The following is a 50,573-nucleotide window of genomic DNA, read 5'->3' on the forward strand; positions in this document are numbered from 1 at the left end:
GCCACCCAGCTCATCGACCACGTGCTGGCCTGGTCGCGGTTCCGGATGGTTCACCAGACCCGGGCGCTGATCAGCCACTACCGGCGACGCGGCGACCCGCTTCCTACTCATCTACGGATGTAGTACCAGGCGGGGGATCCGGTTACGGTTGTCTCTCCCTTTGTTGGGAGTTCGGCTACCCGTCGAGACAGCACGAGACAATTTAACTCCCGCGAAGCCCGGAGAAAAGGTCGTCCTCGTGGTCGGGCGCGGTCACCTTCGACCACTGCCGGATGTAGGCCTCACCTGCGAACATGCGCCGCTGGATGTCGTCGGGAATGTTCAGCATGAATTCGCTGTCGCCCTGGCTGGCGTGGGCGACCATCGCCTTGATCTTTCGTTCGAAATAGTCGGAGACGTCCAGCACGCTGGTGATCTGGTCGTCGGGATCGGTGAACTCCTCCAGATCCCACCCTTCGGTGTCCATTCCGGACTCGGTCATGTACGCGACCATGTCGGCCATCCAGCTGCGCGGCGTGCCCGTGTAATAGAACTTGTCCGGAATACCGGTCGCCTCGACGGCGGCTACCGCGATCCGGTGTGCCTGAATGTGATCCGGGTGGCCGTACCCGCCCTTTTCGTTGTACGTCACGACGACCTGGGGCCGATACCGCCGGATCAGGTCGCTCAACTTCTCCGCGGCGACATCGACGGGGATGTTGGCGAACGCGGCGGCGTGCTCGTTGCCGTCCCAGCCGTCCATGCCCGAGTCGCGGAACCCTAGCGGTTCGACATGCCTGATTCCGAGATGCGCCGCCGACTCGCGCAACTCGGCCAGCCGCACCTTGGCGACCGCGTCGTCGTCATGCCCGGGCTCGCCGGGTTTCACGCCGCCGGGGCCGTCTCCCTGCTCGCCGTTGGTGCAGGTCACGAGGACGGTGCGGATGCCTTCGTCGGCGTAGCGAGCCAGCATTCCCCCGGTGCCCATCACTTCATCGTCAGGATGCGCGTGCACAGCCATGACGGTGAGCTCTTTTTCGTTGAGCTCTCGATCCATGAAACGACTCCCGTAGTTTGTCCGATCCCCCTCAGGGATTATCGAACACCGGGGCGATGCCTGTGATTCCGTACAGAATCGTGCCGCCCGAGGGGATTCCTCGGGCGGCACGGGTGTTTACCAGGGGGACGGGGCCGGGGGAGTGACGACCGGCGGGCGGTCGTCGCAGGTGATGGTGTTGGGGAGTTCCCAGGGGGCCATCCAGGGGCCGGTGGTGCCGCCGCCGTCGTTGCCGCCCAGATCGGTTATCGAGAACTCGGAGCCGGTCGGCGGGAAGTTGAAGGAGCCGCAGTTGTTGATGCCCACGGCGCCGACGTTACGGGCGTCCACGTTCTCGAAGGTGGCTGAACCCTTCACCCGGGCGCTGACCACGGAGGTGCCGGTGCCGTCCACGCGGATGTCCTTGAAGTGCACGTTGGTGATCGAGTAGAGGTCCTTCACGCCCCACTCGCTGACCAGCATGATCGCGTTGTAGCCGTTGTCCAGGAAGTGGTTGCCGACGACCTGGATGTTGGCGTCGATGCTCTTCTCCAGGGCGTAGAACCAGATCGCGCCCAGGCCGATGTTCCAGTTCAGCTCGTACGTCCCGGCTCGGACCGTGGTGTTGTCAGTGATCCACATGTTCCCGGTGAAGGCTTCGGCGCCGAAGCGGGAGCCGACCTGGATGCCGCTGCCCTCGCGGATCGGGTCCGCGACCAGGTTGCCCGAAATCGTGTTGTCCTTGCCGCCGTAGATGGCGATGCCGTTGGCCAGGACCGGGGTCTGGACGGTGTTGCGGTCGAAGGTGTTGTTGGCGTTGACGGTCTTCTCCGACCACATGGCCAGGCCGTCGTCGCCGGTGTTGCGGACGAAGTTGTTCGACACCCGCGAGTTGGTGACGCCGATGTGGAAGTTGAGGGCGTCCGCGATCTGGTCGACGATGATGTTGTTGGTGACCTTGACGTTGCTCATCGGCCCGTCGAACCAGAGGCCGACCTTGGTGTGCCGGATGTAGAGCCCGTCGATGGTCGAGTCGCTCATCGCCCCGCCGATGCCGTTCACCTGGTCGGTGTCGATGCGCTCGCGCACGTCACCCTCGATGGTGAACCCGGACAGGTGCACATTGCTGCTGCCGCCGTCCGCCGCGTCCTTACCGTAGAAACCCACACCGGTGTGTACGGAACCATCCGGAGCCGGCGGATTGAGCGCGACTTCCTTGCCCTTGATGATGGTGTACCAGTTCCCGGCCCCTTCGATCGTCACGTTGTCGACGATGATGTGGCGGTTCACCTGGTAGACGCCCGGCGGCACGTACACCTTGAGGTGGCTGCGCTTCGCGAACGCGATCGCCTTGTCGAACGCGTCCGCCGAGTCGCGCCGGCCGAGCGGGTCGGCGCCGAACAGCAGCACGTTGGCGGCCAGCACGCGCACGTGCGGCGCGCCCACGAGCTCGGAGTCGAGCAGGTCGATGACCGTCCAGGCGGCGTTGCTCCCGGCCGGCACGGTCAGCCGCACCTTGTCTCCCGCCTTGTACTTCTTGCCCAGCAGCAGGCGCTGCTCGTCGTAGAAGTGGCTCGGCCGGAACGGCTTGCTGATCACCGGCGCCGGGTTGGTGGCGTTGGGCACGCAGGCGCACTCGGTGATCCACCAGTCCGGGTGGAGCAGGTCCGCGTTCGGGTCGTTGGAGAACGGATACTGGTTGTAGAGCCACGCGTACTGCGAGGTCAGGGTCATGGCCTTACGGTCCTTGCCGTTGACCGTGACCTGCAGCGGCGCCGTGATACCGCCGCCGTTCGGCGCGTCCGGAATGCTGTAGCGCACGTTGATCGCGTTGGCCGCGCTCGGCAGCACGAACTCCACATGCTGCCCCGGCGTCAGCCGCACCGCCTTCCGCCCCGACGCCTCCGCCGGCAACGTGTACGCGCTGCGGTCCGGCCCGATGACCGTGCCATTGGTGGTGGCGTTCTCCGCCTCCTGCTCGGCGAAGGCCACACTGGCCCCCCGCCCCGCGACCAGCGCCGGATCGAGCGCCGCCCGCGTCACCACCGGCCCCACCACCCTCGCCTCCGCGACGGCCGCCCCACTGAGCACGGCCCCCAGCCCCAGCACAACCGCCACCACGACCGCCCCCGCGGCCCGTCGTAACGGCCTGCCAGCCCTCATCAACACACCGGTCCTGCTACGTGCCATCGTCTGCTCGTTTCTCTCGGGGGGTGAGCACCCTGCCGGCCTTCACGACGGAGAACACCACAGGGTGAGCCGACAGTAGGCCGCCCATACCCCGTTCCACAAGGTCCCTGCGAGATAGTTTCGCCCCTTTGCTACCGACCTGCAGTTCGGCACGCAGATTCTTGCGCCAGTCACCACAAGTCGTTGCAAGTTCTCGTAATACAGCCAAGAAACCACGCTGCCCGGCGCCCAGAAGTATCGTGCTGCTCACAGTCCTTCGCTGGATTGATCAGACAGATCGATCGAGCCGTCCGTTCACGGAAGATCTGCGAGCGGGATCATCACGGTCCAGCCGCTGGGACCTTGAGAGGCAGGTGTGATGGCCGGTTACCACACCCGCTGGACGCGCCCCGATGTGCAGGCGGACGACCCCGAACGCATCGCGATCCGGGAGGCACTCGCTTTCGGCAAGGCTCTGTACGATCGGCGGACCGACCTCGGCTTGACGGTCGCCCAACTCGCGGCACGGGCGAACATGCCCGAGGACGAGATCGAGTGCATCGAAGAGGGCGGGACCGAACCCACTGTGGCCCTGCTACGGCACCTGGCGGCCGCCCTCGACGCGGATGTTCGACTCACCCCGGGCCGCGACGTGGGCTCCCTGTGGTTCGAAGCCCACGCGGCGTGATGTCGAAGGTGTAGCGAACGCGCTCCGCCAAGCCGCTTCCGCCGCGATCGGCACCAGCCTCGGTGTCAGCGGGCGGATGCTTTTGCTACCTGGACCGCGGTCCGGTGGATTGAGAATCAGCTGAGGCCACTGGTGCCGCGGGTGTCTGTGGCGCCGTCGTCGCGCGGGGAGATCTGGGATGATGGGGCGACGGAGTCGGTGGCCGGGCGGAGCGGGGAGGTGGCTTGATGACCTACAGTCCGAAGCTTGCTGCGGCATTGTCGGGAGCCACGCTTCGGCAGCTGGCGCACTGGCGCAAGGCCGTTCCTGGGCGTGAGGCGGTTCTTGTTCCTGAGGTGTCTGGTGAGCGGCCCATCCTGTATTCGTTTCGGGATGTCGTGGCCCTGCGCACCTGCGTGAAGCTTCGGAATGACGCGTCGCTGCAGAAGATCAGGCGTGCTCTGGACACGCTCCGGGGGGATCTGCGGGAGGCCGATCACCTCTCCTCGTACAAGCTGGTCGCGGACGAGAGCACCATCTACCTGGCGGAACCCGACCAGGCGGTTGATCTTGTACGGCGGCGTGCCCACGTGGTGCTGCATGAGATGGTCGATGTTCTGCGGCCGTTCTATCGGGACGGTCGCCATATTCCTGACCTGTTGCGTCCCCGCGAGCACGTCAGCGTCGACCCGGCCGTGCGTGGCGGGATGCCGGTCATCCAGGGCACTCGGGTGCCCTATGACGAGGTCGCGGCGTTACTGCGGGACGGGGTCCCGGCCGAGAAGATCTCTGACTACTTCCCGAGCGTGACGGCGATGGCGGCGCGCAGCGCAGTCGATTTCGCCGATTATGTCGACAGCTACGATCCTCCCAGGGAGCCGCGTGAGGCTGCTGCTGGATGAGAACGTTCCGCGGCCGCTCCATAAAGTCCTCGCGACGTTCATTCTCACCCACGAGATCGTTCATTTGCTCGACCTTCAGGGCTGGTCGGGAACCCGCGACGAAAGCCTTTATCCCCGGGCGGCGGAAGAGGGATTCGACGTTGTGGTGACCAATGATGGGCGGCAGATGGAGCGCCCTCGCGAAGTCGCGGCCATCGCGTCGTCCGGGCTGCATCGCATCGAATACCCGCATAAGCATCAAGGGCTCGTGGGCATGGGCGTCGCGATCGCGACGGTCGCCGCAGCGCTTCCTGCCGCGTTGTTGTTATTGGAAGAGGCGGAATCGCAGCGCCTGATAACTCTGCGTGCCGTCGATCCCACATCGTCCAGTCGCTTGCGTGTGGTGGACCCGGGGGCGGTTCCGCCGAAGCATTGGCCGGTCAGGCCTTCCAGTTGAGGAAGGCTTCGCCGGCGGAGATGGTGGCGAACCAGAGGGCGATGGAGAGGAAGGGGATGAGGAGGCCCCAGGGGGAGTTTTGGCGGACGGACCAGATGGCGGTGGCTAGGAGGGCGAGCCAGGCGAGGAGGAGGGTGGTGATGGCCCAGGTGGGGGCTAGGAGGCCGCTGGCGCCGTAGAAGGGGAGGGTGCAGAGTTGGCCGATGAGGCCTAGCCAGCTGGCGATGCGGGCGGCGTTTTTGGAAACGGTGGGCATCTCGGCTCGTCCCGTCGGCGAGGGTGTCTGGGGGAGATCCTCCCGCGTATCCGTCGCGGGCGCTACGGGGCCGCCGGGCCAGGATCGGGGTGGCACGCGGGAAAGTTGCGCGCACCCATGCTGTCAGCGACGTTTACAGATTCTGTCAATAATTCCGTTTATACTCCGGAATTACCAGCGGAATCGACCTGAGGTCGTGGTACGTGAATCCTCTCGACACTCCCGTCACCCGAATGGTGCTCCAGTATGACGGTTCCGCGGTGCGGCTCCTCCAGGCACTGGTCACCGAGCCATTACGTCCCAGGACCACGAAACACGGCAAACAGCCTGCGGCCGTGCTCATCCCCCGTGACCTTCGCGAACGTCTTGGGATTCCGGAAGGGGAGCTCCTGACCGCGCGGCAGTCTCGGCTGGAACGTGCCGACGGTTCGGCTGCGGTGGTCGTCGCGTACGTGGATCTGAATGGCGAAGCGGGCTCGCGTCGCGACCAGCATGAGGTGCTTCGGGTCGGTACTCGCCGTTGGTATTGGGGGGAACCCGGCGGAATTCACCGGATCTCCGCTTGGCGCGAGATTCTCACCACGACCAATGGCATCGCGGCTCGCTACACCCGCGAGATCTTCCATCCGGACATCGTCCCGGTGATCACGCCGAGCCGGGAGCGTGCGTCGGTGCGGGCCGAGTTCGCGCCTCCGGTCGTACGGCGTCGGCTCACGGTCACGCCACGAGCCCGGCGGAGTGGCGAGCCTGTGGTGTGACTAGGTGAGGTTGGTGCCTGAGGTTGGGTCGAAGATGTGGAGCGCGGCCGGGTCGTACCAGATGGTGGCGAGTTCGCCCTCGCGGACGGGGGATTTGGGGTCTAGGCGGGCGACCACCTGGGTGGCGGCGGTGAAGGTGGTGGCGCCGGATTCGAAGGTGAAGTACGCGAGCTTTTCCGCGCCCATGGATTCGATGATGTCGACGGTGCCGGTGAACCAGGCGCCGTGTCTGATTCGGGTGTCCTGGAAGAGTTCGGGGCGGATGCCGACGATGACCTCGCGGGGGAGCCGGCGCGGGCCGGAGCCGTACGGGATGGTGCCGATGATCGTGTGGAGGCCGTCGGGGTGGACCTCGGCGGGGAGGAAGTTCATCGAGGGGGAGCCGATGAAGCCCGCGACGAACTGGTTGGCGGGGTGGTCGTAGAGGTCCTGGGGGGTGCCGACCTGCTGGACGACGCCGGATTGCATGATCACGATGCGGTCGCCGAGGGTCATCGCCTCGGTCTGGTCGTGGGTGACGTAGACGGTGGTGGTGCCGAGGCGTTTCTGCAGGCGGGAAATGGAGGTGCGCATCTGTACGCGGAGTTTGGCGTCCAGGTTGGACAGGGGTTCGTCCATCAAGAACGCCTTCGGGTCGCGGACGATGGCCCGGCCCATGGCGACGCGCTGGCGCTGGCCGCCGGAGAGGTTGGCGGGTTTTCGGTCCAGCAAGGGGGTCAGGTCGAGGAGGTCCGCGGCGTGGTGGACTTTCGCCGCGATTTCGGGTTTGGGCATCTTGGCCAGTGTGAGGGGAAACGCCATGTTCTCCCGTACGGTCATGTGGGGGTAGAGGGCGTAGGACTGGAAGACCATGGCGATGTCCCGGTCGCGGGGGGCGCGTTCGTTGACGCGTTCGCCGTCGATGCGGAGTTCGCCGGAGGTGATCTCCTCCAGACCGGCGATCATGTTCAGCGTGGTCGACTTGCCGCAGCCGGACGGGCCGACCAGGATGACGAACTCGCGGTCGGCGATGGTCAGATTGATGTCGTGCACTGCCGTGGTGCCGTCAGGGAAACGTTTGCTCACGCCGTCGAACACGATCTCAGCCATCGTTCATCCCTTCACCGCGCCGGAGGTCAGGCCGGCCACGATCCGGCGCTGGAAGAACAGCACGAAGATCACGATCGGTATCGTGATGACCACCGCCGCGGCCGCGATCGACCCCGTCGGGTCCTCGAACTGGGAGCTCCCGGTGAAGAACGAGATCGTCGCGGGGGCGGTTCTGGCCGCCGAGGAGGAGGTGAGCGAGATCGCGAACAGGAAGTCGTTCCAGCAGAAGATGAACGCCAGGATCGCCGTGGTGACCATGCCGGGCACGGCGAGCGGCACGATGACCTTCCAGAACGCCTGGAACGGGGTGGCGCCGTCCATCGTGGCGGCGCGTTCCAGCTCGGTGGGAATCTCCTTGAAGAACGCGGACAGGGTGTAGATGGTCAGCGGTAGGGCGAAGGTGATGTACGGCAGGATCAGGCCCGGCCAGGTGTTGAAGAGGCCGAGTGAGCGCTCGATCTGGAACAGCGGGGTGACCAGCGAGATCTGCGGGAACATCGCGATCAGCAGGGAGAAGCCGATCAGCAGGCGTTTGCCGGGGAAGGTCAGGCGGGCGATGGCGTACGCGGCCATGGTGCCGAACACCATTGCCACGAATGTCGCAATCAGTCCGATTCCGATGGAGTTGATCAGTCCGCGGATGAAGTCGTCGTTGCGGAAGATGCCGGTGTAGTTGTTCAACGTCCATTTGGTCGGCAGCAGCGAGCCGTCGGTGATCGTGCTCGGATCCTTGAACGACAACGACACGATCCACAACACCGGAATCAACGCATACACAACCACCAGTACGTCGATAAATCCCCATTTAAGTTTCATCGCGGTTCGCTTCCGGGGGCGGCGGCGCCGAACACCCTGATGAAGACGAACGCGATGATCGCCACACTTATCAGGATTAGTACGGACATGGTCGAGCCGATGCCCAGATTGAGCCCGCCGATCAGATTGTGGTACGCGATGATGGACACGGAACTGGTGTTCTGCGCGCCGTTGGTCAGCACGTAGATGTTGTCAAATATCCGGAACGCGTCCAACGTCCGGAACAGCAGCGCCACCAGGATCGCTGGCTTCATCAACGGCAGGACGATCTTTGTGAACCGCTGCCACCGATTCGCCCCATCCATCGAGGCCGCCCGCAGCAACTCCTCCGGCACCAGCGCCAGCCCGGTCATCAGCAACAACGCCATGAACGGCGTCGTCTTCCACACCTCGGCCAGAATGATGATCGCGATCGAGGGTCCCTGCTGGGTCAGCGGCGCAGTGCCCTCCGGCAGCAGATTCGCCAGCCACCCCGTGCCCGGCGTCCACGCATATTTCCACCCATAAGCCGCCGCGACCGTCACGATCCCGTACGGAATGAGCACCACCGTCCGCACCAGCCCCCGCCCGACAACCGTGCGATACATGGCCAATGCCACCAGCATCCCGAGCACCAACTCGATCACCACGCTCACCACGGTGATCAGCAACGTCACCCCGAACGCCGTCCACCAGTACGCATTGCTCAGCACGGTCGCGTAGTTCGCCAGCCCGATCCACTCCTGATCCTCAGGAAACCGCAGATCAGCCCGCCGCAACGACAGCAGGAACGAGTAGAGAATCGGCCACCCGGTAACCGCGATCATGACAATCATCGCCGGCGCACACAACCACAGCGCCAGCCGCCGCTCGCCCCGACCACCTTCACCGATCACGGCAACACACCTATGCCGCGTTCGGCCGAGATGTCGTTGCGGGGCAGCAGACTTTTGCTGTGCCCTGCCAGGCTCCCCTCGTCGATCATGGCAACACGCCCTTGCTCTGCAACGCGTCCCCCACCTGCCGCCGCAGTTCCGCCAGCGTCACCGGCGGATCGATCCCCGCGGGCGGCGACAGCACCGCCGAGATCACCGTCGACACGTTCTGATAGACAGGCGTTTTCGGGCGCGGCGCCGCCGTCTTCAACGCGTCCAGAATGGCCTGCCGCATCGGATAGACCTGGGCCATCTCCGGCTCGTCGTACACCGCCTCGATCGTCGGCGGCAACCCGTCCTTGATCGCCGCGATCCGTTGGCTCTCCGCGTCCCGCAAACACAGAGCCGCTTCAAACGCCTCCCGCGGATGCCCCGAATACCGACTTATCGCGAAATTGGCCCCACCCAGCGGCGACCGCCCCGGCCCGTCGATTCCCGGATACGCCGCCCACTTGAAATATGGCAATATATCCGGCCGATTCGCCTTCATCGAGGCGTACGCATAAGGCCAGTTCACCTCAAAAGCCGCCCGCCCACCCTCCACCGCCAACCGCGCCTCATCCTCATGCGTATTCGGCAACGACGGATCAGCCGCCTTCGATCTCGCGTACTCCCGTATAACCCCCAACGCCCGCAAAGCGGGCGGCCCCAACGCGACCGCATCCCCGCTAGGCGTGAGAATCGAACCCCCCGCCGACGCCACCACACTGTTGAACCAGACGGCCAGCCCTTCATACTGAGCGCCCGGAACCTCCCCATAAGCGGGCTTCCCCTCGGCCGCCAGCCGCCCGGCCGCATCCATGATCCCCTGCCACGTCACCGGCGCAGCCGCCACCAAATCCGACCGGTACCACAACAACTGCACGTTCGTGTTGTACGGCGCCGCATACAACTTTCCCCGCCAGATCGCCGTATCCAACGGCATCGCCAGCGTCCCCGCCCGCGCCCGCTCCGCGTAACTCCCCGTCCACTCCCGAATCCACCCCGCCTCGGCCAATTCCGCGGTCCACGTGACATCCAGCCCGAGCACATCCAGCCCCGGATCCCCGGCCGCCAGCCGCCGCACCAGCTGCTCCCGCTGCCCGTCGGCATCCCGCGGCAACACGTTGACGACGATCCGATACCGCCCCCCGGCCAGCCGGTTGCACCGATCGGCGATCGACTGAATGTTCTGCTGCGGCGCGTTGTACAGGTTGACCTGCGCGATCCCGCCCTCCGAGGACCCACACCCCGCCACGGCGCCCGCCAGCAGCGCGACCGCGACCGTCCTGATCATGCGGGAGGCGTACCCGCAACGCCATCTCGCGGACGCCCGCAAACCCTAAAGAGACCCCCGCCGACAGTTCCAGCAGTGTTGACAAAAATAGTTGTCGGTGAGAGGCTCAAGCCAACCAAGGAGGCAGAAATGCGAAAGATCGTTTCCGGATTCTTCATCTCGCTGGACGGCGTCGTGGAGTCCCCAGAGAAGTGGCACTTCCCCTACTTCAACGACGAGATGGGCGAGGTCATCGGCCGCGGCATGCAGTCGGCGGACGCCATGCTGATGGGCCGAAAGCTCTACGAGGAGTGGTCCGGATACTGGCCGAACAACCCCGACAACGACCCCTTCGGCGACTTCATCAACAACATCCAGAAATATGTCGTCTCCACCACGCTGGACAAAGCCGACTGGAACAACACCACCGTCCTCAACGGCGACTTCGTCGAGGAGATCACCAACCTCAAGTCCCAGCCCGGCCGGGACATCAACATCAGCGGCAGCCCCACCCTCGTGCGCTCGCTACTCACCCACGGCCTCCTGGACGAGCTCCAACTGCTCATCCACCCGATCATCGTCGGCACCGGCCAGCGCCTCTTCGACGGCCTCGACCAGATCCCCCTCAAGGTCGTCTCCTCGACCACCCTGCAGACCGGTGTCCTCTCCGTCCTGTACGCCCCCGCCGACAAATAACGCGATGGCGAGCGGACGACCCCAAAGCCGCCCGCTCACCCTCGCGACGTCAAGCCACCCGGGTCAGCCGCCACTGCTGGTTGCTCCCCGACGCGCAGGTCGCCTGGGAGAGCTGCACCGAGTCCGCCGTGGACGACCCGGACCCGCTCAGGCACAGGTCGCCCTGCCCGGCGGTGATCGTGAAGGCCCCATCGGCCGCGGCGACGAACCGCCCCTGCTGGCTGGCGCCCTTGTTACAGACCCGCTGGGCCAGCAGCCCCCGCTGGCCGTGGACGCATCCCGCCCTTGTCGCCATTCGCGGACGTGACCTGGCACGGACGGCCCGCTCAAGGACGAACTGACGTCCTGAACGTGCGCAGCCGCAGGCTGTTGGCCACCACGAGTCGCCATTCGCGGACGGACCTGGCATGACGGCCTGCTCAAGGACGGATTGACGTCCTGAACGTGCGCAGGCGCAGGCTGTTGGCCACTACGAATGCGGACGAGAGTGCCATCGCGGCTCCGGCGATCATCGGGTTGAGCAGGCCGAGGGCGGCCAGGGGCAGGGCGGCCACGTTGTAGGCGAACGCCCAGAACAGGTTGCCCTTGATCACGCGGAGGGTGCGCCGGGCCAGGCGGATGGCGTCGGCCGCCACCCGCAGGTCGCCCCGGACCAGGGTGAGGTCGGCGGCCTGGATGGCCGCGTCGGTGCCCGTGCCCATGGCCAGACCCAGGTCGGCCTGGGCCAGCGCCGCCGCGTCGTTGACGCCGTCGCCGACCATCGCCACGACCCGGCCCTGGGCCTGGAGCCGCTTGACCGCGTCCACCTTGTCGGCGGGCAGCACGTCGGCGATGACGTCTCCCTGATTTATCCCGACTTCGGCGGCAACTTCCCGGGCGGCGGCCTGGTTGTCGCCGGTGAGCAGGATCGGGGTCAGACCAAGCGCCCGCAGGTTCGACACCGCCTCGGCCGACGTCGGTTTCACGGTGTCCGCGACGGTGATCACCGCCCGCGCCTTCCCGTCCCATCCGACAGTCACCGCGGTACGGCCTGCGGCCTGGGCATCGGCCACCGCGACTTCAAGCTCGGGCGGCAGCGAACCCACCAGCTCAGGCCGTCCCACGAGAACGGAATGCCCGTCGACCACACCCCGGACACCGAGCCCTTCGAGGTTGGCGAAACCCTCGGGGCTGGGCAGGACGCGAAGGGTCGTCGCCCTGCTGGGTTCAGCGTCGATGGGCTTGCGCGGGGCGGGCAAGGAGGTGGCGATGGCCTTGCCTACTTCAGCGGGCAGAGAGGTCGCGTTGGCTTCGCCGATATCGGGGTGGGTGGGTAGCGCGCGCAAGGTGGCCGTGTTGGCCTTGCCGGCTTCCGGGCGGGCGGATTGGGCGGCCGTGTTGGTCTTTCCAAGGCCGGCCGGCAGGGCGCGGAAGGACGCCGTGATGGCCTTGGCGATGGGGTGTTCTGAGGCGTGTTCGAGGGCAGCCGCGAAGGAGAGGGCCTCGTCGCGGTTCTCGCCGGGGGCGGGAATGACGTCGATCAGGGTCATCTTGCCCTCGGTGACCGTGCCGGTCTTGTCCAGGACGATGGTGTCGACGGCGCGGGTGGACTCCAGGACTTCGGGGCCCTTGATGAGGATGCCCAGCTGCGCGCCCCGGCCGGTGCCGACCAGGAGGGCAGTCGGGGTGGCCAGGCCGAGCGCGCACGGGCAGGCGATGATCAGCACGGCCACGGCCGCGGTGAAGGCCGCCGCCGCGCCGCCGCCGGTGCCGAGCCAGAAGCCCAGTGTGGCGACCGCGAGGGCGATCACGATCGGCACGAAGACGCCGGAGATGCGGTCGGCCAGGCGCTGGACCTGGGCCTTTCCGGCTTGGGCGGCTTCGACGAGGGCGGCCATCTGGGCCAGCTTGGTGTCGGCGCCGACGCGGGTGGCGCGTACGACCAGGCGTCCTGAGGTGTTGAGGGTGGCTCCGGTGACCGGGTCGCCGGGGCCGACGTCGGCGGGGACGGGTTCGCCGGTGAGCATCGAGATGTCGACGGCGGAGCCGCCCTCCTCGACCACGCCGTCCGTGGCGATCTTCTCGCCTGGCCGTACCACGAAGAGGTCGCCGACGGCGAGCTGGTCGGTGGGGACGCGGATCTCCCGGCCGTCGCGGAGCACGGCGACGTCCTTGGCGCCCAGGTCGAGCAGGGCGCGCAGGGCCGAACCGGCGCGGCGTTTGGCGCGGGCTTCGAAGTAGCGGCCGGTCAGGATGAACGCGGTCACCCCGGCCGCGGCCTCCAGGTAGATGTTGGCCGACGCGTCGCCGCGTTCGATGACGAACGCGAACGGGTGGGTCATGCCGGGCATGCCCGCCGTGCCGAGGAACAGCGCCCAGATCGACCAGCCGAAGGCGGCCAGGGTGCCGAGCGAGACCAGCGTGTCCATGGTGGCCGCGCCATGCCGGAGGTTGGTCCAGGCGGCGCGGTGGAACGGCCATCCGCCGTAGGCGACGACCGGGGCCGCGAGGGTCAGCGAGAGCCACTGCCAATAGTCGAACTGGAGGGCCGGGATCATCGCCATCGCGATCACCGGGACCGACAGGACGATCGAGATGATCAGACGCTGCCGGAGCGGCGCCAAGTCGTCGGGCGCTTCCGGGGTTTTCGGGGCGGGCAGGCTGGCGTCGTATCCGGCTTTGCGGACCTCGTTGATCAGCGTTTCGGTGGGGACGCCGGGGGCGGCGTGGACGGTGGCCTTCTCGGTGGCGTAGTTGACCGTAGCCGAGACGCCGTCCAGCTTGTTGAGCTTACGTTCGATCCGGTTGGCGCAGGACGCGCAGGTCATGCCGGTGATCGAGAGCTCGATCGCCTGTCTGGCCCGCTCGTCGGTGATGATCGTCATCGTCTGCTCCTCCCTTAGTGCGCTTGGACGGTGAAGTCCGCGGTGCGGACGGTTCCGCCGTGCTGGAAATCGAGGAAGAGGCGGTAGCCGCCGGGGCTCGGCACCTCGGTGTGGAAGGTGATCGCCGGACCCGCGGTTTTCGTGGTTTCCGGGTGGACATGGAGGTAGGCGAGGTCACCGGCGCGAAGGGCGACCAGGTGTCCATACGCGCCGAGGTAGGGCTGGAGGTCGGCGACCGGTTTGCCGTCCTTGGTGACATTGACGGTGAGCATGCTCGCGGCACCGGGGACGAGGTCGCCGGCGAGGGTGACGGTGTAGCCGTCCACAGTGGCAGTGCGGCTCGTCGGGGGAGCGGGCTCGGGTGTGTACGCCCCGGGGGCGAACAAGTCCATGCCGAGGGTGATGTTCATGCCCGGGTTGGGGGTGAAGTCGGCGAACGCGCGATAGGTTCCGGCGGACGGGAGCTTCAGGGGGACCGACCAGACGCCGTCGTCGTTCAACTCCGGGTGCAGGTGCTGGAAGTGGCCGAGATCCCGCGAAACCACGATGAAGTGCAGATACTTCTCGTGTTCTATCTTGTACGCGGTGACGGGCCGCCCATCCGTTCCGACCACGGTGAACCGGAATGCGGTTTCCTGGCCGGGGGCGAGGGTCGTTTTCTCGGGAACGAGGGTGAACCCTCGCTCCGACACCTGCAGCCCACCCGGAACCTCGGCCACCTCACCAGACTCTTCGTGACCGGACATTTCGTGACCGGACCCTTCCTGACCACTGGCCGGTTGGGCCTCGGGGCCGTGGCCATGCCCCGCCGTTTGATCCGAAATTTCATGACTCGTCTGGGGCGTTTCGACGGGCGGTGGTCCGGCGAGAGCGCCAACCCCAAGCGCTCCGCCGAAGACCACAACCAGCCCGGAAACGTAGACCCCGAGCTTTACCGCGGTGTTCATGACGATCCAGTCACCGCGTACCCCGCCTCCTCGACGGCCCGCGAGACGGCCTCGGAGTCGACAGGAGCATCGGCGGTGACGGTGAGCAGCCCGGTCGGCAGATCGACCTCGACGGTGGTAACACCGGGAATCCCCGAGACTTCCTCGCGCACGGAGGAGACACAGTGCCCACAGGTCATACCGGAAACGGTGAAGGTGCTAGTGGTCATGAGCTATTCCTTAAGTCAGGCGAACGTACGAATCAGAGGCAATGGCAAGGCCGCCACGAATGATGAACTACGAGTGACCCGCATCAGCTCACGAGCGGACGAGGCGCGCGATGGCCGCTGAGGCTTCCTTGACCTTGGCGTCGGCCTCCGGGCCGCCCTTGGCGGTGGCTTCGGCGACGCAGTGGGCGAGGTGTTCCTCGAGGAGCGCGAGGGCGAACGACTGCAGCGCCCGGTTGGCGGCCGACACCTGGGTCAGGATGTCGATGCAGTAGTCGTCCTCGTCGACCATCCGTTGCAGGCCTCGGATCTGCCCTTCGATCCGGCGCAGCCTTTTAAGATGATCTGGTTTGTTGTGGGTGTATCCGTGCATGTCATTGCCTCCTGCTCACGGAACACCATACCCCCCTATGGTATTCCCGGCGCAAGCGGGGAACCGTCAGGCCGCTCGACCTCGACGTTGGAGGGCACGCTCAGCGTGTACGCGGCGGTGCAGCTGTCCCGGCAGGACACATCGGCGCGCAGGGTCCGCCCGTTCCAGAACTGGCGCAGGTTCGGCGGATTGTCGCCGGTCCAGCTGAGTTCGCGGCGGATGGTGAGCTGCTTGTCCGTGCCGGGGACGATGGTCACCCGCACGCCGTCGCCCGCCCGTACGATCAGGATCGGCTCGTCGAAGGCGTACACCTCGGTCAGGGTTTCGGAATGGTGCGCGGAGATCAGCGTGGTGGGGGCGGAGGCGTCCAGGTCGCCGCTCCAGAGGAGCTCGGTGTGGGCGATCATCGCCGCGGAGATCACGACGAAGGCGGTGAAGGCGCCGCCCACGACCCGCCAGGCGTTGACCCGCATGCTCACCCCACCTTCAGGAAGCGGAGCACGGCCAGCACCCGCCGATGGTCCTTGTCGGCTCCCGGCAGGTCGAGCTTGGCGAAAATATTGTTGATGTGCTTGCCGACCGCGCTCTCCGAGATGACCAGCGTCTCCGCGATGCCGGTATTGGACCTGCCCTCGGCGATGAGCGCGAGCACCTCGCGTTCCCGGCGGGTCAGCCGGTTCAGCGGGTCGCTGTGCCGCCGCAGCAGCAACTGCGCCACCACCTCGGGATCCAGCGCGGTGCCCCCCGCCGCGACCCGGCGCAACGCGTCCAGGAACTCCGGCACGTCGGCCACCCGGTCCTTGAGCAGGTAGCCGATGCCGCTGGTGGTCGAGGAGAGCAACTGCGTCGCGTACCGCTCCTCGACATACTGGGAAAGCACCAAGATCGACATATCGGGCCGCTGGCGGCGCAGCACGAGGGCTGCCCGCAGACCCTCGTCGGTATGCGAGGGCGGCATCCGCACATCGGTCACAACCAGGTCGGGCACGTGCTCATCCACGGCGCGGAGCAGCCCGTCCGCATCCGCGACAGCGGCCACCACCTCGATCCCCGCCGACCGCAACACCCAGACAAGACCCTCTCTGAGCAGGACCGAGTCCTCCGCGAGGACTACCCGCATGACGGACCGGCCTGAGCCGATCGTGGCCGTCCGATGGGCCTTACGCGCATGGCAGCTCCACTCGGATCGTGGTCGGCCCGCCGGGCGGGCTGTCGATGCGCAGGTCGCCGTCGACGGAGCCGACGCGCTGGGCCAGGCCGCGCAGCCCGCTGCCCCGGGCCGGGTCGGCGCCGCCTCCGCCGTCGTCGTGGACGACCAGGTGCAGCCGGTCGCCCTCCCGCCAGACGAGCACCTGCGCGCTGGACGCGGCGGCGTGTTTGGCGATGTTGGTCAGCGTCTCGGAGACCACGAAGAACGCCACCGCCTCGATCGTCGGGGTGACCCGCTCCTTGACGTCCACGTTCAGCCGGACCGGGACCGGCGCGCGGGCGGCGACGCCGGACAGCGCCGCGTCCAGACCCTGGTCGTTGAGTACGGCCGGGTGCAGGCCCTGGACCAGGTCGCGTAGCTCCTTGAGGGCCAGTTTGGCCTCCTCGTGCGCCTGGGAGATCAGCTTGACGGCCGGGTCCGGCAGGTCGGTCAGGGTGGCGCGGGCCATGCCGAGGTTCATCGCCAGCCACACCAGCCGCTGCTGGGTGCCGTCGTGCAGGTCCCGCTCGATCCGGCGGCGCTCGGTGTCGGCGGCGTCGATCACCTCGGCGCGGCTCTCCCTGAGCGTCTCCACCCGCTGCGCCAGCTGCTCCTTGAGGCTCGGGCCGAGCAGGGCCGCGGCCGCGTACTCATCCAGCGCGCTCACCCCTCTCGCCACCCACGGTCCCGTCACCAGCAGCCCCATCGCGACCAGCATGGCCAGCGTGCCCCTCCAGGTGGTGCCATCCTCGATCCAGATCTGTACGGCGATCGCGATCGCCACCAGCGCTCCCGACCAGGCCAGTATCACCAGCAGCGAGCCGATCCCGGCGATCAGCGGAGCCAGCAGATGGTATCCGAGCTGCCGCCAGGTGCTCGCCACCTTGGCTTCCAGATACAGCACCTTGAACGGATTCCAGCTGGCCGGGACCCGCCGGGGCACCTGCGGGATGTCCAGACCGAGAAACGCGTTGAACCGGTTACGCTGCACCCTCGTGAAGACCGGCACCGCTCGGAACAGCAGCATGAGCGAGATCACCGGCACCACGACCGTCCAGATCAGCGCGATCGAGGCCGCGGTCAGCCCACCGATGACGGCCGCCGCCGCCAGCGCGATCGGAAACCCGGTCACCACATGCGCGCTCCGCAGCCAGGCCGGCCCCGCCCAGTGCCCTCGCACCCGCTCCCAGGGAGTGGTCGTCTCGATCGAGGTTGCCATGCCCCTACGGTAGGGACCGCGCGGACCTCGCGACATGACGGAGGTATCCCGATGTGGGGTAGTGCTGGCCCCACCATCCTTGGTCGGGGTTGCATCCAGCGTTCGTAGCCACCCCTTGTCTTGTCGGCACTGCTCTGGGGTCTTGTTGGCACTGCCATGGGCTGGCCGGGAAACCGCGACCCCTCCCGTGGCGCGCATACCACGCTATCGGGATCGGCGGCTGACACTTTGCTGGGTAGCGTTGAATGAGCGCGGTCGAGGCTCCGACCCGACTCAATGTCGCCTGTGTCGCGACATTTTGTCATCCGATCGCAGCGGGGGCTTGGCGAGCCCAACGCCCCTCCCCACCAGCGAAGGGTCATCGTCATGTCTGATGCTTGGGAGATCAAACGTCGGCTGACCGAAGCGATCAACACGCACGATCTGCACCGGGTGCTCGAGTTCTACAGCCCGGACGCTGTCCTGGTCACACCAGCAGGCATAGCAGAAGGACATGAGCAGATCGGCTGGTTCTACGATCAGCTCTTCACGGGCTTTCCGGACTATCACCAGATGGCGTGGCTGGAGGCACCGGGCGACGATCCCCTGGTCACGGAATGGACGTTTACCGGCACCCACCTGGGGCCCCTTCTTCTGCCTGACGGGCGCGAGTTGCAAGGAACCGGCCGTCGCATCACCGTGCGGGCTTCATGCGTGGCCTACGTGGCTGACGACCTGATCATTACGCACCGGGATTACTACGATCAGCTGGAGCTGTACAGCCAGCTCGGCTTGGGCCTGACCGAGCTTGATCAGCCCGCCACATAGCGTCCTGGTGTGACAAGGGCCTCTCGGCGCGCTTGCGCAGGGCGCAATATCGCCCTTGATCCCTCGCTATTCGGGTGCGCACAATCCGGAAGAGCGCAGCCCTTTCCCGGGGAGATCGAATGGTACAGACGGCCGCCATCATTGAGGGCACGGGTCCGTCGATGCATGATCAGAGTGTGGACGGGGCCCGGTTTCGGCAGGCTCTGGCGGCGCACGCGTCCGGGGTTGTGGTGATCACCGCGCAGGTGGGCGCGGCTTTGGTCGGTCTCACGGTGACCTCGTTCACCTCGGTGAGTCTCGCGCCGCCGCTGGTCTCCTTCTACGCCGACCGGGCGTCCACGACAGGGCCGTCGCTGAAACTCGCGGATTATTTCGCGGTCAATATCCTGGCCGACGGGCAAACGGATTTGGCGGCGATTTTCGCGCGCAAGGGAATCGACCGATTCGCGAATTGCCCCGGCTGGCGTATGGGCGCGTACGGTGCTCCACTGCTGGACGGGACTTCGGCGCATCTGATCTGTCATCGCCATTCGGTCGCCGACATCGGGGATCACACCCTGGTGGTCGGGCAGGTCGTGGAGACCGGCACCACCGGGGGGAACCCGCTCCTCTACCACCGGGCGTCCTTCGGCTCCTTCGTGCCGCACTCTCGCGGGAGCGAATAAGAAAAGCCGCGCTTGATGGGCGCGGCCGGGAACGCTAGTCTAAGTGTTTGCCATCTCGAAATAGCATTCACAATGCGTTCCGCTGGAAGGATATCATACACGTGAATCCACGTCAAGATATTCAGCTAGAGCAAGATCGTGTATCGCTGCTTTATCACCGTCTCGACACCGTACGTGAACGAACCGAGAAGGCATTGGCCGCCGAGCAGGCGCGCGGTGAGGCGGGCGGCACGCGGCAGGCGAGGGTGGAGCGTGAGGTCGCGGCGGGGGAGCATGTCCGGCGGCTGGCCCAGCTGAACGCGGTGGAGCGGGGGCTCTGCTTCGGTCGTATTGACCTTGGCCGGATGGACGAATCCGGCGAGACGCTCTACATCGGCAGGATTGGCCTGCGGAACGACGAGCACGAGACCGTGCTGGTCGACTGGCGTGCGCCCGCCGCTCGGCCGTTCTACGCCGCGACCCCGTCGGCTCCGGCGGGGCTCGTACGGCGCAGGCACCTGCGCACCCGGGGCCGGACCGTGATCGGCGTGGACGACGAGGTCTTCGACCTGACCGGGATGAGCGACGGCGACCGGAACGCCTTGGTCGGCGAGGCCGCCCTGCTGGCCGCCCTTCAGCGTGGCCGTACCGGCCGGATGGGCGATGTGGTGGCGACCATCCAGACCGAGCAGGACCGGGTGATCCGGTCGGGCCTGCACGGCACGCTCGTTGTCCAGGGCGGCCCCGGCACCGGCAAGACGGTCGCCGCGCTGCATCGCGCGGCCTACCTGCTCTACACCTACCGGGACACATTGGCACGCCGAGGCGTCCTCGTCGTCGGTCCGAACGCCATTTTTTCCCGCTATATCGAACAAGTCCTGCCCTCACTTGGCGAAACCGACGTCGTGCTCTCCAGCGTCGGCGAACTGTTCCCCGGCGTCGCCGCGACGCACGTGGACACCCCGGCCGTGGCCCTGATCAAAGGCGACCTCCGCATGGTCGAGGCGATGGCCAGCGCGGTCGCCGACCGGCAGCGCGTGCCCGACGGAGACCTGGAGATCGAACTCGACGCTCTCACGCTCGTGGTCCCGCACGCCGTCTGCGTCCAGGCCAGGAAGCGAGCCGCGCGCCACCTCCACAACGTCGGTCGCAAGCTGTTCGCCCTCGACCTGCTGCGCGCGCTCGCCCGCGACGAGGCCCGCCGGCTCGACGCCCCGGACGACGAGGAAGACCTGGAGTATGCCCGCAAGGTGCTCTGGCAGGAGCCGGCGGTCCGCGCGGCCATCGACGCGTTGTGGCCGGCCCTCACGCCGTACCAGCTGGTGGCGGAGCTGTTCGCGGACCGGCAGCGGCTGGCGGCGGCCGGATTGAGCGAGGCCCTGCTGCGGCCCGCCGGCGCGCCCTGGACGGTGGACGACGTGCCGCTGCTGGACGAGGCCGCGGAGCTGCTCGGCCAGGAGCCGCAGAGCCGGGCGCAGCGGCTGGCGGCCCAGCGGGCCCGCCAGGAAGAGGAGCTGTACGCCCGCGAGGTGCTGACCATCACCGGCCAGGAGGACATCGACGCCGCGGCGTTCGCCGACTGGCACAACGATCGGGGCCCCGACGGCACCACCGCGAGCCGGGCCGCCGCCGACCGCGGCTGGATCTACGGCCACGTCATCGTGGACGAGGCCCAGGAACTGTCCGCGATGGCCTGGCGGATGGTGATGCGTCGGGTGCCGACCCGCTCGATGACCGTCGTCGGCGATCTCGGCCAGACCGGCGCCCCGGCGGGCGCCCGCAACTGGGGCGAGATGCTCGACGGCTACGTCGAGTGGCGCGAGGAACGCCTGACGGTCAACTACCGCACCCCCAAGGAGATCATGGACGTGGCCGCCGACGTGCTCCGCGAGGTGGCCCCCGACCAGGAACCTCCCCGGTCGGTACGGCACGGCGAACCGCCCCACGCCATCCAGGCCACCCCGGGCACCCTCCCCGGCGTGCTCGCGGACCTGGTGGCCACCCCCGGCGACGGCCGGATCGCCGTGATCACGACTGACGCGCGCTATGCCGAAGTCGCCGCGTTGTTGCCGGAAGCGGTTACGCTCGATCCGCTGGATTCTCCGGTGGCTCTGCTGACGGTGACGCGGTCCAAAGGGCTGGAGTTCGACGAGGTCGTCGTCGTGGCGCCAGAGGAGATGGCGGGTCGTGAGCTGTATGTCGCGATCACCAGGGCGACCCGGCGGCTGACGGTGGTTCACGAGGGGGAACTGCCGGCGATGCTGCGCGGGCTACTCGGAGAGTCTAATTAGGACTATCCTTGTAGGAAATACCGGGAGGCTGGATGCACGCGGGAGACCAGGGGCAGCGTGCCGAGTCACCCGTCGCGGTCGCGATGGGGGCCGGTCGCTGGATTCGCGCTGCCTCCGTGGACGACGCGCGCGGGCGGCGCTGGCGGGCCAACCCGGACCCGGACGGCGCCTCCGCCGCCCCCGGCCAGGAGGCCTCGCTCTACTCCGGCGCGGCCGGCATCGTGCTGTTCTTCCTGGAGCTGGCTGCCGCAACCGGGGACGAATCGTACTTGCAGGACGCTCGATCGGGCGCGGACTACCTGGCCGCCACCTGGCGGGACGTCCGTGACCCTACGCTCTATCACGGTTTGATGGGCATCGCGTTCGCGCTCGCCGAAGCCGGGTGGGCGACCGGGGAGGAACGGTTCTCGGTCACCGCCAGGGAGGTGGCCGATCAGGTCGTACGGAGCGTGCGCAAGTTCGACGAGGGCATCGGGTGGACCGGGGATCCGGCCCAGCGGGGGGATGGCGGGGTCATCCTCGGGCTGCTGTACGCGGCGGGGATCCTCGGGGTGTCGGAGTACGAGCAGGTGGCCGTCGAGGCGGGGGAGCGGATCGCGCACCTCGTCGTGCCCGGGCACCGGTTCGGGATCGAGACGCCCGATCTGCCGATGGACGCGGTCACGCCCGGGTTCCTGTCCGGCACTTCCGGCACCGGCTTCCTGCTGGCCCGTCTGTACGGGGTGACCCGCGACGAGCGGTTCCTTGCCGCGGCGAGGCGGGGGGCGGACTTCGTCCGTACCATCAGCGCGGTGAGCGAGAAGTGCGCGCTCGTGCCGCATCATGTGCCGCAGGCCAGAGCGTTGCACTATCTCGGCTTCTGTTCCGGTTCGGCCGGGGTGGCCAGGATGTTCTACGAGCTCTACCGGGTGACCGGCGATCCCGGCGATCTCGACTGGGTGGAGCGGCTGGCGCGCGGGATCGTCAACAGCGGGGTGCCGAGGCGGCGGACCGAAGGTTACTGGAACGTGGCATGTCAGTGTTGCGGCGCGGCCGGGCTGCTTGAGCTGTTCATCGGGTTGTGGGCGGCGACCGGGGAGGTCGAGTACCTGGAGGTGGCGGGCACGATCGCCGACGACCTGATCGGGCGGGCTACGCGGAACGGTGGATACCGCTGGTATCAGGCGTACCGGCGGCTCCGGCCCGGAGAGATCACCGCTGACACGGGCTACCTGGTCGGCGCGGCCGGGATCGGAGCGGCGCTGCTCCATCTGAGCGCGGCCCGCGAGGGCGGCTCCTGCCGCCGCGTCATCCTGCTCCCGGACAACCCGTTCCCAGCGATTCCGGTGCCGATCTCCCAGCTCTGAAATATAAGCGATCGGTCGGTCTTGTTGTTTGCTAGGCTGTGGCCGTGATAGACGGACGGCTGGTGCGCGGGGAGCGGACCCGGCAGGCAGTGCTCGATCATGCGGTGGCGCTGGCTTCCGTGGAAGGTCTGGAGGGCATGTCTCTGGCGCGCCTGGCCCAGGGCCTCGGTGTTAGCAAGTCCGGACTTTTCAGTCATTGGCCAGATAAACAGGCTCTGCAACTCGCCGTGATCGAGCACGCCCGGCTGCAGTGGATCGAGGAGATCGTCCGTCCGGCTCTGCGCGAGCCGCGCGGGCTCCGGCGGCTCTGGGCGTTGCACGCCAACCGAATGGAGTTCTACGAGCGGCGCGCCCTTCCCGGCGGCTGCTTCTTCGCCAACGTCGAACCCGAAGTGAACGACCACCCCGGTCCCGTGCGGGACGCCATCGCCGCCGCCAAACACGACTGGGTCACCCTGCTCACCACCCTGATCACCCAGTCCGCCGAGCTCGGCGAGCTGCGGCCCGGCACCGACGCCGACCAGCTCGCCTTCGAGATCCAGGCGCTCGGCGCGGCCGTGATCACCCACACCCTGGTGCACCACCAGGAGCCCAGCTTCCGCTTCGCCCGCCGCGCCGTGCTCGACCGGCTACGCGCCCTCGCCACCGACCCCAGCGTCCTTCCGGAGGCCACCCCATGACCACGGCAGTCGAACCCGGCCACATCGAGCAGGTGCAGATCCACTTCGACGACCTGGACGCGATGGGCGTCCTCCACAACGGCCGCTACGTATTACTGCTGGAGCGAGCCCTGGCCGCGTACTGGTCCGAGCGCGGCTGGCCATTCGACCCGGCGGTGCCGCATTTCGCCGACATCTTCTTCGTGGTCCGCGAGTTCACCATCACCTACCATCTCCCGATCACCACGGTCGGCCCGATCGACGTGCACTTCTGGCTGGACCACATCGGCACCACCAGCCTGGTGTACGGCTTCCGCGTCCTCTCCGCCGACCGAAGCGTGCTGCACGCGGAAGGTCGCCGGGTCCAGATCAAGATCGACCCAACCACCCTGCGGCCCACTCCGATCGGCGACGACGTGCGCGAAGCCTGCACAGTCCTGGTCAAGAGCAACTAACCGAATGAGCAGGTCGCCAAGGTCGCTCGCCGTTATCCGGCGCCGTTCACGCAGGTGATGGTTCTCGCCGCACCGGCGCCAAGAACGCAGCGGCATTCTGCTCGGTGTTCCAAACAGCGCAGTCCCGCGTGGGTTGCGGGACTGCGCGGACGGTTGCGGGGCTCGGGAGAAGGGGCGTCCTCCCTCCTCCCGAGCACCGGTCTGTTACGAGGTGTAGGCCTCGAATTCCGACAGTTGAGCGGCCGGCCAGCCGGTGTTGCCTGTGAAGTGCAGGCGTAGGTAGCGGCAGCTGGCCTGGGGGAATGTGATCGTCGCCGTGTTGCCGGTGGCGGGGTTGAAGACCCGGCCGGATGAAGCGGAGACCACGGTGTAGGTGGTGTTGTTGGTGGAGCACTGCACCGAGAGGGTCTGGGTGCGGGTGGCCCATGCGGCGGGCGGTGGCAGCTTGAGCACGACGCGGCTGACCGTGCGGTTCTGGCCGTAGTCGACCGTCAGGGTCTGCGGGAAGGCGTTGTTGGCGCTTTCCCAGTAGGTGCTGGCGTTGCCGTCGTTGGTGTTGGAGCCCGGGTAGACGTCGGTGAAGCTGCTCGCGGTCATCGGGCGGCCCAGGTTGAGGTTCCCCGCCGGAGGCGACGGGCTGGGCGACGGGCTGGGCGATGGGCTGGGCGACGGGCTGGGCGACGGGCTGGGCGACGGGCTGGGCGATGGGCTTGGTGAGGGGCTGGGGGATGGGCTGGCGGCTGTGCCGTACACCTCGAGGGCGGAGAGTTGGGCGGCGGGCCAGCCGGTGTTGGCGGTCACGTTGATGCGGACGTACCGGACATTGGCCGTGGGGAAGTTGATTGTCACGGTGTTGCCGGTCGCGGGGTTGAAGACCTGGCCGGCCGAGGCCGCCAGGGTGGTGAATGTGGAGCCGTTGGTGGAGCCCTGGACCGAGAGGGTCTGGGTTCTGGTGTTCCAGGCGGTCGCCGGGGGCAGCTTCAGGACCACCGACTGGACGTTCGCGTTCCCGCACAGGTCCACGGTGATGTTCTGCGGGAAGGCGTTGTTGGCGCTCTCCCAGTAACTGTCGGCGTTGCCGTCCACCGCGTTGGCCGGGGCGAAGCCCTGGTTCTGGCTGCTCGCGGTCGTCGTCTTGCCGCGCGCCAGGTCACCGGTGCCGACGTTGCACTGCGGCGGCGAAGGCGACGGCGAAGGCGACGGGGAAGGCGACGGTGAGGGGGACGGCGAGTTCGGTGGGGGTGACTGGGTCGGGCCGCCGCCACCCGGGTAGATGTAGTTCGGCTCCGGCCAGACGCCGCCGCAGGTGGTGTTGTTCGGGATGTTCCACCCCGAGTTGCCACCCAGGTCCACCGGGCTGAACGAGGCGCCGACACAGTTGTGGATCGGCGTGCCCGCGCCGATGTAGGACGCGTCCACGTTCTGGAATGTCGTGCTGGCGGCGGATTGGGCCTGCATCACGTACGTGCCGACGCCGACGATGTTGACGTTCCGGAAGTTGACCGTGCTCGTGGAGCCCTCGATGAAGTGGATCGCTGCGTACGAGCTGTCCAGGATGTCGGAGTCGGTGACGTTGATGGTGGCGTTGACCGGCTCGTTCAGACCGGAGAACCAGATCGCGCCGACACCGAAGCGCCAGTTGTAGTCGTTGTTCCCCGCTCTGATCAGGGTGTTGCGCGACACCGTGTGCGTGCCCGCGACCGCGGTGCCCTGGCCGGAGTTGACCCCCGGATAGCGGTTCGCGACATGGATGCCGCCGCCGTTGGTGACCGTGTCCGTGACCACGTTGTCGGTGATCTTTATGTCCCGGCCGCCGTACGTGACGATGTTGTTGGCCAGGATCGGCGAGACCACCGTGTTGAACGTGAAGGAGTTGTTCACGTTCGCCATCCGGTCCGGCCACATGGCCAGGCCGTCGTCGCCGCTGTTGCGGACGAAGGTGTTGGTCACCGTGGAGTTCGTCACCCCGGTGTGGAAGTTCACGCCGTCGGCGATCTGGTCAACGATCCTGCTGTTCCTGATGACGAAGTTGTCCATCGGGCCGTCCATCCAGGCCCCGACCTTGGTGTTCTCCATGAAGACGTTGTCGATGACCGAGTTGCTCATCGCGCCGCCGAAGGCGTTCACCTGGTCGTTGTCCTCGCGCTCCTGCATCTCGCCGTGGATCGCCAGGTCGCGCACGGTCACGTTCCGGCTGGGCCCACCCGCCTCGTGCGGCCGGATCCCGCCCTGGTAACCGCCGCCCGCGACGTACTTGCCGTAGATGCCGACGGCGCGGTTGCGCTGGGTGGGATGGCGCCCGGTGAGTGTGGTGTGCCACGGGCCCGCGCCGCGCAGGGTGACGCCGTCCACGACCACATGGTCCCAGAGCGTCCAGGTTCCAGCGGGGACGTATACCTCGCGGCCCTGGGCCCGGCCCGCGTCGACGGCGGCCTGGAACGCGGCCGTGTTGTCGGTGCCGCCACTGTTGGGTACGGCGCCGAAATCCACCACCGAGAGCGAGTTGGCGGGGCGGGAGATCGCGCCGGGGGCCACCTCGAAGTCGGCCACGTCGACGGTGACCGGGGTGCCGGAGGCGGTCTGCACCCGGATCTTCGTGCCGATCGGGTAGGTGCTGCCGAGCAGGGTGTGGGTCTCGTCGTAGAAGTGGTGCGGGTTGGTGTCGCCCGGGTTGTTGTTGAACGGGTAGCCGCCGTAGTACCAGCCGTACTTGCTGGTCAGCGAGAGGTCCTTCAGCTTGGTGCCGTTCACCCGGATGTCGGCGTTGATGGTCTGGCCGGTGCCGCCGTTGGCGTCGGGGATGCTGTAGCGCACGGTCATCGCGTTGGCGGGCTGGGTGAGGGTGAACTCGACGTACTCGCCGGTGGAGTCGAGGGTGACCGCACGGCGTCCTGACGCCTCGGAGGGCAGCGTGCCGTAGATGCGGTTGGGGCCGATGACCGTGCCGTTGGTGACGGCGGCCTCGGCTTCGAACTCGATGAACGGGACGGTCGCGCCGCGTCCTGGCACGTCGAACGGGCCGATCGTGGAGGTGGCCGCGCTCGCGCTGGTGGACAGGAGCGGGACTGCGACCGCACCCCCGGCCACGGTCAGCGCCACGGAGGCTACGATGGCGGACATCTTGCGGGTCGTCCGGGCGCGTAACGCGCCGTCGGTGGGGGGATGGCCCGATGTCATCATCGGTGGACCCTTCCTCAGCAGAGCCGGGCTTGCCACGTGACCAGGGACGCTTCTGATGACGCGAACCGGCGGGGGGTGTTGACGCCACCGGTCCGGCCGCGATCGGAGGCATCGAGTTGTGCACACCATAGGATGGCGAACAGAAGTCCGCAATATTTCAACTTGATTTCGCAAAAGAACATGTCGGGTGCGTTAGGTAACCGGTCCGACTTTGCCCGCAGCCTGTCCCATCCACCCTTCACGCCCCTCCTTGCTCCTGGATTGCCCCTCTGTCAGCATGCTGAGCTGGGAAAACATGGCGACATGCCGGATGTTTCGGCAAGTTTGCGCCGCGAAACCGGCCGATCTCGCGCCGTGGGACCCCTCCCACGCCCCGCCGGACCCACCGCCTTCGCAAGTCCGTGAATTTCTGCGCAAATCAGCGAATATTCGGGACTACCTGGATGGTCTTCACCTCACCCGATCCCGGTCGTGCGGTGGAAAACGCTCTCATCGACAGAACCCGTCGATGGAACGCAAGCGGATTGCGTGAATCTGGCGTATGATTTGCGTTGTGACACGTCGACTTGCTGAAGTGGCGAAGAAAGTCGGGGTCAGCGAGGCCACCGTGAGCCGGGTTCTCAACGGCAAACCCGGGGTCTCCGATGCGACCCGGGCCGCGGTGCTGACCGCCCTGGACGTTCTCGGCTACGAGCGTCCGACCCAGCTGCGGGGCGAGCGCGCCCGCCTGGTCGGCCTGGTGCTGCCCGAGCTGGGCAACCCGATCTTTCCCGCGCTCGCCGAGATCGTCGGCGGCGCGCTCGCCCAGCGCGGCTTCACGCCGGTGCTGTGCACCCGGACCGCCGGCGGCCTGTCCGAGGCCGACTACGTGGAGATGCTGCTGGAGCAGCAGGTCTCCGGCGTCGTCTTCGCCGGCGGGCACTTCGCCGAGGCCGACGCCCCGCACGAGCACTACTTCCGGCTGCTCGCCCTGGGCCTGCCGGTGGTGCTGGTCAACGCGGCCAGCGACAACCTGGACTTCCCGCGCGTCTCCACCGACGACGCGGTCGCCGTCGAGCAGGCCTTCGCCCACCTGGTCTCGCTCGGCCACGAGCACATCGGCCTGGTGCTCGGCCCCGAGGACCACATCCCGTCCCGCCGCAAGCTGGCCGCGCTGCGGCTGGCCGCCGAGGCGGCCGGGATCGACAAGATCTCGGTCGAGCACGCGATGTTCTCCCTCGAAGGCGGCCAGGCGGTGACCAACCGGCTGATCCGCAACGGCGTCACCGGCATCATCTGCGCCAGCGACCCGCTCGCCCTTGGAGCGATCCGAGCGGTCCGGCGGCTCGGCATGTCGGTGCCCGAGGACATCTCGGTGGTCGGCTTCGACGACTCCAACTTCATGAACTGCACCAACCCGCCGCTGACCACCGTGCGCCAGCCGATCGAGGCCATCGGCCGGGCCGCCGTCACCCTGCTGGTCAACCAGATCGACGGCGCCGTGGTCACCGCCGAGGAACTGCTCTACGAGCCGGAGCTCGTGGTCCGGGGTTCCACGGCCCCGGCGAAGGTCAGAGCCCTCGTTTGACGCGCGCCCCGGCGTTAACGCCGGGGATTCAGCCCGTGTCGCCATGCGGCACCTCTGCGGCTTCCTGCTTCATCGACCTGAGCCGCCACTGTGGCGGTCTTACCAGGTCTTCACAGGCGTTCGAGCCTTGCGGCTCCGTTCCCGCCCGTCCGGCGGTACCTAACGCGATCACGCTACCAGGCGTCCTTTCGCCTTGGCGATGAATCGATTTTCTGATCCCCGTTCGCTTCGTCTTCAGCGACGCGGGGCTCTTTCGCGTTCGGGCTCGACCTGGGCCAGTCCCGCAGGCTGTCACTTTTTTGCATCATGCATGACGGGCTCTTGCTAGGCATTGTCCGTCTCTGTATGTTTCTCGCAACTGCTAAACGAATCAATCTCGTAACCCCACCTACATCGAGCGGGACCTCGGGGGCTCGTTCACCGGCACCACCACCAGAACTGGTGTTCTCACGATGTCGTGGGCGACCACGGCAGGAGGGAAACATTCATGCAATCCCGAAAGATCGCGACAGTACTCGCCGCGGCCGGTCTCGTGCTGGCCGCCGCGGCGTGTGGCAGCGAGGAGCCGGCTGCGACCCCGACGGCCGCCGCCGGTTCGTCAGCCCCCGCCGCCAACGCTCCGGTGACGATCAGCGTGGGCTGCCAGCCGCCGAAGACGAACCCCAAGGAACGCGCGCAGTGGGACGCCGATGTCACGGCCTTCCAGGCGCAGTACCCGTACATCACGATCGAGAGCAAGGACGCGTTCCCCTGCATCGTTCCGGAGACCTTCCAGGCCAAGCTCGCCGGTGGCGAGATGGAGGACCTGTTCTACGTCTATTACACGGACGTACGGAAGATCATTCAGGCGGGTCAGGCCGCTGACATCAGCCCGTACCTGAGCGACGTGCCGAAGATCGGCGAGCTCCGCCAGGACGTGATGAGCATCTTCAAGGACGGCGAGAAGGTGTACGGCATCCCGCGCACCAACTACGGCACCGGCCTGGTCTACAACCGCAAGCTCTTCACCCAGGCCGGCCTCAACCCGGACGCCCCGCCCAAGACCTGGGCCGAAGTCCAGGACGCCGCCAAGAAGATCTCCGCGCTCGGCGCCGGCTACGTCGGCTACGGCGAGTACAGCGCGGGCAACACCGGCGGCTGGCACTTCACCTCCTCCATCTACGGCCGCGGCGGCGACGTGGTGAGCCCCGACGGCAAGACCGCGGCGTTCAACAGCCCGCAGGGCAAGGCCGTGCTGGAGAACCTCAAGACCATGCGCTGGACCGACAACAGCATGGGCACCAAGCAGCTGCACCGCTGGGAAGACCTGATGCGGATGATGGGCGGCGGCAAGCTCGGCATGATGATCGGCGCCCCGGACGTGGTGCAGGCCGTCAACAACGACTTCAAGGGCAAGTTCGAGGACTACGGCGTCACCGCGCTGCCCGAGTCCACCGCCTCCCTGAGCGGCGGCGACGGCTACATGTTCAACGCGAAGGCCACCCCCGAGCAGATCAAGGCCGGCCTGCTCTGGCTGGACTTCCGCTTCCTCACCCCCGGCCAGGGCCAGTTCAACTACGAGCGCTCGGCCAAGGACGGCATCCCGGTGGGCCTGCCCACCACCGACCTGTACGGCACCGCCGCCCCCGGCACGGAGATCAACGCCCAGCGCGAGCAGTTCGCCAACGTGCCGGTCGCCCACTTCGCCCCGTACGTCGAGGCCGCCAAGACGGTCCAGTTCAAGCTGGAGCCGCCGAAGGCCCAGGAGATCTACGCCATCCTCGACACCGCGATGTCGGCGGTCCTGACCCGCCAGGACGCCAACGTCGACGAGCTCCTCGCCGATGCCGAGTCGAAGGTCAACAAGCTGCTGGCAGCGGGCTGACCTGACATCCGGGGGCCGGCCGAGAGTGGCTGGCCCCCGACACTCACGTCGAGATCGGGAGCCATCCGATGAGCACAATGACCGTGAAGGGATCACGGCGACGATCCCCCGGGGCGACACGGCGCTCGGTGAGCCGCAACCTGACGGCCTACGGGTTTCTCAGCGGGGCACTGATCTGCTTCGCGTTCTTCTCCTGGTATCCGATGATCCGGGAGTTCATTCTCAGTTTCCAGAAGACGAACTTCATCGACCCGCCCGAGTGGGTGGGCTTCGAGAACTTCGAGACGGTGTTCGATGATTCGGCGTTCGCCTCCGCCTGGCTGAACACCGCCACGTTCACCCTGCTCGCGCTCGTCTTCGGTTATGCGGTGCCGTTCGTGTTCGCGCTCGTGCTGAACGAGTTGCGGCACGCCCGCGCCTACCTGCGCCTGGTCGTCTACCTGCCGGTGATGCTCCCGCCGGCCGTGGCCGTCCTGCTGTTCAAGTGGTTCTACGACCCGGGCGCGGGCCTGTTCAACCAGGCGCTGGACGTGTTCGGCCTGGGCCCGCTGGCCTGGCTGGACTCCACCGACACGGCGCTGCTCTCGCTGGTCATCGTCTCCACCTGGATGAACCTGGGCACCGGCACGCTGATCTACCTGGCCGCGCTGCAGAGCATCCCGAGCGAGCTTTACGAGGCGGCCGAGCTGGACGGCGCAGGCCTGTTCAAGCGGGTCTGGCACGTGACGATCCCGCAGACGAAGCTCATCCTGCTGGTGATGCTGCTGCTCCAGATCGTGGCCACCATGCAGGTGTTCATCGAGCCGTTCCTGCTGACCGGAGGCGGTCCGGAGAACGGCACCGTCACCGTGGCGTACCTCATGTACCAGTACGCGTTCAGCTTCGGGAACTGGGGAGGCGGTGGCGCGCTCGGCCTCATGCTGATGCTGGTGCTCATCGTGTTCTCCGCCGTCTACCTGCGTGTTTCGCGGGACCGGACCTAGAGAGGAGGGACGCATGTCGTACAGCACCGTGCAGGACCGGGCCGCGGCGCGGCCGGTCGCGCCCGCGCCGAGCCCCAGGCGGAGCCGCAAGCCGGGCCGCCGGCGGGAGGGGCCGCAGTTCCGTGGCCTGGTCTCGCCGCACACGCTGACCACCACCCGCGGCAAGATCGTCTACTGGGTGGTGATGAGCGTCGTGCTCGTCACCTTCACCGCGGCGTTCGTGTTCCCGCTCTACTGGATGTTCACCGGCGCGATGAAGTCGCCCGAGGAGCTGGCCCAGGTGCCGCCCACCTTCTTCCCCCAGACGCTCAACTGGGGGGTCTGGTCGGAGGCGTGGGATCTGCTCGATCTGGGGCTGTTCCTGAAGAACACCCTGCTCTACGCCGCCGGGGCGTGGTTGTTCACGCTAACCTTCGACGTGGCGGCGGCTTACGCGCTGTCCAAGCTGCGGCCGATCCTGGGCAACGTCGTGCTCGCGCTGATGTTGTCCACGCTGATGATCCCGCCGACGGTGATCCTGCTGCCGGCCTACCTGACGGTCAAGGATCTGCCGATCCTGGGATGGAACCTGCTGAACACCCCGTGGGCCATCTGGCTTCCGGCGGTGGCCAACGGATTCTTCATCTTCCTGCTCAAACGTTTCTTCGACTCGATCCCACGCGAACTGCTGGAGGCGGCCCAGATCGACGGGGCCTCGCCGCTGCGGATCCTGTGGTCGGTCGTCCTGCCGGTGTCCCGGCCGATCATCGGCGTGGTCTCCATCCTCGCCGTGGTCAACGTCTGGAAGGACTTCGTGTGGCCGCTCCTGGTGCTGCCGGATAGCGAGAAGATGTCAATCAGCGTTGGCATCTCCTCACTTTCTGCACAGATGCCGCAAAATGTCCTGATTGCCGCGCTCTTCATCGCGAGCGTTCCGGCGATCGTGGTCTTTCTCATCTTCCAGCGCAGCATCATGGCCGGTCTCACGGCGGGCAGCCTCAAGGGCTGAACCACACCCGACCGCAATCCCAACCTCTAAAGGAGTTGTTTCCAGCATGCCCGAAACGTGGTGGCGGGGGGCCGCGATTTACCAGGTCTACCCGCGCAGCTTCGCCGACGGCAACGGCGACGGAATCGGCGACCTCGCCGGCCTGCGGAGTCGCCTGCCGTATCTCGCCGACCTCGGTGTCAACGCCGTATGGCTCACGCCCTGGTATCCGTCCCCGATGGCGGACGGCGGCTACGACGTCGCCGACTACCGGGACATCGAGCCGACCTTCGGCACCCTGGAGGAGGCGGAGAAGTTCATCGCGGAGGCCCACGAGCTGGGCATCAAGGTCATCATCGACGTGGTGCCGAACCACAGCTCCGACCGGAGCGCGTGGTTCCAGGAGGCGCTCGCCGCCGGTCCCGGCTCGGCCGCCAGGCAGCGGTTCTGGTTCCGGGACGAGCCCGGCGACTGGAAGTCCATCTTCGGCGGCCCCGCCTGGACGCAGGTCCCCGACGGCCAGTGGTACCTGCACCTGTTCGCACCGGAGCAGCCCGACTTCAACTGGACCAACCCGGAAGTCCATCAGGAGTTCCACGACGTGCTGCGCTTCTGGTTCGACCGGGGCGTGGACGGCATCCGGATCGACTCGGCCGCCGTGCTCGTCAAGGACTTCGACGGCGGCGACCCCGACGGGTACACCGACCAGCCCGAGGTGCACGACGTCTATCGCGGCTGGCGGCGCCTCGCCGAGGAGTACGACGATCGCATCTTCATCGGCGAAGTCTGGTTCCCCGACCAGGAGCGGTTCGCCCGCTACCTGCGCCCCGACGAGATGCACACCGCCTTCAACTTCGACTTCCTGGCCTGCCCCTGGGACGCCGCCGCGCTGCGCCACTCCATCCAGGAGACGATGGCCACCCACATCCCGCTCGGCGCACCGCCCACCTGGGTGCTCTCCAACCACGACGTGGCCCGGGTGGTCACCCGCTACGGCCGCGAGGACACCTCCTGGGACCACGGCGCCCGCCGCGACGGCGTGCCCTCCGACCTGGAACTCGGCTACCGCCGCTCGCGCGCCGCCGCGCTGCTGGCCATGGCGCTGCCCGGCGGCGTCTACATCTACCAGGGCGAGGAGCTCGGCCTGCCCGAGGTCGACGACATCCCCGGCGACCTGCGCCAGGACCCGATGTGGCCCCGCTCCGGCTACACCATCCCCGGCCGCGACGGCTGCCGCGTCCCGCTGCCCTGGTCCGGCGGCGAGCCGCCGTTCGGGTTCGGTACGGGCGAGCCGTGGCTGCCCCAGCCGGAGGCATGGAACAAGCTCACCGCCGAAGCCCAGGCCCAGGACCTCGGCTCGATGCTGACCCTCTACAAGACCGCCCTCGCCATCCGCCGCGACCGCCTCGGCGACGGCACCCTGACCTGGCTCGGCTCCGCCCCCGAAGTCCTGGCCTTCACTCGGGAATCGGGCCTGACCTGCCTGGTCAACCTGGGTTCCGAGCCCGTACGGCTCCCGCCGCACGAAACCGTGCTGCTCGCCAGCGGTCCCCTCGAAGGTGAGGAACTCCCGACCGACACCGCGGTATGGCTCGCCTGAATCCGCTCATTCTCGCCACCGGCCTGGAGAAGACCTACCCGGCGCGGGATCGGAAGGGGACACCGTTCCGCGCCGTGGCCGGGGTGGACTTCCAGGTCCACCGGGGCGAGGCGTTCGGCTTCCTCGGGCCGAACGGGGCCGGGAAATCCTCCACCATGCGCATGCTCGGCGGGGTGTCCGCGCCCACGGCCGGGTCGCTGCGCATCCTCGGCCTGGACCCGGTCGCCGACGGCCGCCGGGTCCGGGCCCGGCTGGGTGTCGTGCCCCAGGACGACTCCCTCGACACCCAGCTCACCGTCGAGGAGAACCTCGTGGTGTACGGGCTGTACTTCGGGCTTTCTCGCCGAGCTGTGAAGGCTCGGGCTGGGGAGTTGCTGGAGTTCGCCCGGTTGGAGGACAAGGCGGGGGAGCGGGTGGAGCACCTGTCCGGGGGGATGCGGCGGCGGCTGACCATCGCGCGGGCGCTGATCAACGAGCCGGAGATCCTGCTGCTGGACGAGCCGACCACCGGGTTGGATCCGCAGGCCAGGCATGTGCTGTGGGATCGGCTCTTCCGGCTCAAGCAGGACGGGGTCACGTTGATTCTGACCACGCACTACATGGATGAGGCGGAGCAGTTGTGCGATCGGCTGGTGGTGATGGACAAGGGGTTGATCGCCGATGAAGGGTCGCCGCGGGAGTTGATCGAGCGGCATGTCACGCGGGAGGTGCTGGAGTTGCGCTTTCCACCGGGGGAGAACGAGGAGGTTGCGCGGAAGCTGGGCGATCACGTCGAGGTGCTGCCGGATCGGTTGCTCTGGTATGCGGACGATGGTGAACAGGCTTTGGCTCAGGCGACCGAGGCAGGAGTACGGCCTCTCACCGCCTTGGTCCGCCGCGCCAGCCTGGAGGACGTGTTCCTCCGCCTCACCGGCCGTTCTCTCACGGACTGATTTTTCGGGATTTAGTACGCCATGGGTGGACTGATCATGATGTTGGTGGACTGGCGTGATGTCCCGCGTGCCACGGCTGTGGTCCACGCGGACACCACGGCGATGCCGGGGCCGGGCGGAGCCCAGGGCAAACAGCGGGGCCGGGCGGAGCCCGGGGGAAAACAAAGGGCTGGGTGGGTGGGAGAACCACCAGGGCTGAGCCGCGTTCAGGTGAGCCGGCATGACGCCTAGGGTTGCGGTGCGTGCCGGTGGGTTGACGATGGCGTTTCGGGCCATGGCGTACTGGCTGGTGCGGTATCGGCGAACCTGGCGGGGCACGATCGTGGTGAGTGTCGCCAATCCGATCCTGTTTCTGCTGGCGATCGGGGCCGGACTCGGCACACTGGTCGAGGGGTCGGTCGAGGGGGCGTCGTACCTGGCGTTCTTCGCGCCCGGCCTGCTGGCCGCGGCGGCGTTGCAGAACGCATTCGTGGAAGCCGGGTTCGTGGTGAACAGCGCGCTGCGGAGGGAGCGGATCTACTCGACCGCCGCGGCGACTCCGCTCGAACCCGGACACATCTTCGCCGGGCATCTGATATTCATCACGCTGCGACTCTTCCTGAGCGCCGCCGCTTTCGTCATGGCGATGGCGCTGTTCGGATTGATCGAGAACATCGCCATCGCCTTGGCGGTCACCCTCGCGGCCACACTGACCGGGTTGGCCTTCGCCACACCGCTGGCCGCGTGGGCGGTAACCGTGGCGGACTTTCCGCAGCTCAACACCGTGTTCCGGTTCGTGGTCATGCCGATGTACCTGTTCTCCGGCACATTCTTCTCGGTCACGCAGCTGCCGGCGCCGTTGCGAGCGGTCGCGTACGCGCTGCCACTCTGGCACGGTGTGGACCTGTCCAGAACGCTGGCACTCGGAACCGCCACCCTGGGCACGAGCCTGCTGCACATCGGCTATCTGACGGCCCTCTGCGCCATCGGCGCGATGATCGCGCGCATCACCTACCGGCGGTGTCTCCACGAATGACGGAACTGAAGGAACGTCCCATGCCCCTGCCTCGCGCCGGAGGCGCCCACCTACTGGTATTGCGCAACATATGGGTACACAAAGGCGGCAGCCCCTGGACGATGGCCCTGTTCTCCATCTTCGAGCCGATCCTCTACCTGCTGGCGATCGGCGTCGGCATCGGCGCCCTGGTCGGTGACGTCCCCGGGATCGACGTCCCGTACGCCACCTTCATCGCCCCCGCCCTGCTGGCCACCGCCGTAATGAACAGCGCCCTGGAAGAAACCACCCAGACCGCCTACGCCAAACTCACCTTCGACCGCTTCTACCACGCCCTGGTCGCCACCCCCATGACAGTCACCGGCCTGGTGACCGGCGAGATCGCCTGGGGCATGCTGCGCGGCCTCATCACCGGACTCGGCTTCCTCACCGCCGTCACCGCCTTCGGCCTGGTCACCTCCCCCTGGATCCTGCTGGCCCTCCCTGGCAGCCTCCTCATCGCCTACACCTTCGGCGCCGCCGGTTTCCTCGTAGCCGGCTACGTCCGAAGCTGGGACGACTTCCAGTACACCCAACTCGTCATGCTCCCCATGTTCCTCTTCGCCACCACCTTCTACCCCGTAACGATCTACCCCGAGCCCGTCCAACTCATCGTGAAAGCCCTCCCCCTCTACCACGCGATCGAACTGATCCGCCAACCCGCCCTCGGCCAACTAGAACCAACCCTCCTCGCCAACGCCACCTACCTACTCGTCCTGGGCACCACCTGCCTCCTCCTGGCCCGCCGCAGATGGCAGCACCTCCTGTCCGCTTAGCCACCGAACGGGATGCCGTCGCAAATGGCAGCGTTCCTGTTGGCTTAGCCGCCGAACGGTTTGATGCCGCAGATGGCAGCGCCTCCCGTCTGCTTAGCCACCGAACAGAATGCTGCCGCCGCTCTTGGCGCCGGTGCAGCGAGGACCATCACCTGCGTGAACGGCGCCGGAAAACGGCGAGTGACCTGGCAACCGGGTCGTCCTGTTGGCGCTTATGCCAGCCGGGGGATCGTGGCCGTGAACGCGTCGGCGAGGGCGGCCATGTCGGCGGTCTGGTAGGCGTACTTGTTGTAGATCATTGAGCCGGTTAGCGAGCCGTCCGGGTGTTCGGTGATGAGGAGCTCGGGTGGGTGGGTGTCCGGGTCGTCGTCGGCCAGGCGCCATTCCATGATCGGGCCGGCCGGGATGGGGAACTCCTGGGACGGCAGGCCGGGGAGGTGGGCGGGGCGGCCCCAGCTTTCGAAACGGAAGTACGCCGGGTAGGGGACCAGTTCGTGCAGGCGGGCGAAGTTGTGGAACTGGTGGTCGTTGGCGGTGAGGATGGCTCGGCGAACTCGGGCGACAATGCCTCCGCCTTGGGCGTCTGGTGCCCTGGTATCTCCGTGGTTGGTGTTCTCGTCCCTCGTGCTGTCGATGGGGATGCGGAGGAGGTTCCAGCGGAACAGGCAGCCGATGGTGGCTTCGAATTCGGGGTGGGAGCGGCCGGTGACGGGGGTGGCGAGGACGATTTCGGGGGAGTTGGCCCAGGTGCTCAAGGTGGTGGCCCAGGCGGCGGCGAGGACCATGGCTGAGGTTGCGTTGTGGCGGCTGGCCAGGTCGCGTACGGGGGCGATGGGGAAATCGTGGGAGATGGCCGCGCACAGGGTCACGGTGGGGGAGCGGCCCGGGAGGGCCGGGAGGGTGCTTGGGGCTCCGTTGAGGGTTGTCCTCCAGTGGGGGCGGCTTCGGTGCCATTCGCGGTGTTCGAAGGCGACGAAGTCGGCGTACTGGGTGGGTGGAGGGAGAGGGGAAGTGGCGTTGTGGCTGAAGGCGGAGTAGAGCACGCCCAGTTCCCGGAGGAGGACTCCGGCCGACCAGCCGTCGAAGATCATGTGGTGGGCGGCTATGACGAGGACGGTGGACTCCAGGCTGCCGCCGAAATGGCCAGTGGCCTCCGGGCCGCCGCTCGATTGTGTGCCCATCGTGGCCTCGGGGCTACCGCCGGATTGCGTGCCCGTGGTGGACTTCGGGCTGCCGGTGGATTGTGTGCCCATCGTGGCTTCGGGGCTGCCGCTGGATTGTGCGCCCGTGGTGGATTTCGGGCTGCCGGTGGATTGTGCGCGTGTGGTGGAGTTCGCGGTGCTGGTGGAGTTGGTGGAACCCGCGCCGCCGGTGGGGCCGCAATCCCGGTAAAGGCCACCACCGGCGGCGGGTTCTCCCGCGCAGCCCGTACGCCCACGGCGAAGGCGAATCAGGGCGGCGCGGAGCAATGGCCCCCGGCCGATGTCGAAAGGTGCGCGGACGAGGTCGGCCGCGAGGTGCCCGGCTTCGGCTTCGTCGCAGGCTTCGTGGACGGTGACGCGGACGTGGGATTCCGGCTCGATGAAGGCTCGGCCGTCTCTGAAGACGGTTCGCAGGGCTTCATGCCTTCTGACGAGCTCAGCCAGGCAGCGGTCGACGAGGCCCGCGTCGACCTGCCCATCGATCTGGACGGCGACGTGAACAGGCGGCATATGCCGGGTCTCGGCAGCGGCGTGCATCCAGCGCCACCAATGCTCCTGAACCCCAGAGAGCGCACCCAATTCTGTCGATATTTCGGGATAAATCAGGTTCTGGGTGGGGGCGTGTAGGGTCACGTGCTCGGCTTGAGCCGACAGCGTCGGATGATCGAAGGCGAGTGTGCCCGGAACGTCGACGCCGAACTCCTCAGTCGCCCGCGTGGCGAGTTGGGTGGCTTTGAGGGAGTCACCGCCCAGGGCGAAGAAGTCGTCGTCGGGGCTCGTGACCGGCAGACCGAGCACGCCACTCCACAACCGGGCCAGCGCCTGCTGCTCCGGCGTCTCCAACGGCCGCCCCTTGGCATTCCGCGGCGCTGTGAAAAGCTCGCGGAGTTCACCCTTGACGACCTTGCCCAGCTCGTTTCGAGGCAACGCGTCCACGAAGGCGTACCGTGTGGGGATTTCGTTGCGGGCCAGTCGTTGATGCAGGAAGGTCCGGAGCTCGTCGGCGGTGGCCGGACTTCGTGACACCACGGCAGCCGCCACCATGGCCCCCATCACTGGGTGCGGCACCCCGAGCACGGCCACCTCAGCCACCGCGGGATGTTCCTGCAACGCCGCCTCAACCTGCAGCGTGGAGATCTTCAAACCCCCGGACTTGATCACGTCGGACTCACGTCCGACCAGGTAGAGGTAGCCGTCCCGATCCAGGTACCCGAGATCGCCCATCCGCGTCCACCCACGCTGGAACACCCGCTCGCTCGCCTGCGGATCCCCGTAGTACGAGCGCTGCGCGGCAGGCGCCCGCAACCACACCTCCCCGACTTCCCCGATCTCGGCGGCTGCCCCGTCATCCCCGGTGATCCGGAGATCCCCCGACTCGGTGGCCCGCCCCACCGAATGCGGCCGAGCCGGATCAACGATCATGGTCGTCTGCGCCGGCACCGCCTCCGTCGAGGTGTAGAAGTTCACGATCGTGGCCTTCGGAAAGGCCTCCGGAAGCGCGACGGCCACATGCGGGGGCAGCGCGTCCGCCGACGAACTGAGCAGAAGCACAGAAGACAGATCATGTCGTCGCCACGCTCCCGAATTCAGCAGGTCAACGGCCATCGAGGGCACCAGGAACACGGTCCCCACCCGATGCTCCGCGATCAACGCACAGAACCGCTCCGCCTCGAACACCGAGGCCACAAGCGCGGCCGGATGCGCGACAAGCGTGTTGACGAGCATCATTTGCCCCGCATTCGTCCCAATCGGGAACGCATGCAGAAAATGCTCCGAGTGGGACAACATCCGATACCCCGGATGCGGCCGATGCCCGAAGGCCAGGTTGGCATGACTCGCCGCAACCCCCTTCGGCTGCCCCGTCGTCCCAGACGTGTACAAGATCTGCGCCAAATCACCAGACCCGACCACAGGCTCCCAACGGCTCCCTCTCGGCTCATTCCCAGGCTCGGGATGCTGGCCGATCCCCGTCCAAGCAAGCCCCAGTTGGGTCGCGGCGTGGGTCTCCCCCTGGGTGGCGCCGAAGTCCTGGCCGGTCTCTATCCATGTGATGCCCGGTTGGAGCGCAGGATCCCGACGGGTCTCCCTGCGGGTGGCGTGGGAGTCGATCTCGGGATTTCGGGCGATACCGGATGAGGCGATGCCCTGGGGGATGACGGACTCGTCCGTCGTGGCGGTGGAAGTCCGGGCTGGGCTGGGGTGGATGGGTTGGTTGAGGATCCAGCGGGCTTGGCAGTCTTCGAGCATCAGGTGGAGGGTGGCGTCGGATTGGCGGGACGGGAGGGGGACCGCCACGCCGCCCGCGCGCAGGACGCCCAGGAACGCGATCGCGTAGTCCGCCCAGCGGGCGTTGTCGTAGCGCAGGCCGACGCGGTCGCCGGGCAAGAGGCCCCGTTCGAGTAGTTCGAACGCGGTGGCGTCGGCTTGTTCGTCCCATTCGCCGAAGCTCAACTTCGCGGTGTCATCGCAGATCAAAGCCGTTCTCGACGGTTGCTCCCTGGCCCTTGCCCGGAGCAGTCCGGGGAGTGTGACGGTCATCGTCCGCTTCTTCCGCAGCCGTGGATGATCTCTCGGAGTAAACCACTCCGAACGAATCATCACAAGTATCTAGCAAACAGATGCAATTTCTAGTCATACTCACGAAATAAGCGATCGTTGGGGCGGTTCAATGGAACACGTTCGAATCTCGGTCCCGCAGAGCGGCATCTGGTTCAACGAGCAGCTCAGTGACCTGGGAGCGGTTCATCACATGCCGTTCGCGGTCCGGTTCGCCGGTCCCGTGGACATTCCGGCGCTGGGCCGGGCATGCGCGCGAGTGGTCGAACGGCATCCGCTGCTCAGGGCGGCGATCCGGCAAACGGACGGGGTTCCGTACCTGGTTGAGGGCTTGCCGGTCCGGGTCGAGCTCGGTTCGGACCCGGAGGAGGAGATCCTCCGGCCGTTCGATCTGGAGAACGGGCCGCTGGCGCGGATGAGCCTGCTCGACGACGGGCGGCTGCTCGTCGTCGTGCACCATCTGGCCTTCGACGGGCAGTCGACCGACGTCTTCGTGGCCGATCTGGCGGCGTGTTACCGGGCCGAGGTCGAGGGTTTCGCGCCGGAGTTGCCGGGGCTCGGTCCGGGTGAGGATCCAGATCAGGAGGCGGCGCGGATCGCGGCTGGGGTGCCGGTGGCGCGGGCGTACTGGTCGGGGCGGTGGGCCGAGCCTGACGAGGTCGTGCTGCCCGGGTTCGACCGGTCTGACCAGGAGGTCCAGGCGGGAGACGCGGTCGAGTTCCGGCTGCCTGAATGCGTGCTCAGGGATGCCGCCGAGCGGCTCGGCGTGGCGCGGTTCGAGCTGGTCGTCGCGAGCGTGCACGCGCTCCTGCGCCGTTACGGCAACGAACGCCCGGTGACCGCCTTGGATCTTGGGGTACGGCCCGCGGAGGCGCATGGCCGGATCGGCGTGTACGTGAACGAGTTGCCCTTCGCCTCGGAACCATCGCCGGATGTGAGCTTCGCGGAGTTCGCCCGGTCGGTTCGAGCGGGATTGCGGGAGCTCTATCGCGTTCGCGAGGTTCCGTTGGGGCGGGCGGTTTCCGGGCTCCGGCCTGGGGTCTCGCTCGCGCCCGTCTCGCTGACCTATCGCCGCCGGATCGCGCCACCATCAGGGACCAGCGTGGACTGGGTGGTCTTCAACCGAACCGCCCGCAATGCCCTGCGCATTCACCTAGTGGACGGGCCGGGCGGACTGGGCGTCATGTTCCAGTTCGCGCCTCGATCGATCGCTCGCGCCGACGTGGAACGGATCGCCGCGCACTGGCAGGCAATCCTCGCCCAGGTCACGAAAAATCCGGATATTGCGTTGCGGGGATTGGCGATCGCCGATGGACCGGTCGTGGCGGGGGCGGACACCGCATACCCGCAGGTGAGCGTTCTGGACCTGGTCCAGGAGCAGGTCGCGTCGACACCGGACGCGGTTGCCGTGATCAGCGGCGAGACCCGCCTGACCTACGCCGAGCTAGATCGCCTAGCCGAGCGGATGTCAGAACAGCTCAGGCTGGCCGGAGTCAAAACGGGCGATCTGGTCGCCCTCTCCGCCGGGCGCTCGGAGCGATTGGTGACGGGCGTCCTAGCCTGCTGGAAGGCCGGCGCCGCCTACCTGCCACTCGACCCCGCATACCCGGCAGAACGCCTCAACTACCTCCTCACCGACTCCCGCGCCAAGGTCCTCCTCGCCGACCCAGGCACGCACATGCCGGGCGTGACAGTGGTTCCATTCGCCGACCCTCATACTGATCACGCACCCACGACAGCGGCTTCGTTCGCCGATCACGCGGCTGGTGGCGAGCTCGCGTATGTGATTTACACCTCGGGGTCCACTGGGCGGCCCAAGGGCGTCGAGATTGAGCATCGTGCGCTGGCCAACCTGCTGTTGGCGATGCGCGATGAGCTTCGCGCCGAAGCGGGGAATGTCTGGCTGGCCGTGACGTCGTTGTCTTTTGACATCTCGGTGCTGGAGCTGTGGCTTCCGCTGATCACGGGGGGCTCGGTTGTTGTCGCTGCGGAGCCCGACACAGCCGATGGTGCCGCTCTGACGAAGCTTGCCGAGCGTCACCGGATCAGTCACCTGCAGGCCACTCCGTCGACCTGGCGTCTGTTGTTGGATGCTGGGTTCGCCTTCGAAGGAACCGCTCTCACTGGAGGCGAAGCTCTTCCGTTGCCGTTGGCCGGGCAGCTTCGGGCGCGAGTGGGGCGGCTGCTCAACATGTATGGACCGACCGAGACCACGATTTGGTCCACGCTGGCCGACATTCCGCTCGATCCCGACCGGGTGAGCATTGGGCGTCCGCTTGCCAACACCCAGCTGCTGATTCTCGACGACAACCTTGAACCGGTTCCCGGCGGCGTGCCCGGTGAGCTTTACATCGCCGGAGCTGGGCTCGCTCGTGGCTATCTCAACCGGCCTGAGCTGACGGCCGAACGGTTTCTCACCCAGCCGGTTCGGATGTATCGCACCGGCGATCGCGTCCGCCTCCGGGGGGACGAGTTGGAGTTCCTAGGGCGTACCGACAATCAGATCAAACTTCGTGGGCACCGCATCGAGCTTGGCGAGATCGAAGCTTGCCTGCTAGCGCACGCGAAGGAAGCCGCGGTCGCGGTCCAGGACGAGCAACTCATCGCGTACACCGTGGGCGGCGCTCCAGACCTGCGCCGCCACCTCGCGCGGCAGTTGCCCGCCTACATGATGCCGGCTGCGTTCGTCGAGCTCGACGCACTGCCGTTGACCCCCAACGGCAAGCTCGACCGCGCCGCTCTGCCCCGTTATGACGAACCCGTCGCCGACGTTCAGGCGGGCGAATCGCCGCTGGAAGCCGTCACGGAGATCTGGGCGGACGTGTTTGGCTTGGATGGAATCGATCCGGAAGAGAGCCTTTTCGACCTGGGCGGCCACTCCCTCACCATCGCCCAGATCGCGGCCAGAATCCGCGACCGATTCAACGTCGATGTCCCGTTCTACGCCTTCTTCGACACGCCCACGATCGCCGGAATCGCCGCCGTGGTCAGCGAGCGAGGAGGCATCCCGTGACCCCGCTCACCCCGGGCCAGGAACGCCTGTGGTTCCTCCACCGCCTCGACCCGGCTGACGCCTCGTACAACATGCCGGTGGCCTTGCGAATCCACGGATCCCTTGACCGTACGGCGCTACGGCGAGTTTTGACCGAAATCGTCACGCGCCACGATGTGCTCCGTAGTCGTTTCACCGAGCAGGATGGCACTCCGGCCTGCGTGATCGTCGGCGACGATATTCCGCTCGTTCAGCGCGATGCTTCACGGGAAACGGTTCGCGAGCACGTGGCCGGGCTGGCAAATCGCCCGTTCGACCTGGCCGATGGACCTGTCGCGCGGTTCACTTTGTTCCGGATCGCGCCGGATGACCATGTGCTCTGCCTCGTCTTGCATCACATCGTCGCTGACGGGTGGTCGGTCGACATCCTGCTCCGCGAGCTGGCCGACCTCTACGAGGCTTTCATCGCTGGACGTCCCTCGGCCTTGCCGCCTCTCCCCATCCGGTACGCAGACCACGTGCGCCGCCTTCGTGACGAAGCCACCGGAACCCGCACGGCGTACTGGACAGAAGCCCTGAAAGACGCTCCACCGCTGGAGCTGCCCACGGATCGTCCGCGACCCGCGACGCGTTCCACCCGAGGTGCCCAGGTCCACCGCGAGATCCCGCCAGGCCTTGTCGCCACGCTCGAATCCCTGGCCAGAGCCGAACGCGCGACCATTTTCATGGTCTTCCTGACGGCTTTCCAGATTCTGCTGGCCCGGCACTGTGGCCAGCGCGACATCACCATCGCCACGCCGATCATCGGGCGAAACCGTGTCGACACCGAACCCCTGATCGGCTACTTCACCGGCTTGATCATGCTTCGCACCGAAGTCTCCGGGGACGTCAGGTTCCGCGACCTTCTCCGAACCACCCGCAACACCGCCCTCCGCGCCTACGACCAGGGCGAACTTCCCTTCGGCGCCCCCTTCGAAGCCATGTTCATGTACATGCGCACCCAATCGGAACGCCCCCGCCTGGCCGACCTCACCGTAGAAATCTTCGACTCCGGCCTGGCCACCGCAAAGACCGATTTATCGCTCGATATCTACCAAGGCCCCACCCAGACCGGCCTCACCTTCACCTACGACACCGACCTCTTCGACCCCGAATCCATCACCGCTCTCACCACCCGATTCCTCACGCTCCTCACCGCCATCGCCACCCACCCCGAAACGGAAATCAGCCGCCTCACCCTGATCCCGCCGGCCGAACTAGCCCAACTCCACACCCAACACTCCGGCGCATCGCCCATCGGCCAGCTCTTCAAGCCCGGCGCGTCTTTGGTCGACCTATTAGGCGGAGAACCCGACTCCACAGCCATCGCGTGCGACGGCCAACGCCTGACCTACAGGGCACTCGCCGACGGAACAGACCAACTCGCCACCGCCCTACGCAAGCACGGCATCGGCCCGGGCCACGTTGTGGCGGTCCGGCTCGCCCGAACCCTCGATCTAGTGCCAACGCTCCTCGCGATCTGGCGCACGGGCGCCGCCTATCTCCCCATCGACCCGGAATACCCCGACGAGAGAGCCAGCTACCTCCTGTCGGACAGCGGCGCGAGCTTGATCATCGAATCGGGTTCGGAGGGCGGAGTCCACGTCCGTCTTGGGGGGAGGACCGGCAGCCAGCCCTTCTGGGCGCGCTTGACGGCTCCCATGGATGCGGAGAAGACGCCGCATATCCCTCGCGGTGGGAGGGCAAGTTTCGGCACTCGAGATACGCCGCATGAGTCGATATATCCGGATGAGCGAGCAACGGACCCGCTCGTCGATGGCAAAACTGTTCGTCCGGAGGACGCGGCATATGTGATCTATACGTCGGGGTCTACTGGAGCGCCCAAGGGTGTGGTGGTGGAGCGGCGGAGTGTGGCCGCTCGGGTGCGGTGGATGGCGGAGGCGTACGGCCTGGGACCCGGCGATCGGATCGCGCAGTTTGCGGAGTTGGGCTTTGACGCGCATGCCGAGGAGATCTTTCCGGCGTTGGCGGCTGGGGCCGGTGTGGTCATGGTGCCGGATGGCGGGAGGAGCTTTCCGGACTTTCTGCGTACGCCTGCCGGGCGGCGGGTGACGGTGCTGGATCTGCCGACGGCGTACTGGCATGAGCTGGTTCGCGATCTTGACGGGGTGGCGTGGCCGGAGGGGTTGCGGCTGGTCATTCTGGGTGGGGAGCAGGTCGGGGCGGATGCGGTGCTGCGGTGGCGGCGTCGGTTCGGCGATCGGGTCAGGCTGGTCAACACGTACGGGCCGACTGAGGCGACGGTGATCGCGACGGCGGCGGACATTGGCGGGAAAGAGGGAAATCCGCCGATAGGCCGCCCGATCGGGGAGACGACCGTACGGGTGGTGGATGAGTATGGCGAACTGGTGCCTATCGGGGTGGCGGGGGAGCTGCTCATCGGCGGTGTCGGTGTCGCGCGGGGATATCTCGGCCGGCCGGGGCTGACAGCCGAGCGCTTCATCCCCGACGCGGACGGACCACCCGGATCGCGGATGTATCGGACCGGTGACCGGGTCTGCTGGCGACGTGACGGGCAACTCGAGTTCCTCGGCCGTTTCGATGATCAAGTCAAGGTTCGCGGGTTCCGGATCGAACCCGGTGAGATCGAATCCCGCCTAGCCGGATGCCCCGGCGTTCGGCAGGCTGTCGTCATCGCCCGGGACGGGGATCTTGTCGCGTATGTCGCCGGGACCGCCAGCCATGACGACCTCCGGCGCCAGGTCGTTGAGACGCTTCCTCCGCATTTGGTGCCCACCCACTGGGTGACCGTCGACAGCTTCCCCCTGACCGTGAACGGCAAGCTCGACCGCAATGCCCTTCCCGCGCCGGCAGCCTCCCCAGGGGCGTACATTCCGCCGCGTTCCGAAGCGGAGGAACTGGTCGCGGAGATCTGGGCGGACGTGCTCGGGCTTGATCGCGTCGGGGCCGGGGACGATTTCTTCACCCTCGGCGGGCACTCCCTGCTCGCCACCCGCGTCATCGCCCGCATCCGCCACGCCGCCGACCTGGCCGTCCCCGTCCGCACGCTGTTCACCCGGCGTACGGTCGCCGAATTCGCCCAGGCCGTCGAGGCCATTCTGGAGGAGGCGGAGCGGTGCGCCTGAACGGCGATCATGTCGCGATCGTTGGGGCCGGTCTCGCCGGCTCATTGCTGGCGATCTACCTGGCCAGGCGCGGCCACCGCGTCGAGGTCTTCGAACGCCGGGGCGACCCCCGGCAGGGCAGCGCGGGCGAGGGGCGTTCCATCAATCTCGGCCTGTCCGCCCGGGGAATCCGGGCATTACGCCTGGCCGGGCTGTGGGAGAGCGTGCGCCCGCACACCGTTCCCATGCGCGGCCGCTACGTGCACCCCCGCGACGGCGACCCGTTCTTCCAGCCCTACGGGCAGGATCCCACCGAGATCCTCTACTCGATCCGTCGCGACGTCCTCGCCCGAGTCCTGGTCGAAGAGGCCGACCCCTGCGTACGGTTCCACTTCAACGCCCCCTGCACCGGCGTCGAACGCGACATTCCCGCCCTCACGGTCACCGGCCACGGCCGCATCACCCCCGACTACATCGTCGGCGCCGACGGCGCGTTCTCGACCGTACGCCAGGAGACCCACCGCGGCCTGCCCGCCGACTTCCGCCAGGACTTCCTCGACTGGGGCTACAAGGAACTCCATCTCCCCGAGACCGACCGCCTTGAAGCCCTCCACGTCTGGCCCGGCGAACGTGGCCTCATGGTCGCCCACCCCAATGTGGACGCGTCCCTCACGTGCACCCTCTTCATGCCGTACGCCGAATTGATCGCACTTCCCGACGTTCCCGGTTTCTTTCGCACGAACTTCCCGTCCGCCGTCATCCCCGACCTTGCCGCTCAGTTCGCCGCGAACCCGGTCGGCCATCTGGTGACGGTACGCACCTCACACTGGCATCACGCCGGCCGTGTCGTCCTGATCGGCGATGCCTGTCACGCGGTTTACCCCTTCTACGGGCAAGGCATGAACTCCGCCTTCGAGGACTGTGTCGTCCTCGACACCTGCCTGGCGGCCCACCCCGCTGACCGGGCCGCCGCCTTCGCCGCCTACCAGCGGGCCAGAAAGCCGCACACCGACGTCCTCGCCGACCTCTCCGAGGACAACTTCCTGGAACTGCGCGACCGCTTGCGTTCCCCACTCCACCGCGCCAGGAAACGACTGGACACCCTGCTCAGCCGCGCCTTCCCCGGCCACTGGCGGCCCCTCTACACCATGATCAGCCACACCACCATGCCGTACGGCGACGCGCTCGACCGCGCCCGAGCCCAGGACCGGCTGGTCCTGCGCACCACGCTGGCCGGGTTGCTCGCCGGTGCAGCCGTTCTGGCGGCATGGAAACGCAGGAGGCACGTGCAGTGATCATCCATCCCGGCGACCCCGCGCTCCGCCTCTACGACATCACCGAGGTCGGCGACCACCGCCACCTGCGTGCGGCGGCCGGTTGGGCCCGCGAATACCTCTGTAACCCGCATCCCGACCTGGGGCGGCGCGGCCCGGTCTGTCCTTATGCCCAATCCTCGATCGACCGGAACAGGTTTCATCTCGCGCTTCGTCCTGGTGTGCCGGGCACGGTGGATGAAGTCGTCTCAGCGGTCGAACCCTACCGAGAGTGGTTCACCGAGCTGGCTCCGCGGGATGAGCCCGATTCGCTCCACACCACGATCCTGATCCTGTTTCCCGACGCGTATGGGATTCTCACCGTCATCGACGCCGCCCAGAAGCGGCTAAAGGACCTGTACGTTCCGGACGGGCTCATGATCGGGGAGTTCCATGACGGACCTCCGGACAAGCCCGGCCTGTGGAACCCTGATCTCCGTCCGCTCGCGAGCCCGGTGCCCATGCTGGTCATCCGCCATATGGTCGCCACCGATCTGCCCTTCCTGGCCGACGAACCGGAACATGTCCAGGCATATCGTGCGATCTTCGGTGACCATGTTCCCGCTCACCTGCGCGACGTGGTGATCACCTGATGGCCGGCTTACGCGCCCGAATGGCCCGAGTCGCGGCATCCCGCCCCACGATCCCGCGACGCGACCCCGACACCCCCATCCCGCTCACACCCGCCCAGGAACGCCTTTGGTTCCTAGCCAAAGCCGCCCAGGACCACGACCTCGCGGCCGACCTAGCCAAAGCGGCCCAGAGCCATGACACCCCGATTCCGCTCATCCCTACCCACCTAGCAAAAGCGGTCCAGAATCATGACACCGCGATTTCGCTCACTCCCTCCCACATAGCCAAAACAGCCGACAATCGCGACATCCCGAGCCCGCTCATCCCCGCAGACCTGGCCAAAACGGCTCAGAACCACGACACCTACCTCTGCTGGGCTGCCCACCGGCTCACCGGACCGCTCGACCCCGGCCGCCTCGCGGAATCCCTCGACAAAGTCGTCACCCGCCACGAAGCTTTGCGGACCTTCATCATCGAGGTAGACGGCCGCCCAACCCAGCGAGTCCACGCTGAGGTCGACTCGGTCCTGGAATACGCGGATCTCGTGGTCTTTGATCGGCTCAGCTCTGCTGCTTCCGAGTGTGGGGAGGCTGGCCGGTCTGATGCGGATGTTGCGCCGGTCCGGCGGGACGTCGGCACCGGTATGGCCGGTGGTGTGTGGTCTGGAAGGGATGCCGTCGATGGCCGGGTCGCGGAGTTTCTCGGGCGGGGATTTGACCTCGGGGCAGGGCCGCTGATTCGGGCTTTGCTGGTAAAAACGGGCGCGGATGACTATGTGTTCGTGCTGTGCCTGCACCATCTGGTCTCTGACGGAGAGACGGTGGGGGTGATCTTTGGGGAGGTTTATTCGCTTTATCGGGGCGAGATTCTTCCGGAGGTGAAGATTCAGTTTCCCGACTACGCGGTGTGGGCGGCGGGACGCCGGGACACGGCGGCGGACTACTGGCGGCGAGAGCTCGAAGGCGCGCCCGGATTCCTGCCGTTACCGACCGATCGGATACGGCCAAGCCGGGCGAGCTATCGGGGAGATCGTTGTTCGGTGCCATTGCCGGAAAAGGTCGTGGAGGGGATCCGGCGAGCGGACGCCACGCCCTTCATGGTGATGATGGCCGCACTTGCGGTGGTTCTGACACGGCTGGCGGATGTGGATGATGTCGTGGTCGGTTCGCCGGTCTCCGATCGTGATCATCCGGATCTGGATGAGTCGGTGGGGTTCTATGTGAACACGCTGGCGTTTCGTACCAGGCTGGGGGGCAATCCGGCTTTAGGGGATGTGCTGGCTCAGGTTCGCGAAACCACCATGGCCGGTCTCGATCATCGTTCGGTGCCGTTCGACGAGGTCGTTGACCTGGTGGGCGGTCGCAGAGCTCTCCGCCATAACCCGATATTTCAGGTCATGTTGGTCACGGGTGAGGCGGGAGCCGTACAACATCCGGCTCCTGGTCTGACCGCCGAATCCTGGGCACTCTCCGCCCCGCCCGCCCGCTTCGACCTGACCGTGGTCGCCGAAGCCACCCACCTGCACTTCGACTACGCGACCGACCTCTTCGACGCGAACACGATGACCCGCTTCGGCGACCACCTCATCCGCGTCCTCGACGCACTCACGACCACCCCGGACACCCGCATGTGGGACGTCCCCCTGGCCACCATCGCCCCCAACCCCGTCCCCGCAGGTCAAGCTCTCCGAGTAACTGACCTGATCGCCGCCCGGGCAAAAGCCGCCCCTGACGCCCCCGCCGTCATCACCGAAACCGAAACCACAACCTACGCCGAGCTAGTACGCCAAGCCGACCGCCTCTCCCAAGCCCTGCGAACCCTCGATCCCCACCCAGGAAGCGTCGTCGGCGTCCTCCTCCCGTCCTCCTCCGACGCCATCGCCGCCATCCTCGGCGTGCTGAACGCCGGTTGCGCCTACCTCCCCCTCGACCCCACCC

The 50,573-nt window shown here is 67.1% G+C and carries 41 protein-coding genes; 24 read left to right on the plus strand and 17 right to left on the minus strand.

Translation table 11 applies throughout. The annotated features are described in order from the left end of the window. Positions 1-202: 202 nt before the first annotated feature. Both ABGB08_RS44350 and ABGB08_RS44355 read right to left on the minus strand, forming a co-directional pair. Entirely contained in the window at positions 203-1,036 is an 834-nt protein-coding gene (locus tag ABGB08_RS44350) for a PIG-L family deacetylase (protein WP_347603554.1), read from the minus strand. Between the two features lie 117 nt (positions 1,037-1,153). Beyond that, on the minus strand, positions 1,154-3,133 hold the full coding sequence (locus tag ABGB08_RS44355; RefSeq protein WP_347603556.1) for a glycosyl hydrolase family 28-related protein: 1,980 nt from the start codon (positions 3,131-3,133) through the stop codon (positions 1,154-1,156). 430 nt (positions 3,134-3,563) lie between these two features. On the opposite strand from ABGB08_RS44355, the gene ABGB08_RS44360 reads away from it, so the two are divergent. From ABGB08_RS44360 to ABGB08_RS44370, 3 genes are all read left to right on the plus strand, one after another. After that, positions 3,564-3,872, plus strand: a complete 309-nt coding sequence (locus tag ABGB08_RS44360; protein WP_347603558.1) for a helix-turn-helix domain-containing protein — start codon at positions 3,564-3,566, stop codon at positions 3,870-3,872. Between the two features lie 227 nt (positions 3,873-4,099). Beyond that, positions 4,100-4,753: a DUF433 domain-containing protein gene (locus tag ABGB08_RS44365; RefSeq protein ID WP_347603560.1), complete on the plus strand. Its 654-nt coding sequence runs from the start codon at positions 4,100-4,102 to the stop codon at positions 4,751-4,753. Next, entirely contained in the window at positions 4,734-5,189 is a 456-nt protein-coding gene (locus ABGB08_RS44370; RefSeq protein WP_347603562.1) for a DUF5615 family PIN-like protein, read from the plus strand. The genes ABGB08_RS44365 and ABGB08_RS44370 overlap by 20 nt, the downstream gene beginning before the upstream one ends. On the opposite strand, the gene ABGB08_RS44375 is transcribed toward ABGB08_RS44370, so the two are convergent. Continuing rightward, entirely contained in the window at positions 5,173-5,445 is a 273-nt protein-coding gene (locus ABGB08_RS44375; RefSeq protein WP_347603564.1) for a hypothetical protein, read from the minus strand. The genes ABGB08_RS44370 and ABGB08_RS44375 overlap by 17 nt on opposite strands. A gap of 203 nt (positions 5,446-5,648) precedes the next feature. On the opposite strand from ABGB08_RS44375, the gene ABGB08_RS44380 reads away from it, so the two are divergent. Next, positions 5,649-6,203: a hypothetical protein gene (locus tag ABGB08_RS44380; protein WP_347603566.1), complete on the plus strand. Its 555-nt coding sequence runs from the start codon at positions 5,649-5,651 to the stop codon at positions 6,201-6,203. Here ABGB08_RS44380 and ugpC read toward each other — a convergent pair whose 3' ends face one another. The 4 genes from ugpC to ABGB08_RS44400 form a co-directional block, all read right to left on the minus strand. Then, positions 6,204-7,292, minus strand: a complete 1,089-nt coding sequence (gene ugpC, locus ABGB08_RS44385; RefSeq protein WP_347603568.1) for a sn-glycerol-3-phosphate ABC transporter ATP-binding protein UgpC — start codon at positions 7,290-7,292, stop codon at positions 6,204-6,206. It lies immediately after the preceding gene. Between the two features lie 3 nt (positions 7,293-7,295). Continuing rightward, on the minus strand, positions 7,296-8,108 hold the full coding sequence (locus ABGB08_RS44390) for a carbohydrate ABC transporter permease (protein WP_347603570.1): 813 nt from the start codon (positions 8,106-8,108) through the stop codon (positions 7,296-7,298). Next, on the minus strand, positions 8,105-8,983 hold the full coding sequence (locus ABGB08_RS44395; RefSeq protein ID WP_347603572.1) for a sugar ABC transporter permease: 879 nt from the start codon (positions 8,981-8,983) through the stop codon (positions 8,105-8,107). Before ABGB08_RS44395 ends, ABGB08_RS44390 begins: the two co-directional genes overlap by 4 nt. Positions 8,984-9,068: 85 nt before the next feature. Then, complete coding sequence (locus ABGB08_RS44400; protein ID WP_347603574.1) at positions 9,069-10,298, minus strand: ABC transporter substrate-binding protein; 1,230 nt, start codon at positions 10,296-10,298, stop codon at positions 9,069-9,071. 129 nt (positions 10,299-10,427) lie between these two features. Here ABGB08_RS44400 and ABGB08_RS44405 point away from each other — a divergent pair, with 129 nt between their 5' ends. After that, positions 10,428-10,973 (plus strand): dihydrofolate reductase family protein, encoded by a 546-nt coding sequence (locus ABGB08_RS44405; RefSeq protein ID WP_347603576.1) that lies wholly within the window; start codon positions 10,428-10,430, stop codon positions 10,971-10,973. Between the two features lie 49 nt (positions 10,974-11,022). Here the strand turns inward: ABGB08_RS44405 and ABGB08_RS44410 are convergent, their stop codons facing one another. From ABGB08_RS44410 to ABGB08_RS44445, 8 genes are all read right to left on the minus strand, one after another. After that, positions 11,023-11,268 carry an RICIN domain-containing protein gene (locus tag ABGB08_RS44410; RefSeq protein ID WP_347603578.1) on the minus strand — a complete coding sequence of 82 codons (246 nt, stop codon included), beginning with the start codon at positions 11,266-11,268 and terminating at the stop codon, positions 11,023-11,025. Between the two features lie 124 nt (positions 11,269-11,392). Beyond that, positions 11,393-13,837 (minus strand): heavy metal translocating P-type ATPase, encoded by a 2,445-nt coding sequence (locus ABGB08_RS44415; protein ID WP_347603580.1) that lies wholly within the window; start codon positions 13,835-13,837, stop codon positions 11,393-11,395. Between the two features lie 14 nt (positions 13,838-13,851). Continuing rightward, positions 13,852-14,583, minus strand: a complete 732-nt coding sequence (locus tag ABGB08_RS44420; RefSeq protein ID WP_347603582.1) for a hypothetical protein — start codon at positions 14,581-14,583, stop codon at positions 13,852-13,854. A gap of 197 nt (positions 14,584-14,780) precedes the next feature. Beyond that, positions 14,781-14,993, minus strand: a complete 213-nt coding sequence (locus tag ABGB08_RS44425; protein ID WP_347603584.1) for a heavy-metal-associated domain-containing protein — start codon at positions 14,991-14,993, stop codon at positions 14,781-14,783. 88 nt (positions 14,994-15,081) lie between these two features. After that, complete coding sequence (locus tag ABGB08_RS44430; protein ID WP_155359436.1) at positions 15,082-15,363, minus strand: metal-sensitive transcriptional regulator; 282 nt, start codon at positions 15,361-15,363, stop codon at positions 15,082-15,084. A gap of 35 nt (positions 15,364-15,398) precedes the next feature. Continuing rightward, the gene (locus ABGB08_RS44435; protein WP_347603586.1) at positions 15,399-15,836 is read right to left on the minus strand and encodes a hypothetical protein; all 438 of its coding nucleotides are present in this window, start codon (positions 15,834-15,836) and stop codon (positions 15,399-15,401) included. 2 nt (positions 15,837-15,838) lie between these two features. Beyond that, a complete protein-coding gene (locus ABGB08_RS44440; protein WP_347603588.1) occupies positions 15,839-16,483 on the minus strand; it encodes a response regulator transcription factor in 645 nt (214 codons plus the stop codon). A 40-nt stretch (positions 16,484-16,523) separates the two neighbouring features. Beyond that, complete coding sequence (locus ABGB08_RS44445) at positions 16,524-17,771, minus strand: histidine kinase (RefSeq protein WP_347603590.1); 1,248 nt, start codon at positions 17,769-17,771, stop codon at positions 16,524-16,526. Between the two features lie 366 nt (positions 17,772-18,137). Between ABGB08_RS44445 and ABGB08_RS44450 the strand changes: the two genes are divergently transcribed. From ABGB08_RS44450 to ABGB08_RS44475, 6 genes are all read left to right on the plus strand, one after another. After that, positions 18,138-18,578 carry an ester cyclase gene (locus ABGB08_RS44450; RefSeq protein ID WP_347603592.1) on the plus strand — a complete coding sequence of 147 codons (441 nt, stop codon included), beginning with the start codon at positions 18,138-18,140 and terminating at the stop codon, positions 18,576-18,578. Between the two features lie 176 nt (positions 18,579-18,754). Then, entirely contained in the window at positions 18,755-19,243 is a 489-nt protein-coding gene (locus ABGB08_RS44455) for a flavin reductase family protein (RefSeq protein WP_347603594.1), read from the plus strand. Between the two features lie 101 nt (positions 19,244-19,344). Continuing rightward, the gene (locus tag ABGB08_RS44460) at positions 19,345-21,513 is read left to right on the plus strand and encodes an ATP-binding domain-containing protein (protein WP_347603596.1); all 2,169 of its coding nucleotides are present in this window, start codon (positions 19,345-19,347) and stop codon (positions 21,511-21,513) included. A 32-nt stretch (positions 21,514-21,545) separates the two neighbouring features. Beyond that, complete coding sequence (locus ABGB08_RS44465) at positions 21,546-22,859, plus strand: lanthionine synthetase LanC family protein (RefSeq protein WP_347603598.1); 1,314 nt, start codon at positions 21,546-21,548, stop codon at positions 22,857-22,859. 44 nt (positions 22,860-22,903) lie between these two features. Further along, positions 22,904-23,539 carry a TetR/AcrR family transcriptional regulator gene (locus ABGB08_RS44470; protein ID WP_347603600.1) on the plus strand — a complete coding sequence of 212 codons (636 nt, stop codon included), beginning with the start codon at positions 22,904-22,906 and terminating at the stop codon, positions 23,537-23,539. Beyond that, the gene (locus tag ABGB08_RS44475) at positions 23,536-23,973 is read left to right on the plus strand and encodes a thioesterase family protein (RefSeq protein WP_347603602.1); all 438 of its coding nucleotides are present in this window, start codon (positions 23,536-23,538) and stop codon (positions 23,971-23,973) included. Before ABGB08_RS44470 ends, ABGB08_RS44475 begins: the two co-directional genes overlap by 4 nt. A gap of 204 nt (positions 23,974-24,177) precedes the next feature. On the opposite strand, the gene ABGB08_RS44480 is transcribed toward ABGB08_RS44475, so the two are convergent. Next, positions 24,178-27,093 carry a discoidin domain-containing protein gene (locus ABGB08_RS44480; protein WP_347603604.1) on the minus strand — a complete coding sequence of 972 codons (2,916 nt, stop codon included), beginning with the start codon at positions 27,091-27,093 and terminating at the stop codon, positions 24,178-24,180. A 613-nt stretch (positions 27,094-27,706) separates the two neighbouring features. Here ABGB08_RS44480 and ABGB08_RS44485 point away from each other — a divergent pair. From ABGB08_RS44485 to ABGB08_RS44520, 8 genes are all read left to right on the plus strand, one after another. Beyond that, on the plus strand, positions 27,707-28,720 hold the full coding sequence (locus tag ABGB08_RS44485) for a LacI family DNA-binding transcriptional regulator (RefSeq protein ID WP_155359426.1): 1,014 nt from the start codon (positions 27,707-27,709) through the stop codon (positions 28,718-28,720). 487 nt (positions 28,721-29,207) lie between these two features. Beyond that, positions 29,208-30,584: an extracellular solute-binding protein gene (locus ABGB08_RS44490; protein ID WP_347603606.1), complete on the plus strand. Its 1,377-nt coding sequence runs from the start codon at positions 29,208-29,210 to the stop codon at positions 30,582-30,584. Positions 30,585-30,712: 128 nt separating this feature from the next. Continuing rightward, the gene (locus ABGB08_RS44495; protein WP_347603608.1) at positions 30,713-31,567 is read left to right on the plus strand and encodes a sugar ABC transporter permease; all 855 of its coding nucleotides are present in this window, start codon (positions 30,713-30,715) and stop codon (positions 31,565-31,567) included. Between the two features lie 13 nt (positions 31,568-31,580). Further along, entirely contained in the window at positions 31,581-32,555 is a 975-nt protein-coding gene (locus ABGB08_RS44500) for a carbohydrate ABC transporter permease (protein ID WP_347603610.1), read from the plus strand. 46 nt (positions 32,556-32,601) lie between these two features. Beyond that, positions 32,602-34,134, plus strand: a complete 1,533-nt coding sequence (locus ABGB08_RS44505) for a glycoside hydrolase family 13 protein (RefSeq protein WP_347603612.1) — start codon at positions 32,602-32,604, stop codon at positions 34,132-34,134. Further along, positions 34,122-35,066 carry an ABC transporter ATP-binding protein gene (locus ABGB08_RS44510; protein WP_347603614.1) on the plus strand — a complete coding sequence of 315 codons (945 nt, stop codon included), beginning with the start codon at positions 34,122-34,124 and terminating at the stop codon, positions 35,064-35,066. Before ABGB08_RS44505 ends, ABGB08_RS44510 begins: the two co-directional genes overlap by 13 nt. 220 nt (positions 35,067-35,286) lie before the next feature. Beyond that, positions 35,287-36,081 (plus strand): ABC transporter permease, encoded by a 795-nt coding sequence (locus ABGB08_RS44515; protein WP_347603616.1) that lies wholly within the window; start codon positions 35,287-35,289, stop codon positions 36,079-36,081. Between the two features lie 20 nt (positions 36,082-36,101). After that, positions 36,102-36,875 (plus strand): ABC transporter permease, encoded by a 774-nt coding sequence (locus ABGB08_RS44520; protein WP_347603618.1) that lies wholly within the window; start codon positions 36,102-36,104, stop codon positions 36,873-36,875. A 212-nt stretch (positions 36,876-37,087) separates the two neighbouring features. Here ABGB08_RS44520 and ABGB08_RS44525 read toward each other — a convergent pair whose 3' ends face one another. Further along, positions 37,088-40,615 (minus strand): AMP-binding protein, encoded by a 3,528-nt coding sequence (locus tag ABGB08_RS44525; RefSeq protein WP_347603620.1) that lies wholly within the window; start codon positions 40,613-40,615, stop codon positions 37,088-37,090. A gap of 130 nt (positions 40,616-40,745) precedes the next feature. Between ABGB08_RS44525 and ABGB08_RS44530 the strand changes: the two genes are divergently transcribed. From ABGB08_RS44530 to ABGB08_RS44550, 5 genes are all read left to right on the plus strand, one after another. Then, on the plus strand, positions 40,746-43,646 hold the full coding sequence (locus ABGB08_RS44530) for an amino acid adenylation domain-containing protein (RefSeq protein ID WP_347603622.1): 2,901 nt from the start codon (positions 40,746-40,748) through the stop codon (positions 43,644-43,646). Continuing rightward, complete coding sequence (locus ABGB08_RS44535; RefSeq protein ID WP_347603624.1) at positions 43,643-46,771, plus strand: amino acid adenylation domain-containing protein; 3,129 nt, start codon at positions 43,643-43,645, stop codon at positions 46,769-46,771. The genes ABGB08_RS44530 and ABGB08_RS44535 overlap by 4 nt, the downstream gene beginning before the upstream one ends. Further along, positions 46,762-48,045 (plus strand): NAD(P)/FAD-dependent oxidoreductase, encoded by a 1,284-nt coding sequence (locus ABGB08_RS44540; protein WP_347603626.1) that lies wholly within the window; start codon positions 46,762-46,764, stop codon positions 48,043-48,045. The genes ABGB08_RS44535 and ABGB08_RS44540 overlap by 10 nt, the downstream gene beginning before the upstream one ends. Continuing rightward, complete coding sequence (locus ABGB08_RS44545; RefSeq protein WP_347603628.1) at positions 48,042-48,656, plus strand: DUF6875 domain-containing protein; 615 nt, start codon at positions 48,042-48,044, stop codon at positions 48,654-48,656. Before ABGB08_RS44540 ends, ABGB08_RS44545 begins: the two co-directional genes overlap by 4 nt. A 20-nt stretch (positions 48,657-48,676) precedes the next feature. After that, positions 48,677-50,573 (plus strand): condensation domain-containing protein (locus ABGB08_RS44550; protein ID WP_347603630.1); only part of this gene is annotated, 1,897 nt, incomplete at its 3' end.

It is taken from the genome of Acrocarpospora sp. B8E8, from assembly GCF_039871605.1.
GTDB lineage: Bacteria > Actinomycetota > Actinomycetes > Streptosporangiales > Streptosporangiaceae > Acrocarpospora > Acrocarpospora macrocephala.

Bases quoted from the DNA above. Each gene is read 5' to 3' on its own strand.
- ABGB08_RS44430 (WP_155359436.1), bottom strand. From the start codon at position 15,363: ATGCACGGATACACCCACAACAAACCAGATCATCTTAAAAGGCTGCGC.
- ABGB08_RS44410 (WP_347603578.1), bottom strand. From the start codon at position 11,268: ATGGCGACAAGGGCGGGATGCGTCCACGGCCAGCGGGGGCTGCTGGCC.
- ABGB08_RS44475 (WP_347603602.1), top strand. From the start codon at position 23,536: ATGACCACGGCAGTCGAACCCGGCCACATCGAGCAGGTGCAGATCCAC.
- ABGB08_RS44360 (WP_347603558.1), top strand. From the start codon at position 3,564: ATGGCCGGTTACCACACCCGCTGGACGCGCCCCGATGTGCAGGCGGAC.
- ABGB08_RS44450 (WP_347603592.1), top strand. From the start codon at position 18,138: ATGTCTGATGCTTGGGAGATCAAACGTCGGCTGACCGAAGCGATCAAC.
- ABGB08_RS44490 (WP_347603606.1), top strand. From the start codon at position 29,208: ATGCAATCCCGAAAGATCGCGACAGTACTCGCCGCGGCCGGTCTCGTG.
- ABGB08_RS44530 (WP_347603622.1), top strand. From the start codon at position 40,746: ATGGAACACGTTCGAATCTCGGTCCCGCAGAGCGGCATCTGGTTCAAC.
- ABGB08_RS44480 (WP_347603604.1), bottom strand. From the start codon at position 27,093: ATGTCCGCCATCGTAGCCTCCGTGGCGCTGACCGTGGCCGGGGGTGCG.
- ABGB08_RS44405 (WP_347603576.1), top strand. From the start codon at position 10,428: ATGCGAAAGATCGTTTCCGGATTCTTCATCTCGCTGGACGGCGTCGTG.
- ABGB08_RS44390 (WP_347603570.1), bottom strand. From the start codon at position 8,108: ATGAAACTTAAATGGGGATTTATCGACGTACTGGTGGTTGTGTATGCG.
- ABGB08_RS44365 (WP_347603560.1), top strand. From the start codon at position 4,100: ATGACCTACAGTCCGAAGCTTGCTGCGGCATTGTCGGGAGCCACGCTT.
- ABGB08_RS44500 (WP_347603610.1), top strand. From the start codon at position 31,581: ATGTCGTACAGCACCGTGCAGGACCGGGCCGCGGCGCGGCCGGTCGCG.
- ABGB08_RS44515 (WP_347603616.1), top strand. From the start codon at position 35,287: ATGACGCCTAGGGTTGCGGTGCGTGCCGGTGGGTTGACGATGGCGTTT.
- ABGB08_RS44375 (WP_347603564.1), bottom strand. From the start codon at position 5,445: ATGCCCACCGTTTCCAAAAACGCCGCCCGCATCGCCAGCTGGCTAGGC.
- ABGB08_RS44420 (WP_347603582.1), bottom strand. From the start codon at position 14,583: ATGTCCGGTCACGAAGAGTCTGGTGAGGTGGCCGAGGTTCCGGGTGGG.
- ugpC (WP_347603568.1), bottom strand. From the start codon at position 7,292: ATGGCTGAGATCGTGTTCGACGGCGTGAGCAAACGTTTCCCTGACGGC.
- ABGB08_RS44520 (WP_347603618.1), top strand. From the start codon at position 36,102: ATGCCCCTGCCTCGCGCCGGAGGCGCCCACCTACTGGTATTGCGCAAC.
- ABGB08_RS44510 (WP_347603614.1), top strand. From the start codon at position 34,122: ATGGCTCGCCTGAATCCGCTCATTCTCGCCACCGGCCTGGAGAAGACC.
- ABGB08_RS44415 (WP_347603580.1), bottom strand. From the start codon at position 13,837: ATGACGATCATCACCGACGAGCGGGCCAGACAGGCGATCGAGCTCTCG.
- ABGB08_RS44445 (WP_347603590.1), bottom strand. From the start codon at position 17,771: ATGGCAACCTCGATCGAGACGACCACTCCCTGGGAGCGGGTGCGAGGG.
- ABGB08_RS44435 (WP_347603586.1), bottom strand. From the start codon at position 15,836: ATGCGGGTCAACGCCTGGCGGGTCGTGGGCGGCGCCTTCACCGCCTTC.
- ABGB08_RS44525 (WP_347603620.1), bottom strand. From the start codon at position 40,615: ATGACCGTCACACTCCCCGGACTGCTCCGGGCAAGGGCCAGGGAGCAA.
- ABGB08_RS44425 (WP_347603584.1), bottom strand. From the start codon at position 14,993: ATGACCACTAGCACCTTCACCGTTTCCGGTATGACCTGTGGGCACTGT.
- ABGB08_RS44465 (WP_347603598.1), top strand. From the start codon at position 21,546: ATGCACGCGGGAGACCAGGGGCAGCGTGCCGAGTCACCCGTCGCGGTC.
- ABGB08_RS44350 (WP_347603554.1), bottom strand. From the start codon at position 1,036: ATGGATCGAGAGCTCAACGAAAAAGAGCTCACCGTCATGGCTGTGCAC.
- ABGB08_RS44400 (WP_347603574.1), bottom strand. From the start codon at position 10,298: ATGATCAGGACGGTCGCGGTCGCGCTGCTGGCGGGCGCCGTGGCGGGG.
- ABGB08_RS44440 (WP_347603588.1), bottom strand. From the start codon at position 16,483: ATGCGGGTAGTCCTCGCGGAGGACTCGGTCCTGCTCAGAGAGGGTCTT.
- ABGB08_RS44505 (WP_347603612.1), top strand. From the start codon at position 32,602: ATGCCCGAAACGTGGTGGCGGGGGGCCGCGATTTACCAGGTCTACCCG.